This is a genomic window from Saprospiraceae bacterium (assembly GCA_016713025.1).
In the GTDB taxonomy this organism is placed as follows: Bacteria; Bacteroidota; Bacteroidia; order Chitinophagales; family Saprospiraceae; genus OLB9.
On sequence record JADJPZ010000004.1, the window covers coordinates 1 to 57,671 of the forward strand.

60 protein-coding genes and 6 pseudogenes (1 of these 66 running past the window's edge) are annotated in these 57,671 nt (G+C 36.2%); 49 read left to right on the forward strand and 17 right to left on the reverse strand.

Annotation, left to right across the window (positions count from 1 at the left end; translation table 11 throughout):
* The first annotated feature begins 183 nt into the window (after window positions 1-183).
* From IPK35_06525 to IPK35_06565, 9 genes and pseudogenes are all read left to right on the forward strand, one after another.
* Window positions 184-426, forward strand: a complete 243-nt coding sequence (locus IPK35_06525) for a hypothetical protein (GenBank protein ID MBK8052924.1) — start codon at window positions 184-186, stop codon at window positions 424-426.
* A gap of 51 nt (window positions 427-477) precedes the next feature.
* Complete coding sequence (locus IPK35_06530) at window positions 478-1,071, forward strand: zinc metallopeptidase (protein MBK8052925.1); 594 nt, start codon at window positions 478-480, stop codon at window positions 1,069-1,071.
* 47 nt (window positions 1,072-1,118) lie between these two features.
* A pseudogene (gene frr, locus IPK35_06535) lies at window positions 1,119-1,690 on the forward strand (ribosome recycling factor).
* Between the two features lie 277 nt (window positions 1,691-1,967).
* Window positions 1,968-2,750, forward strand: coding sequence for a hypothetical protein (locus IPK35_06540; GenBank protein MBK8052926.1), 783 nt, complete (start codon window positions 1,968-1,970; stop codon window positions 2,748-2,750).
* Window positions 2,750-2,980, forward strand: a complete 231-nt coding sequence (locus IPK35_06545; GenBank protein MBK8052927.1) for a hypothetical protein — start codon at window positions 2,750-2,752, stop codon at window positions 2,978-2,980. The genes IPK35_06540 and IPK35_06545 overlap by 1 nt, the downstream gene beginning before the upstream one ends.
* A gap of 26 nt (window positions 2,981-3,006) precedes the next feature.
* A pseudogene (locus tag IPK35_06550) lies at window positions 3,007-4,000 on the forward strand (aminodeoxychorismate synthase component I).
* Window positions 4,001-4,285: 285 nt separating this feature from the next.
* Window positions 4,286-4,438, forward strand: a complete 153-nt coding sequence (locus IPK35_06555) for a hypothetical protein (GenBank protein ID MBK8052928.1) — start codon at window positions 4,286-4,288, stop codon at window positions 4,436-4,438.
* Between the two features lie 158 nt (window positions 4,439-4,596).
* On the forward strand, window positions 4,597-5,010 hold the full coding sequence (locus IPK35_06560; GenBank protein MBK8052929.1) for a hypothetical protein: 414 nt from the start codon (window positions 4,597-4,599) through the stop codon (window positions 5,008-5,010).
* Entirely contained in the window at window positions 4,943-5,458 is a 516-nt protein-coding gene (locus tag IPK35_06565; GenBank protein MBK8052930.1) for a lysophospholipid acyltransferase family protein, read from the forward strand. The genes IPK35_06560 and IPK35_06565 overlap by 68 nt, the downstream gene beginning before the upstream one ends.
* Window positions 5,459-5,464: 6 nt before the next feature.
* Here IPK35_06565 and IPK35_06570 read toward each other — a convergent pair whose 3' ends face one another.
* Window positions 5,465-7,432 carry a hypothetical protein gene (locus tag IPK35_06570; protein MBK8052931.1) on the reverse strand — a complete coding sequence of 656 codons (1,968 nt, stop codon included), beginning with the start codon at window positions 7,430-7,432 and terminating at the stop codon, window positions 5,465-5,467.
* A 234-nt stretch (window positions 7,433-7,666) separates the two neighbouring features.
* Window positions 7,667-8,797, reverse strand: coding sequence for an FAD-binding oxidoreductase (locus tag IPK35_06575; protein ID MBK8052932.1), 1,131 nt, complete (start codon window positions 8,795-8,797; stop codon window positions 7,667-7,669).
* 110 nt (window positions 8,798-8,907) lie between these two features.
* Between IPK35_06575 and IPK35_06580 the strand changes: the two genes are divergently transcribed.
* Genes IPK35_06580 through arfB form a run of 3 tightly spaced genes read left to right on the forward strand, consistent with a single transcriptional unit; the run spans window position 8,908 to window position 9,770 of the window.
* Window positions 8,908-9,135: a hypothetical protein gene (locus tag IPK35_06580; protein MBK8052933.1), complete on the forward strand. Its 228-nt coding sequence runs from the start codon at window positions 8,908-8,910 to the stop codon at window positions 9,133-9,135.
* A complete protein-coding gene (locus IPK35_06585; protein MBK8052934.1) occupies window positions 9,117-9,344 on the forward strand; it encodes a DUF4293 family protein in 228 nt (75 codons plus the stop codon). The genes IPK35_06580 and IPK35_06585 overlap by 19 nt, the downstream gene beginning before the upstream one ends.
* Before the next feature lie 33 nt (window positions 9,345-9,377).
* On the forward strand, window positions 9,378-9,770 hold the full coding sequence (gene arfB, locus IPK35_06590) for an aminoacyl-tRNA hydrolase (GenBank protein ID MBK8052935.1): 393 nt from the start codon (window positions 9,378-9,380) through the stop codon (window positions 9,768-9,770).
* 141 nt (window positions 9,771-9,911) lie between these two features.
* Here arfB and IPK35_06595 read toward each other — a convergent pair whose 3' ends face one another.
* Window positions 9,912-11,126 carry a hypothetical protein gene (locus tag IPK35_06595; protein MBK8052936.1) on the reverse strand — a complete coding sequence of 405 codons (1,215 nt, stop codon included), beginning with the start codon at window positions 11,124-11,126 and terminating at the stop codon, window positions 9,912-9,914.
* 168 nt (window positions 11,127-11,294) lie between these two features.
* Window positions 11,295-12,605, reverse strand: coding sequence for an amino acid permease (locus IPK35_06600; GenBank protein MBK8052937.1), 1,311 nt, complete (start codon window positions 12,603-12,605; stop codon window positions 11,295-11,297).
* A 199-nt stretch (window positions 12,606-12,804) separates the two neighbouring features.
* Between IPK35_06600 and IPK35_06605 the strand changes: the two genes are divergently transcribed.
* The 3 genes from IPK35_06605 to IPK35_06615 all read left to right on the forward strand — a co-directional run bounded on the left by IPK35_06605 (window position 12,805) and on the right by IPK35_06615 (window position 15,801).
* Window positions 12,805-14,052 (forward strand): aspartyl protease family protein, encoded by a 1,248-nt coding sequence (locus IPK35_06605; protein ID MBK8052938.1) that lies wholly within the window; start codon window positions 12,805-12,807, stop codon window positions 14,050-14,052.
* A gap of 138 nt (window positions 14,053-14,190) precedes the next feature.
* Entirely contained in the window at window positions 14,191-14,757 is a 567-nt protein-coding gene (locus tag IPK35_06610) for a PepSY domain-containing protein (GenBank protein MBK8052939.1), read from the forward strand.
* An 84-nt stretch (window positions 14,758-14,841) separates the two neighbouring features.
* Window positions 14,842-15,801, forward strand: coding sequence for a calcium/sodium antiporter (locus IPK35_06615; protein ID MBK8052940.1), 960 nt, complete (start codon window positions 14,842-14,844; stop codon window positions 15,799-15,801).
* Between the two features lie 153 nt (window positions 15,802-15,954).
* Here IPK35_06615 and IPK35_06620 read toward each other — a convergent pair whose 3' ends face one another.
* The 5 genes and pseudogenes from IPK35_06620 to IPK35_06640 all read right to left on the reverse strand — a co-directional run bounded on the left by IPK35_06620 (window position 15,955) and on the right by IPK35_06640 (window position 20,951).
* Entirely contained in the window at window positions 15,955-16,599 is a 645-nt protein-coding gene (locus IPK35_06620; protein MBK8052941.1) for a polysaccharide deacetylase family protein, read from the reverse strand.
* A 53-nt stretch (window positions 16,600-16,652) separates the two neighbouring features.
* A pseudogene (locus IPK35_06625) lies at window positions 16,653-18,479 on the reverse strand (glycoside hydrolase family 9 protein).
* An 81-nt stretch (window positions 18,480-18,560) separates the two neighbouring features.
* Window positions 18,561-19,463 (reverse strand): 4-hydroxy-tetrahydrodipicolinate synthase, encoded by a 903-nt coding sequence (locus IPK35_06630; protein ID MBK8052942.1) that lies wholly within the window; start codon window positions 19,461-19,463, stop codon window positions 18,561-18,563.
* A 19-nt stretch (window positions 19,464-19,482) separates the two neighbouring features.
* Window positions 19,483-20,007, reverse strand: coding sequence for a hypothetical protein (locus IPK35_06635; GenBank protein MBK8052943.1), 525 nt, complete (start codon window positions 20,005-20,007; stop codon window positions 19,483-19,485).
* A gap of 20 nt (window positions 20,008-20,027) precedes the next feature.
* Window positions 20,028-20,951, reverse strand: a complete 924-nt coding sequence (locus tag IPK35_06640; GenBank protein MBK8052944.1) for an acetyl-CoA carboxylase carboxyltransferase subunit alpha — start codon at window positions 20,949-20,951, stop codon at window positions 20,028-20,030.
* Between the two features lie 277 nt (window positions 20,952-21,228).
* On the opposite strand from IPK35_06640, the gene IPK35_06645 reads away from it, so the two are divergent.
* Both IPK35_06645 and IPK35_06650 read left to right on the forward strand, forming a co-directional pair.
* On the forward strand, window positions 21,229-22,479 hold the full coding sequence (locus tag IPK35_06645) for a site-specific integrase (protein MBK8052945.1): 1,251 nt from the start codon (window positions 21,229-21,231) through the stop codon (window positions 22,477-22,479).
* A 162-nt stretch (window positions 22,480-22,641) separates the two neighbouring features.
* Complete coding sequence (locus tag IPK35_06650; GenBank protein MBK8052946.1) at window positions 22,642-23,484, forward strand: RteC domain-containing protein; 843 nt, start codon at window positions 22,642-22,644, stop codon at window positions 23,482-23,484.
* Here IPK35_06650 and IPK35_06655 read toward each other — a convergent pair.
* Window positions 23,450-23,647, reverse strand: a complete 198-nt coding sequence (locus tag IPK35_06655) for a hypothetical protein (GenBank protein MBK8052947.1) — start codon at window positions 23,645-23,647, stop codon at window positions 23,450-23,452. The two genes, IPK35_06650 and IPK35_06655, sit on opposite strands and share 35 nt — an antisense overlap.
* A 318-nt stretch (window positions 23,648-23,965) precedes the next feature.
* Here IPK35_06655 and IPK35_06660 point away from each other — a divergent pair, with 318 nt between their 5' ends.
* The 4 genes from IPK35_06660 to IPK35_06675 are packed head-to-tail and all read left to right on the forward strand — an operon-like array spanning window position 23,966 to window position 25,572.
* Window positions 23,966-24,718: a hypothetical protein gene (locus IPK35_06660; protein MBK8052948.1), complete on the forward strand. Its 753-nt coding sequence runs from the start codon at window positions 23,966-23,968 to the stop codon at window positions 24,716-24,718.
* A gap of 32 nt (window positions 24,719-24,750) precedes the next feature.
* Window positions 24,751-25,146, forward strand: coding sequence for a hypothetical protein (locus tag IPK35_06665; protein ID MBK8052949.1), 396 nt, complete (start codon window positions 24,751-24,753; stop codon window positions 25,144-25,146).
* On the forward strand, window positions 25,146-25,403 hold the full coding sequence (locus IPK35_06670; protein ID MBK8052950.1) for a hypothetical protein: 258 nt from the start codon (window positions 25,146-25,148) through the stop codon (window positions 25,401-25,403). The genes IPK35_06665 and IPK35_06670 overlap by 1 nt, the downstream gene beginning before the upstream one ends.
* On the forward strand, window positions 25,387-25,572 hold the full coding sequence (locus IPK35_06675; GenBank protein MBK8052951.1) for a hypothetical protein: 186 nt from the start codon (window positions 25,387-25,389) through the stop codon (window positions 25,570-25,572). The genes IPK35_06670 and IPK35_06675 overlap by 17 nt, the downstream gene beginning before the upstream one ends.
* Window positions 25,573-25,720: 148 nt before the next feature.
* Here the strand turns inward: IPK35_06675 and IPK35_06680 are convergent, their stop codons facing one another.
* Both IPK35_06680 and IPK35_06685 read right to left on the reverse strand, forming a co-directional pair.
* Window positions 25,721-26,047, reverse strand: coding sequence for a hypothetical protein (locus tag IPK35_06680; GenBank protein MBK8052952.1), 327 nt, complete (start codon window positions 26,045-26,047; stop codon window positions 25,721-25,723).
* A 76-nt stretch (window positions 26,048-26,123) separates the two neighbouring features.
* Window positions 26,124-26,432 carry a hypothetical protein gene (locus tag IPK35_06685; protein MBK8052953.1) on the reverse strand — a complete coding sequence of 103 codons (309 nt, stop codon included), beginning with the start codon at window positions 26,430-26,432 and terminating at the stop codon, window positions 26,124-26,126.
* Window positions 26,433-26,713: 281 nt separating this feature from the next.
* Here IPK35_06685 and IPK35_06690 point away from each other — a divergent pair, with 281 nt between their 5' ends.
* Window positions 26,714-26,896, forward strand: a complete 183-nt coding sequence (locus IPK35_06690; GenBank protein MBK8052954.1) for a hypothetical protein — start codon at window positions 26,714-26,716, stop codon at window positions 26,894-26,896.
* Between the two features lie 370 nt (window positions 26,897-27,266).
* Here IPK35_06690 and IPK35_06695 read toward each other — a convergent pair whose 3' ends face one another.
* From IPK35_06695 to IPK35_06710, 4 genes are all read right to left on the reverse strand, one after another.
* Entirely contained in the window at window positions 27,267-27,944 is a 678-nt protein-coding gene (locus tag IPK35_06695) for a DUF2461 domain-containing protein (protein MBK8052955.1), read from the reverse strand.
* Window positions 27,937-28,404: a DUF1905 domain-containing protein gene (locus IPK35_06700; protein MBK8052956.1), complete on the reverse strand. Its 468-nt coding sequence runs from the start codon at window positions 28,402-28,404 to the stop codon at window positions 27,937-27,939. Before IPK35_06700 ends, IPK35_06695 begins: the two co-directional genes overlap by 8 nt.
* 628 nt (window positions 28,405-29,032) lie before the next feature.
* Complete coding sequence (merTP, locus tag IPK35_06705; GenBank protein ID MBK8052957.1) at window positions 29,033-29,632, reverse strand: mercuric transport protein MerTP; 600 nt, start codon at window positions 29,630-29,632, stop codon at window positions 29,033-29,035.
* Window positions 29,629-30,003, reverse strand: coding sequence for a helix-turn-helix transcriptional regulator (locus tag IPK35_06710; protein ID MBK8052958.1), 375 nt, complete (start codon window positions 30,001-30,003; stop codon window positions 29,629-29,631). The genes merTP and IPK35_06710 overlap by 4 nt, the downstream gene beginning before the upstream one ends.
* A 250-nt stretch (window positions 30,004-30,253) precedes the next feature.
* Here IPK35_06710 and IPK35_06715 point away from each other — a divergent pair, with 250 nt between their 5' ends.
* Entirely contained in the window at window positions 30,254-30,430 is a 177-nt protein-coding gene (locus IPK35_06715; protein MBK8052959.1) for a hypothetical protein, read from the forward strand.
* Between the two features lie 34 nt (window positions 30,431-30,464).
* Here the strand turns inward: IPK35_06715 and IPK35_06720 are convergent, their stop codons facing one another.
* Window positions 30,465-30,680, reverse strand: a complete 216-nt coding sequence (locus IPK35_06720) for a hypothetical protein (GenBank protein ID MBK8052960.1) — start codon at window positions 30,678-30,680, stop codon at window positions 30,465-30,467.
* 215 nt (window positions 30,681-30,895) lie between these two features.
* On the opposite strand from IPK35_06720, the gene IPK35_06725 reads away from it, so the two are divergent.
* From IPK35_06725 to IPK35_06850, 26 genes and pseudogenes are all read left to right on the forward strand, one after another.
* Window positions 30,896-31,036, forward strand: coding sequence for a hypothetical protein (locus IPK35_06725; GenBank protein ID MBK8052961.1), 141 nt, complete (start codon window positions 30,896-30,898; stop codon window positions 31,034-31,036).
* A 257-nt stretch (window positions 31,037-31,293) separates the two neighbouring features.
* A complete protein-coding gene (locus IPK35_06730) occupies window positions 31,294-31,905 on the forward strand; it encodes a hypothetical protein (protein MBK8052962.1) in 612 nt (203 codons plus the stop codon).
* Window positions 31,906-31,921: 16 nt separating this feature from the next.
* Window positions 31,922-32,983: an XRE family transcriptional regulator gene (locus IPK35_06735; GenBank protein ID MBK8052963.1), complete on the forward strand. Its 1,062-nt coding sequence runs from the start codon at window positions 31,922-31,924 to the stop codon at window positions 32,981-32,983.
* Window positions 32,984-33,006: 23 nt separating this feature from the next.
* Window positions 33,007-33,252: a hypothetical protein gene (locus IPK35_06740; GenBank protein MBK8052964.1), complete on the forward strand. Its 246-nt coding sequence runs from the start codon at window positions 33,007-33,009 to the stop codon at window positions 33,250-33,252.
* A 19-nt stretch (window positions 33,253-33,271) separates the two neighbouring features.
* Window positions 33,272-35,978, forward strand: a pseudogene (locus IPK35_06745) (class I SAM-dependent DNA methyltransferase).
* Window positions 35,975-37,625: pseudogene (locus IPK35_06750) on the forward strand (putative DNA binding domain-containing protein). Before IPK35_06745 ends, IPK35_06750 begins: the two co-directional pseudogenes overlap by 4 nt.
* A gap of 242 nt (window positions 37,626-37,867) precedes the next feature.
* Window positions 37,868-39,446, forward strand: a pseudogene (locus IPK35_06755) (ATP-dependent helicase).
* Window positions 39,447-39,978: 532 nt separating this feature from the next.
* Window positions 39,979-41,169, forward strand: coding sequence for a GIY-YIG nuclease family protein (locus IPK35_06760; protein ID MBK8052965.1), 1,191 nt, complete (start codon window positions 39,979-39,981; stop codon window positions 41,167-41,169).
* 20 nt (window positions 41,170-41,189) lie between these two features.
* Entirely contained in the window at window positions 41,190-41,732 is a 543-nt protein-coding gene (locus IPK35_06765) for an RNA polymerase sigma factor (protein MBK8052966.1), read from the forward strand.
* Window positions 41,733-41,851: 119 nt separating this feature from the next.
* The gene (locus tag IPK35_06770; protein MBK8052967.1) at window positions 41,852-43,363 is read left to right on the forward strand and encodes a hypothetical protein; all 1,512 of its coding nucleotides are present in this window, start codon (window positions 41,852-41,854) and stop codon (window positions 43,361-43,363) included.
* Between the two features lie 44 nt (window positions 43,364-43,407).
* A complete protein-coding gene (locus IPK35_06775) occupies window positions 43,408-44,376 on the forward strand; it encodes a hypothetical protein (GenBank protein MBK8052968.1) in 969 nt (322 codons plus the stop codon).
* 30 nt (window positions 44,377-44,406) lie between these two features.
* The gene (locus tag IPK35_06780; protein ID MBK8052969.1) at window positions 44,407-45,402 is read left to right on the forward strand and encodes a cytochrome-c peroxidase; all 996 of its coding nucleotides are present in this window, start codon (window positions 44,407-44,409) and stop codon (window positions 45,400-45,402) included.
* A gap of 12 nt (window positions 45,403-45,414) precedes the next feature.
* Window positions 45,415-46,491, forward strand: a complete 1,077-nt coding sequence (locus IPK35_06785; protein MBK8052970.1) for a c-type cytochrome — start codon at window positions 45,415-45,417, stop codon at window positions 46,489-46,491.
* Window positions 46,492-46,532: 41 nt separating this feature from the next.
* Window positions 46,533-48,260, forward strand: a complete 1,728-nt coding sequence (locus tag IPK35_06790) for a multicopper oxidase domain-containing protein (protein MBK8052971.1) — start codon at window positions 46,533-46,535, stop codon at window positions 48,258-48,260.
* 94 nt (window positions 48,261-48,354) lie between these two features.
* Window positions 48,355-48,816 (forward strand): hypothetical protein, encoded by a 462-nt coding sequence (locus IPK35_06795; protein MBK8052972.1) that lies wholly within the window; start codon window positions 48,355-48,357, stop codon window positions 48,814-48,816.
* 303 nt (window positions 48,817-49,119) lie between these two features.
* A complete protein-coding gene (locus tag IPK35_06800; protein MBK8052973.1) occupies window positions 49,120-49,476 on the forward strand; it encodes a heavy-metal-associated domain-containing protein in 357 nt (118 codons plus the stop codon).
* Between the two features lie 8 nt (window positions 49,477-49,484).
* Window positions 49,485-50,339, forward strand: coding sequence for a DUF2911 domain-containing protein (locus tag IPK35_06805; GenBank protein MBK8052974.1), 855 nt, complete (start codon window positions 49,485-49,487; stop codon window positions 50,337-50,339).
* A gap of 6 nt (window positions 50,340-50,345) precedes the next feature.
* Window positions 50,346-51,791, forward strand: a complete 1,446-nt coding sequence (locus IPK35_06810) for a multicopper oxidase domain-containing protein (GenBank protein ID MBK8052975.1) — start codon at window positions 50,346-50,348, stop codon at window positions 51,789-51,791.
* Window positions 51,792-51,826: 35 nt separating this feature from the next.
* On the forward strand, window positions 51,827-52,195 hold the full coding sequence (locus tag IPK35_06815; protein MBK8052976.1) for a hypothetical protein: 369 nt from the start codon (window positions 51,827-51,829) through the stop codon (window positions 52,193-52,195).
* Between the two features lie 79 nt (window positions 52,196-52,274).
* The gene (locus IPK35_06820) at window positions 52,275-52,754 is read left to right on the forward strand and encodes a TlpA family protein disulfide reductase (GenBank protein ID MBK8052977.1); all 480 of its coding nucleotides are present in this window, start codon (window positions 52,275-52,277) and stop codon (window positions 52,752-52,754) included.
* A 57-nt stretch (window positions 52,755-52,811) separates the two neighbouring features.
* Entirely contained in the window at window positions 52,812-53,279 is a 468-nt protein-coding gene (locus IPK35_06825) for a heavy-metal-associated domain-containing protein (GenBank protein ID MBK8052978.1), read from the forward strand.
* A gap of 2 nt (window positions 53,280-53,281) precedes the next feature.
* The gene (locus IPK35_06830) at window positions 53,282-54,085 is read left to right on the forward strand and encodes a hypothetical protein (protein MBK8052979.1); all 804 of its coding nucleotides are present in this window, start codon (window positions 53,282-53,284) and stop codon (window positions 54,083-54,085) included.
* Window positions 54,086-54,188: 103 nt separating this feature from the next.
* Window positions 54,189-56,129 (forward strand): DUF1929 domain-containing protein, encoded by a 1,941-nt coding sequence (locus tag IPK35_06835; protein MBK8052980.1) that lies wholly within the window; start codon window positions 54,189-54,191, stop codon window positions 56,127-56,129.
* A gap of 11 nt (window positions 56,130-56,140) precedes the next feature.
* Window positions 56,141-56,812 (forward strand): class I SAM-dependent methyltransferase, encoded by a 672-nt coding sequence (locus IPK35_06840; GenBank protein MBK8052981.1) that lies wholly within the window; start codon window positions 56,141-56,143, stop codon window positions 56,810-56,812.
* 79 nt (window positions 56,813-56,891) lie between these two features.
* A complete protein-coding gene (locus IPK35_06845; protein MBK8052982.1) occupies window positions 56,892-57,161 on the forward strand; it encodes a hypothetical protein in 270 nt (89 codons plus the stop codon).
* 99 nt (window positions 57,162-57,260) lie between these two features.
* Window positions 57,261-57,671, forward strand: partial view of a PKD domain-containing protein gene (locus IPK35_06850; protein MBK8052983.1) — the start only. It continues 744 nt past the right edge of the window; the window shows 411 of its 1,155 coding nt (coding positions 1-411); the start codon lies at window positions 57,261-57,263; its stop codon lies beyond the right edge, outside the window.

Here is a 57,671-nt window from a genome sequence, read left to right on the forward strand (position 1 = left end):
CTTAACAGACTACATCAGTTTGACAAGATAGAAATAGTGCGAATAGAACATCCGGAAAAATCTTATGATTCTCTCATGGAAATGGTGGCACATGTGAAATTTTGTTGGATAAACTTGAACCCATCGCATTTTGCGTTTATGTGGCGGTGAGAAGGAGTTTTAATTCGGCATTGACATTTGATTTTGAGACCTATTCTTGCTGCGCAGGAAGGTGGCTTGAAGTCAGTTCAGTGTCTAATTTTGGGACCTTTCAGTCGAACAGAATGTAGCTGCGATACAGAGATGAGGATGGTAAAACTAAGTGGCACATACTTAAATGGCAGCGCACTGGCTCTGGCAAGAATTGTAGCAACCTTGCTGGAAAATCATCAGGACAGGAAGGTATTAAGATACCACACTTGCTTTGCAACCTTATACAGGATTTAAAATAATCAGCTAAATAATTATTAATCAAACAATTAAAACATTTAAAGTCAAATGATAGGAATAGGATATTGGATAGTTCTGGGCGTTTTTACGATCGTAGGAATGCTCGTGAGCAACCGTTTAAAGTCAAAATTTGCTCATTACAGTAAAATAGGTACCCGCAGTGGTATGACAGGAAAAGAAATTGCAGAAGCTATGCTCAGCCATTATCACATAAGAGATGTGCAGGTGGTCATGGGTCAGGGATTCCTTTCTGATCATTATAATCCGGTAAATAAGACAGTTGCATTGTCTCCTGACGTGTACAATGGTAGATCAATATCGGCAGCGGCAGTGGCAGCACACGAATGCGGACACGCAGTGCAGCACACAATACTGGCTTACAGCATGCTTACTTTAAGGTCAAAATTAGTCCCGGTGGTTCAGTTCAGTTCAGGCATTCAGCAATTTTTATTTATGGCCACCATATTTGGTATGGGCGCAGGATTTGGCGGAAATATTCTGATCATGATATTGCTTATTACATTTGGTCTTACTGCCCTTTTCAGTCTGGTGACATTGCCGGTTGAGTTTGAGCAGGCATTGGGAGCACTTGTTATGTTTTTGTATTTCCTATTGAGATTCATGGGAAGCAATAATGATTAAATTGTAAAAGATTTTACTTTTGCACCTTAATTTTTAAAGTAGTATTTATGATAGAAGAAATAGAAATACAAATCCTGCAAACGCTGGAACATTTTGATAAAGCGATTGAACACCTTGCATTTGAACTCAACAAAATCAGAGCAGGCAAGCATCCCGCCATGCTCAATGGACTGATGGTTGATTATTATGGTACACCGACACCATTAACTCAGGTATCTAATATAAGTACACCGGATGCACGAACCATAAGTATTCAACCTTGGGAGAAAAAGATGTTAGGTGCTATTGAAAAAGCTATTTTCGAAGCCAATATGGGTATCACTCCGATGAATGATGGTGAAGTAGTAAGACTAATGATTCCGCCAATGAGTGAAGAACGAAGGATTTTATGGTAAAACAAGCCAAACATGCAGGTGAAGAGTCAAGGGTTGCCATAAGGGCACACAGACATAAAATCATGGACTTCATAAAGAAGAAAATTAAGGATGGTTTTCCGGAAGATCTGGGCAAAAGAAAGGAAGATGAAATTCAAAAAACCATTGAATCATATGTTTTAAAAATTGACAAAATAAAGTCAAAGAAAAGATATTATGACTGTGTGAGAGTGTGTGACTGTTAACAACAAGCCTATTTGGTGATTTAAAATGCGAAATAAAATGGTGATCTGAAAGAGGTGAAGAATGGCATTGGAGTTGTGTCATGTTTTAAATCAGAAATACTAAATTCAATTAACTATAAATAATTAAAAAGTCCTGTATAATGAATTTCTGCAGGATTTTTTTTCCGAAAGTTTAATCAATTCGGCAGTCTTTTTATTTTTTGGTTATAGTGCTAAAATACTTTAAATTTGCAGTAAAAATGTATAAAGATCTAATCCTGATAATTAAAATTGAATCATGACAACTATCAAAAAAATTCTTCTTGGCGCATCAACTGCAATCATCCTGGTCTGTATATTGTCATTTTTTGTTTCGAAATCATATGAAGTCCATACACAAATGGAAATAAATGTTCCCGGCAATTTTATCTATAATGTACTGAATAATCTGAATCATCAGGCAGATTGGAATTATAAAGCGACAAAGGATACTTCATTTACAGTTGCGTGTGCTGGTTCTCCACAAGGAGCAGGTGTTTCCTGTGATTATTCCAGCAGACTCTATGGGAATGGTGTATTTCGGATACTACATAACAATATAAATGACAGCATTACCATTACTGATGAACAAAAATCAGGAAATGAGAAAACGTTTACATACAAACTTTTGGCAAAAGACTCTGTCACGACCCTGGTGAAAGTTACCGGTTCAGGTACCGCAGGTTTTATAACAAATCTTTGGAAATTTATCCATAAATGGAAACTTAAAAAACAAATACATCAAAATCTGGACAACATCAAAGTGTTGGTTATCAACAGGTACAAAAATAAAATATACAATGAATATCCGATCAAAAACATTCTCATGGATCAAAAATATTATATAGCTTACCGATCTGAAGTGGATTTTGAAAACGTACAACAGTATTATTCTAAAAATATCAGTGGACTTTATCAGAAAGCTTTGGAAAACAATCTTTCTATTACCGGCAATCCATCCGGCCTTTTTATAAGTGGGATGACATCAATAACAAAACTGATATGGCTGCAGCATTGCCTACCGGTGAATATATTAATGTAATGGACACAGAAACAATAACTATATCATCAAACCAAGCTTTGATCATAGAATATAAAGGTGATAACAACAAGTCGGCTGGAGCACATCAGGCCATGGATGAATATATGCTAGATCACTATCTTGAAAACCTGCCACCAGTGACGGAAGAATATCTGACAGATCCCGCAAAAGAATCTGACCCCTCCAAGTGGTCTACCAATATTATTTATTATGTCCAAACGAAAAAGTAATTTTTTACAGAGCTCTTTCCTTTTCAATGTCCAAAATTAATTTTAAAAAGCTGTCCTGGATTGAAAAAATGAACTACTTGGGACACCTTAAAAAACCATTTATATTTATATTGGATTTCGAATTAAATAAACCGATAATATATACAACTGATCGAATACCTGATAATATATATTATAAATTTAATGATATAAAAAATTATCAGCTTCATGGTGAAAAATCAAAAAAACTTCAGTTTGAAGTATTGCCTGTAGAATTTGAAAAATACTCCCATGCTTACCATCAGGTATTAAAAGAAATCCAATTTGGCAACTCGTTTTTGCTGAATCTGACATTTCCTACGGAGATCAAAACCAACTATACTCTGAAAGAACTTTTTGACATATCACACGCTAAATATAAGTTGTACTACGACGACCTATTTATTGTTTCTTCCCCTGAGATTTTTGTCCAGATCAAAGGAAACAAAATTTACACATTTCCGATGAAAGGCACCATAGATGCATCTGCACCGGATGCAGAAAATGTGATCCTACATGACACAAAAGAAACAGCCGAACATTTTACAATTGTTGACCTGCTTCGCAATGATCTGAGCATCATCTCAAAAAATGTAAGAGTCAATAAATTCAGGTACATTGAAACTCTAACTACTCATGAAAAAACACTATTGCAGGTAAGTTCGGAAATTGAAGGTACCCTTGATGATGAATATCACTCTCACCTTGGTGATATATTCAACGCTTTACTTCCGGCAGGCAGTATCTCCGGAGCACCAAAGAAAAAAACCATCCAGATCATCAAAAGAAATTGAAACGGTAAATCGGGGTTACTATACCGGTGTATTTGGTATCTTTGACGGTAACAATGTCGATTCTGCTGTTATGATTCGTTTTATTGAAAAATCAGGTTCAAAATTGTGGTACAGAAGTGGATGCGGCATCACAAATATGAGTGAATGTACTGCTGAATACAAAGAAATGATAGACAAAGTTTATGTCCCTGTTGGTAGAAAGCATTAAAATATTTAATGGAAGGATATATAATCTGCCTTGTCATGAAACCAGGGCAAATAACTCCAGACTTGAACTTTGGGGGTATAATAATCCAATAAAGTTTAAAGAAAATATAAGATTAACTGATGAATTCAGCAGAGGTCTTGTCAAATGCCGAATTTTGTTTGACAAAACAATCCACGAAATAAACTTTGAACATTATAATATAAAAAAATAAGGAATCTCAAGGTAATTGAGAGCTCCAATATTTATTATCCTCACAAGTATTTGTATAGAGAAGGTCTAAACAAATTGTTTGCAAAAAGAGATGGAAATGATGAAATCATCATTGTCAAAGATGATAAAGTTACGGACGCCTTCTATTTTAATATTGTATGCTGTAAAGATGAATCATTTTACACACCGGCAGAACCATTACTTTTCGGTACAAAACGGCAAAACTGATCGTTTCCGGCACCATAACTGCCAGAGATATTTACCTTTCGGAGTTGAAAAATTATGATAGTATTCACCTGATTAATGCGTTGACACCATTGGGAAAGATTGTTATTCCAATTGACCAAATATTTTATTAAATTGAAAAGTACTTTATATATATTGTGTTGTTTTTTATCAGATTAATTACTAACAGGTCACCATTAGTACTAAAAATAGTTTTATGGAAAACCGGACTCATACTTCAGTATATTTTAAAATACAGATCAAAAGTTATCCTTTCCAATCTCGAAAGTAGTGTAGGTTTTCAATATTCAAAAGAACAGATCAAAAATATTCATAAAAAATATTACAGCGTATTGATAAGATATATCAGGGAAGTATTTTATATCATCAGCTATGACAAAATAAGGCTAAAAAGTTTAATAAAAATAGATAATGCTGAAAAATGGTCAAACTACTTTCAGCCCAAAAAGCACCATTATTACAGCATCACATTACGGAAATTGGGAAATGAATATGGTATTATTGCCCTGTTTTGTAAGCCAGAGAGTAATAGCTTTTTACAAACCAATCTCTGACACCACAATAGATAATATTATGCTGAATATCCGGTCAGCTTTTGGTCTGGAGTTGTACCCCATTGAGCAAACCATGAGAGTCATGAACCATCTTAAAGATGAAAATATTCTTTATGTATTTATAGGCGACCAAACCCCTTTAAATATGAATGGTGTATATTGGAATACGTTTCTTCATCAGGCAACTCCCTGGCTTACAGGTGCCGAAAAGCTGGCAAAAAAATACAATTTACCTGTGCTATATCTTCAGCAGATTCCGGAAACTGAATGTAACATTTCTTATACTTTGCGATTTCATATTATTACTGAAAATCCGGATCATGAAGCCAGTGGCAGTATCACCGAAAAATATAGCAGAATACTGGAAAACGAGATAATTGCCAAACCTGAATATTGGCTCTGGTCACATAAGCGATGGAAAAGAGCCCATCATAAAACCATTGACTAAGTTTTATCAAAGATCAACAGATGTTTTAGGCCTTCGGTCTATGTTCCAAAGAAAACCTTTTACTTTTAAAGCATCATGATTGGCTGTCTTCATGGGAACTACTTTTGAGCGTGGTTCTTTGTAATTTCTTATGTCAGTAATTTTATTTTCATTTAAAAAAAAAGACATATTGGCTGCTTCGGTTGTATTGACACCGATATAAGCCTTGTCTTTGTCGGTCAGATAATAAACAATACGTGCATCACCATCCACATCCATACGGTATATCTTGCTTTCTCTGAAAAAAGCTTCCAAAAACCTGCCTCTAATCTGATTGAAAAATATCAAATCTTCTGTACTCAATATGGTAACTTCAGACTTTACCGTCAGTCTGTCCACTTTTTTGGTTTTCATAAAAATATCAATAGTATCACCAGCTATCTGCGAACTGTCTGACCAAACAAAGGGTGAGGAGAATAATGTAAACAAAGAATCACTTTTATTGTAAACCATAGAATCACAAACTGCCTGCATATCTGATTTAAAAATTCTGACATTATTATCTCCTATAAAATAGTCAATGGTATCCATTATTCCCGTATATATGGTGTCTGAAATTAACTTTGTCAATAAATTTCCTTCGTTTTCCTCCAAACTATCAGTTGATATTGAATCTTCATGTGTAAAAATTTCTTCTTCGGACGTTTCCAAATTTTCCGTCTTGATTTCTGAATTTTCAGTATTCTCAGGTACCGGATTCTTATCTTTTTTTGCTCTCCTGGCTGCATCTCTATCCGGAATTACTATCCTTTCTTTTATAACTCTATATGATCTTAAAGTATCGGCCTTTAAAAATAAAGTATCTCCGTCAATATCGGTTGTAAACAACGGCCGCCCGGTATCATTGATAGCTATCATAAAGTTTTCTTCCCCTTTGTACAGCACATGATCAGCAATAATGGCGGTCCTGGCAGAAGTATCACGCCAGATAACATTTCCGTCGGCTTTTCCGTAGCGGATGGTTTTATCGTAATCCAGTGTATCAGCTTCTATGATGGAAGGAGGATCACTCACCATTGACCTACCTTTTACATTAAATTTTTCAGTCTTTTTATCGTAAAAAATGGCATCCCCGGTGACTTCGTTTTCATTTCCTTTGTATCTTGCATTTATTGTGAGCCTGAAAATTTCATTTTTTTTATCATAATAAATCACTTTGGCATACGCTGTATCTTTTTCGGAGATATACTCACTGCGCATTGTATCACCTTTAAGGGTTACTATATCCAATTTGCCATCGTATGAAATGGTGTCTGCTTTTGCGATGGTTTTGCCTTCCAAATATTGGGCATTACCTATAAAATCGCCCACTTTATCATCCAGATCAAACCAACCACGTTGACTAAATAACTGACTGGTGTCTTTGGTTATTCTGACGGGTGCTAAAAATTCGGTTCTCTGGCTGATCGTAGTATAAGATAAAGAGTCCGATATCAGGTAAAAATCATCGCCGGTCACTTTTACATTTTCGTAAAAAAAAGCTGTTTTGTCATTTAAAAAATATTTTCCTTTGCGACTTACCAATGTAGATTCCCCATCTACTAAACGAGCATTTTTTGTATAGTACCCGATTTTATTCTTCACGTCATATTTCAAATATGAAGTATACAGTTTTTTAGTCGGACCGTTCTCCAGTATTATATTTCCGTACAAATAAGCCACTAATGAATCACCATTATAGGTAAGTGAATCTGAAAATATTTTTATAGTGTCATTTTGCATTAACACAACATTAAAATGCATCCTGAGATTTGAACCTCTCAGAATAGCTGAATCACAAAACATAAATGTGTTGGCATGGTACACCTTTACATCACCATTGAGATATTGAGTGGCAGGATTTAAAGTGGCGTCAATGACCTGATTATTTTCACTGTGTATGGAGATGCTTCTTTTTTCTTTTACATCGTCAGATTTGGGTATGGTTTGTGACATACCGATACAAGGCATTAATGTTGCAATTACCCAAACTGATAAAAATTTCTTAATATTTGAAGCTGATAAAATATCCAAATGATTAGTTGTTCTCTTAACGTTGATTTATCTCTGGTTGTTTTTCCTGATACGAATAAAAAATGCAAATATAAATATTTGGGAAGATGCGACAAGCTAAAAGAAACTTGTTGTGCAGTTATTATTCTTTAGACAGAGTATACTTTTGAAGTATTATTAAAGGTGATTACATTTTTTTATGATCTCACCTGCCAGCTTTTCACCAAGATAAGAACCAATGGCAACTCCCATGCCACCGAGTCTGACACCCACAAGTATATGATCATCCACCCATTTCAATATGGGATATTTTGATGCTCCGACACCGAGAATTCCACTCCACCAGTGTTCAATCTGATCAGTAGCTCCGGGGTAAATAGATTCAAGAACATTTTTCAGATAATCCTGAATCAAAGCAGTATTTCCAAACTGGTCCGTTGTTTCAGCCACGGGATCAATGTTGCGTCCACCACCCAATAATATCCTGCCTTCATACTGCCTGAAATAAATATATCCCTTATCCATGTGGTAACCTGAAGTAAGTTCTAAGTTTTTTAAAGGAGAAGTAATCAATACCTGATTTCGTGCTGGTGTCACAGGTAAATCAGGTAATAATCCGGCGGCAAATCCATTGGTACACACAATCAAATTTTTATAGTTTATTTTTAAATCATTTGATGAATACAGTATTCTGTTAGACTTATCAATTTCAACTATGTTTATTCCATTGATTATTTGTACACCTGAATTTAAAGCCTTGCTGATCAGCATATTCATCATGCTCATCGGATTGATAGTGCCTTCGTATTGGTTAAATATAGACGTACTTTCAAAATTTTTTAATAGTTGGTTTTCTTTTTTTTCATAACAAACTTTTAAGCCTATTTGAGTTTCGATCATTTTATTACATAGCGAAAGACCTTCCAAACACTGGTCCATCAGCAATCTGTCACTGGTTCTGAATAATTCCGTGCCACCTCCATGATGATATTCGAGACCCGCTTCTCCTACTCTGCTTTTTAGCATGTTCAGTCCTTCCCATCGCATCCTGACCACTTCCATGCAAGCGTTTTCACCCATGTTTTGTACATCCTCGAGAAGTTCAGATACTGAACCGAAACACGAAAATCCTGCATTTTTTGTACTTGCACCATAAGGCATCGATCCGCGTTCAATCATTTTGACTGTTAATTCTTTACTCTTCTCTTTGATCGAGATGGCCGTACTCAAACCTACAATACCGGAACCGATAATAGTGATATCTGTTGGTGATTCAATAAATTTTTTTTCCCAAAAACTATAATTCATTATCTTGCAGCCGGTTTAGATATGCTCTTTACGATATTGCAAATGTAAAATATTAATTTTCAAAGTACACTGGCTAACGGTTTATTTTACAATTATCAAATTTAAAAATAATGATACAAAGAATTCAATCGGTCTTTTTGTTATTTAGCGGAATGGCTTTTTTTAGCCTTTTCCTGGTTCCTTTTGCTACCAGCAGTGTGGTTATACCACAACTTTTTAATGATTTGGTGTACAATATTCATGATAACCCGATACTTCTGATATTGAGTATTGCCGGGGGACTGATAAGTATTATTGCCATTTTTTATTCAACAATCGTGTGTTACAGCTTAGGTTAAGTTATGTGGTGACTGTTTTGTCTATACTTTTGTCGCTGGTTGCATTACTTTTGATATATAATGAAGGAACCGGAAGCACAAATGCAGATAAAATTGAAGATCAGTATGGTATTTATTTGCCAGTGATCAGTCTTATTTTTTCAATATTGGCGGGAAGGTACATCAATAAAGATGAAAATACCGTCAGATCTATGGACAGACTGAGATAATATGGAACATGAAATTCCGGATCTGACATCAGAATGTGCTTTGCGACAGTCAGAAGCAGTGGCCCGGGTGGACAAAACGTCAATAAGACAGAAACAAAAGTAGAACTAAGGTTTAATATTAGTAAATCGAAATTACTGACTGAAAGTCAAAAATCTATTTTAATAAGAAAACTTTCAGATAAGCTTGTAGATGACAATTCCTCTATATTGATCACATCCCAGGAATCAAGAAGCCAGCTCCGCAATAAAAAATTGTGTATTCAAAAGCTTCACGAACTCATTTATTTTTTGCTGGAGCCTGAAATCCCCAGGATAGCCACCAAGCCCACCAAAGCATCAAAAGAAAAGAGAATCATAGAAAAAAAACTATCCGGTGAAATAAAAACCATGAGAGGAAATCTTAAAAACAAAGATTGGGATGAATAAAAATTAATTAGGATGCCAATTCATGACTACCAACTGCAATAGTCTTCAGGCAGTGATTCAATAATATACAATTCTTGTCAGGCCATAAGATTAACTAAGCTTTTGTTACCGAGTCAGGATAATTTCCATCAATCTGCAATTCTAATTTTTTCCTTCTGCAGATTGAGATTCTCCCATTTCATCCAACTCCTGATTAGCATTCAAAGGCACGATATGTCTGGAATTCATTTGATGAAAAGTCAATTTTCTCTTTAGTTCCTGAGATTCTTTGATAAAGTCTTCCCCTTCATCTTCGTCAAAACCGGTTGCAATGATGGCGTTTCCTATTTCTATGGCTTTATCATGTTTATCGAGGTATTGAAAAATTCGGGCAAGATTATAATAAGCAGCCCCACGCAGTCTCTTTTCATGCTTTTCATCTTTAATATATCTGGTCGTAAGTCCTTCAAAATAAGAAATGATCGGACCTAAGTCCCTTTCCACTTCCTTCTCTGATTTGTTATATCTCATTTTTGAAAAAATCGCTTTAAATGCTTTCGTAGCATTATCAAACATAGTAAATTCAGGATGTTTTTCTGAATCCAGTTTTTTAAACTTTACATTGTATTTATAAGGTTTGTAACCATACTGATTATTGAGATAAGTTGAAACCCATTTTGGAAAATCATTCAGATAACTGTTTTCGTGATCATAAATTTTATTCGAAGAGTTTGCATTATATTCTTTAAATGCCATAGAAGCAGAAGTGTACTCAGAAGTTTCGTATGTATAACTATTGTCGAGAGAGTATTTATATGCAAGAGCCTTGTCAGAGGTTAAATCACCAAGTTCGTCGCCAATATTTCCGGTATCAACATGTTTCAGAAAAGGATTTACTTCAACTTCTACTTTCCTTTTATCCTTTTTATTTTCTTCTCTATTCTTTTTGTCTGCTTTAGCCAGTTCATTTTTAGGGCCATAAATTTTGACATCACCGCTTCCTGTGTTGGTCACACTTACTTTATAATAGGTGGTACTACTCGTTATTTTACCACTTTTATCTTTTGAATCAACCGTTCGGCTAGATGATGATGCCTGACCCGATCTGAATCCCTTGATATAAACATTGACATCCAAACCTGCATTTTCAGTCACTTTGGTCCAACCATACAAATGGATTTGGTCTGCAATATCCTGTCCGGTAAAACCACGGTTACCATCTAAACTGACAGAGTATGTCTTGTTTCTTTCAGGAATATAATTTAATGGCAAGTCCACACAACTGATTTCTACCCAATAATTGTCAATATCAACTTTTTGACAAATGGTAGGGATTGAAAAGAGTAATACTGCTATAAAAAGAAATAAGTTTTTCATTTTTGTTTAGTATTGATTTTATGAATGCAATAATAATAGTTTTCCATGATTTAAAAAAAATCCGGGGTTAATTTCATACATCTGATCATCCTCATTACCCGGAAATATAATATAAACTATCCTGGCTACAAGCCAAAATATTTTATTGAACATTATAACATGCATACTTCAAACTTGGTATTGTCGTCTGAAAAAACAGTAAGCGGGCACACCCAAAGCAAGAATACCTACTCCAACCCATGATTCCGAATTCAAATCAATGAGTGTATTCAAAACAAAAGCAATTGTAACCACAAGATATATAATTGGTATGAAAGGATACCAATTGATTCTGAAGCCGGTGTGTTTATCTTTCTCCTTTCTGAAAATAAAAACTGTCGTCGTCGCCAGTGCCATAAATACAATATCCATGAATGTTACAAACGTAATGATTTTTATGAACGACCCCCAAATCAAAATCAGAACAGTAGCCCATGCGGCCTGAAAAAGCATGGCCTTGTATGGTGTTTTGTACTTTTCAGACACATGAGATAAAAAATCGAAAAATACTTTGTCTTTAGCCATAGCGTAATAGATTCGGGGTGCTGACATAGTATAAATACCGATAGTTCCAAAAATTGACACTGAAATAGCGATTGAAACAAACCTTCCCCCACCAGCGAATACGGTTGCCACCGCATCACCGGCTACCCGTTCGCTTTGAGACATGACATCTGCAGGCAATAAAACCATATATGCTCCTATGATCAGCACATAAACTACAGTTACTACTATTGTGCCTATCAGCATAGCACGAGGAACTGTTTTTTGCGGATCAATCGCTTCACCGGAAAGATAAGTAGCATGATGCCAGCCACCCATAGACCAAAATACCCCAATGAAGGCAAAGAGCATACCACTCACAAGATTAGGTGGAATATCAGATGTAAGATCAAGCCTAATCTCATGTGTAACATCAGGAAGAAACCAAAAACCAATAAAAATGATTATTGCCATCGCCAATAATTTTAAGCCAGTAAAAAGCGAGGCAAAACTCTGGCTGATGTTAACTCCAAAAATATTTATAATTGTCAATAACCAAATAGTTATCATAGCCACTAAAGATTTTTCGCCATCTGATACAGGGAGAAAAAATTTAAGATAATCAGCCAATGCCAGCCCTAAAGCGGCCAGAGCACCTGTATTGACTATCAACAGAATGATCCATCCGTACAAAAAGCCTGCAAGTTTTCCATATGCATTTCTGATATAAACATAAATACCACCCTCTTGCGGAAATCTCGACCCCAACTCTGAAAATGTCACAGCCCCAAGGAAAGCAACAATTCCTCCTATCATCCAGGCTAAAATGGCATAGCCTTGATGGGGAAGATAGTGCATTGTACCGGCAGGTGTCACAAAAATGCCTGATCCTATACATGCTCCAATAGCGATCATGGTCAAACCACGGGTTGTCAAGGCTTTCTTTAGATCTGTCATGAAAAACTCAGATTTAGTCTTAATATTTCATAAATTTATATAAACATTTCAAAATGTACTTTATTTTGTTTGTTTTTAAGTAATTTTATAACTATATTAAAATAGAATGTCCGAAAAAAATAAACCTAAAGACGGGTAATCCAAAATAAAATCAAAAACTTATGAGTTTTAAAATTAATGTGGTTAGAAACTAATATGAATGCCTGCTTATAAATTGAAACTTTTTCTGGCATTAATCATCATCCTGTATAACTCCTTACTATGCAAAGGACAATTACTTAAATCCTACGTCATCGGAGAGTCTGATGAGATTACGGTACCTTTTTTATATACCAATGGATTTATCATAGTAGATGTGGTATTTCAAAAGGTACTTCCACTAAAATTTATCGTTGATACAGGAGCTGAAAATACGATACTTTTAAAACGGGAACATGCCGAAATGCTCAATATATCCTATCATAAGAAAATTACATTGATGGGTTCTGATATGAGTGAAGAAGTCCATGCATATATATGTAACGGCACTTTTTTGCAATTGGTCAACACCATGACAGTGAGACATAATATCATTGTATTAGAAAAAGACCATCTCTTTCTGGAAGAATACATCGGGAGTAAAGTAGACGGTATCCTTGGTGCTGAATTTTTTAAAGGTATGGTTATCAGAATTGATTACAAATTAAGTCAATTGACCATATATAATCCAAAGAAGTTTAATACATCAAAACTCAAAAATTATCATTCTTATGATTTGGAAATTATCAACAAAAAGCCTTACCTTAATTGTATCACAGAAGTTAATTCAGGCACATCTGTCAAAACAAGACTGCTGATAGATAGTGGTGCTGCATTGACTGCCCTATTTCATCACAATACGGATACATTACTAAACCTATCAGGACAGATAGTAAAAGGTAGTCTTGGAAAAGGTCTGGGCGGAGATATCGAAGGTTTTTCAGGTAGAATACACAGATTAAATCTGGGTCCCCTGTTTTTCAATAATCTTTTGAGCAGCTTTCAGGCGCTGGATGATGCCCGGATCAGTACAGACAAAATAATAAGAAACGGATTAATCGGCAATCTTTTATTGGAACGTTTTGATGTCATAATAGATTTTGCCGGTGCTAAAATGTACCTTAAACCGGTAAAAAATTATAACAAAAAATTTGAATTTGACAAAAGTGGTTTGACATTATTTGCCTTCGGAGAAGAGTTGAACAGTTATTATGTCAGGTATGTAACGGAAAATTCCCCTGCCTCGGATGCAGACATAAGACCTGGTGACATCATTCTTAAAGTCGGGTGTTTTTCTTATAAATGGTTTACTTTAAGGCAGTTAAATAAAAAATTTGTTGGAAAAACAGGAAAAAAAATAAAACTTAAAGTTTTAAGAGGAGATGAAAAATTGCAAAAAGAAATTGTATTGAGGAATCTTTTTGAATAAGTGAATTCATTTTGATGTTAAACATTTATTTTTGCAAATCAGAAAAAATCTGATGATAAGTCTGACGCACTTTAGAAATTGTATTATTTCATTTCAGGCCACCATTATAAATATGCTATCAAATTCTAAACATTTTCTTTGGAAAATTTAAAAAATCGCCAACAACAAGCTAAAACACTGCGTTTGTTTCGAAAATTGCATCGATTCACTGGTATTAGTCTTTTTATCTTTTTAATTTTTGTCAGTATAACCGGAATTCTGTTGGGATGGAAAAAAAATTCTGGAGGGTTGATTCTGTCAGAGACTACAAATGGTACTTCTACTATTTTGGAAGAATGGCTACCCATGCATATTCTGGTTGATAATGCAATCATTTATATTAAAGACTCATTGGCTGCAAATCTTGATACTGTGATTGACAGAATAGATGTGAGGCCCGACAAAGGGGTAGTCAAAATTTCATTTAAAGATCATTACATAGGATTACAGATAGATGGGGCTACAGGTAAAGTGCTCAAAAAAGAAACCAGAATGGCAGATCTTATAGAACAAATCCATGATGGAAGTTGGGCAGACAGACAATTGGGGATCAATTCAGGAACTTTTAAACTTTTTTATACCTCAATATGCGGCTTGGGATTATTGACTTTTTGCATAACTGGATTTTGGTTATGGTATGGTCCAAAAAGGCTAAGAAATAAATAGTAATCCGATCGAATTAAAAGTTATTGAATATATTTGCAACCAAAACTGAGACTATATTAAAAATTTAGTAAAGAAAAGATAAATATGATCAGCTTTCGGATATTAGTAGCAGGGCTGGGTATGGTTGTTTTCGGAGCCAATATTATGGTAGATGGTTCAGCCTCTCTAGCAAAAAAATATAATATTCCAAATATAGTCATAGGACTGACCGTAGTAGCCTTTGGTACTTCATCTCCTGAGCTTGCTATTAGTTCGTACTCAGCATATACGGGAAACTCTGAAATTGCTCTCGGTAATATTGTGGGAAGTAATATTGCAAATATACTTCTTATATTAGGTATAACGGCTATCATTTATCCGCTGACGATTCTACGAAATACCGTACTAAAAGAAATTCCGCTCAGTTTGCTCGCTGCCATTATCCTTTATGTAATGGCAAATGATGTGTTACTTTCAGGCGAGTCAAAAGATATTGTATCACTTTCGGATGGAATAATTTTATTATCTTTTATGGCAATTTTTATGTATTATCTGGTACATCTGGCCCAGACCAGTGGAGAGGATGAAGATCTTAATATTAAAAATATGTCAAAAGCCAAATCATTGTTATACATCATCGGCGGTCTTGTATTTCTCGTGGGAGGTGGAAAACTTTTTGTGGACAGTGCGGTAGAACTTGCGTTAAGTTTTGGTATGAGTAAGGCTGTCATAGGCCTGACTATTGTGGCGATAGGAACTTCGCTACCGGAGCTCGCAACAAGTGTGGTGGCAGCATTGAAAAAAAACTCAGATATAGCGGTAGGAAATATTGTTGGCAGTAATATATTTAATGTTTTTTTTATTCTGGGTATAAGCTCATTGATAGCTCCACTGCCTAAAGGCAACATAACCGATATTGACTTTTATGTTTGTATATTTGCGAGTTTAGCCCTTCTGGCTTCCGGATATTTAATGGGAAGACATAAAGTAACTAAACCCGAAGGCATTATTTTTCTGCTTTGTTATATTTTTTACCTCGGTTATCAGGTGAATCAGGTTCAATAATCCCTGTATATAACGAACAACGAATTACGAATACGACATTTACACCCAAAGTAAATAAGCATATATTTCCATTAAAGTGGTATAAAATTCAACAGTCTGGCCCTTCAAATATGTTTATTTATGGCACTTGATTTAATTTTGGATTCGCATTTTCTATTCAGTCAGAAGTTCATCAATCGTAGTAAATTTGTATCCTTTTTCTATCAATTCTGCAATCAAAGCTGGTAATAAAAAGTAAAACTTATCTTTCCTGCGTGGGTCAGTACCTACATGTAACAATAAAATAAACCCATTCAATCCGTTTAGGCTTGTTTTCTCATATTGAATGACTGATTCATAAATTTCCTGACTTGTCCGGTAGGATTTCATTTCAGGATAGGTATAATCAGATATACTTTTTGTTCCTGATGTGAAATTAACGAGTTGTAGCCCAAATTCTTTTGTCCAGGCTGATATAGTATCATTATACCATTCATAAGGTGGTAAAAAATAATATGCATCTTGTTTTTTAATTCCAAAAGCATTAAGAGCATGATAGTTTTTAGTTAAATCTTCAAAAAACTCCTCTTTGGAAATGAGCAAACTATCCCTGTTTTTCCAGTCGCAATACAGTAAATGCTGATCGCTGTGACAACCCAGATAATGCCCCTTTTCGATAATTTTAGTAATGTGAACTTTGTTCTCCGGATTTTTGTAATATCTCCCGGTAAGAAAAAATGAAGCTTTTATATGGTAATTATCAAGTATTTTGGAAATAGTGTCGCCCCCATCACCATACTCATCACCTGTAAATACCATGGCAATTTTCTTGTGGGTATCATCTCCTCTTACTATAGCACCACTATCGGTTTTTACTTTTTTTTTTGAACTAAAGTTGAAGTTTCTGCTTCTTTTGCAGCCATTAAATAAATAAGGGAAGCTACACCATCCATAGTCGGTTCATTGGTACTATAGTCACCATAGTCATCATGGTAAACAGCCAGTTGGCTTTGAAAATCCTTATATTCGTCCGGTTGATAGAGCGTGATCCCAATCAGATTATTAAAAATCCCCGTATAAACCGGACCATCCACAAGACCGCCATCTATAGGAAACTTACCAATATGTGTAAATGCTGAATGCGGGTCGTCAGGTGTATCAGCGCTGGCAGGTAATCCAAATACAAAGCTGGTACCCCAGGGATTGCAACCGAACAACCAATCAAAATTGGATTGCTCAAGTTTGGAATAGCTCTTATCTCCGGTGAGTTCTTTGTACCACAGACATTGAATAGCAAAAGACGTGGTTAGGTTATTGCTGCACCAGATAAATGGAATTCCTCTGTTAAATGCATTCTCATTAGCTCTATTCTGCACATGTTCAATACCTTGTCTGTAAAAATCGATTATTTTTTTCCTTTTATTATCGTCAATTTGTTTTGCCAGTTCATAATGTCCCACATTTACAAACGGGTACCATTGATAGTGCCTTGCCGTATCACTTAACATCCATGGCGTAATGGGCTCCTTTAATGCCTGATCATAGGCATAATTCAAAAGATTTATTGACAGCTGTATTTGAATTTCCTCATCCTGAAAAGCATCTTTAATTGATGTGGCTGCCAGTTGCATATCATCAGACCAGTTCTCTTCTTCATAATAATATGGAGCGCGACAAGGGGCAGTTTGGCATACGCCGGGGTATTTTATTCCCAGTTTAAAAGCAGAAAAGGATTTGGTTTTTAATTTTGTAGCATATTCAGGATCATTTTATTGAAATAATTTATTTCCCAATGCAAAAGCGGAGGAAAACTTACCAGCTGTGGATGCGAGACCATTGGAATTATTTTTATATTTCAGCAATCCCTGTTGTTTTCCCGAGCAAAAATAAACGGGCCTCTCAAATCCTCTTCCATATTGATTATCATTTTTTGGCAATCGCATACTGATGTGATCCCGGTCGTCTGCAATCTGGTTGAACATCCAATCATCCTGTGGATGCATTTTCAAAAGCCAGTCCAAACCCCATCTTGCTTCGTCGAGCACATCAGGCCACCCATTATTGCCGGTATGTCCGTCAGACAAAAAATGATCAGAAAAAACCTTAGGATAATCTCTCCATGCAGCCATGAGATGATAGGTTGCATTTGCAGATGTAGTCACATATTGCAAATAGTCACTGGCGTCATGCCAGCCACCAACTACATCGATATGACTACTATCAGGCATAGGGCCATACATAGTATATCCATCATGTACGTGACACGAATCCTGCAGAAAAGGGTTATACCCACATCTTTGCTGTCTCATGTACCTGAGACAAAAATCGGCAGAACCGGCGTAGACATATTCATCAATAGTAAATACAGGAGACCTAGTGCTACCAGCTTTTAAGTAATATTTGCCTTTTTGTGTAAAATCAGAAAAATCCAGCCGATAGGTTTCCTTAAAAGGGCCGTATTCACCAAATGATACACTGCAATCAGACTCAAAAACCATTTTATTGGTGGCTGCATCTACTACCACAAAGGAAGTGATCGGGGTTTTAATTTTACCAGCCCAGACTGCTACCTTTACACTTCCGGGTTTGTAGCCCAACAGATTTATTCTAATCCAGGATTCTTCGGTCTGAATTGTTGTAAATGAAAAAGTGATCATCAGGCCGATGAACCATATATTCTTTAATTTGCCTGATCCCATATATATTTAACGATTACAAAGTTTACAATATTTGCCATCATTTGTCAGGCGCTGTATCTATTAGGGAATTTTAAAAAATTCTTATGCTACATTCATGGCGGAAGTGATTTTTAACAATTCTTCTTTTAGTTTTGCATAATTAGCCTCTGAAAGTGGAGACAAGGGAAGTCTTACTTCATTGGTACAATAGCCGAGGATCTCCATTGCCGATTTAATCCCCACCGGATTTCCTTCAATGTAAAGCCATTTGTGCAGGTCATATGTTTTAAAATTGAGTTCCCTTGCGGCAAAATAATCCTGGTCCAGAGCAAAATTTATCATTTGACTAAATGCTTTGGGAAGTGCATTGGCCATAACTGAAATGACACCATCACCGCCTACTGCAGTCATTGGAAGGGCCACTTCATCATCTCCTGATGTGACAATAAAATGATCCGGTTTATTTTTAATAATCCTGGTTGTTTGGATCAGATCACCGGAAGCTTCCTTGATACCTATAATATTTTTGCTATATTCTGCCAGTCTGACAGTGGTTTCCCATTCTATATTGGATCTGGTTCTTCCGGGTACATTGTATAATAACACCGGCACCTGACTAGCATCAGCTACAGCTGCGTAATGCCTGAAAATGCCTTCCTGAGATGGTTTTACATAAGCGGGACTGGAAGAAAGAATCGCATCAATTCCTGAAAAGTTATATCCGTTAATCTTTTTTACCAGTTCTTTTGTATCATTCCAGCCGAAATTACCAGCTACCAAAGGTACCCTGTTGTTTATACGCTCAATACAAAAATCCAGTACTAATCTGGCTTCGTCTTCATTTAAGGTTGCCGTCTCTCCGGTTGACCCCAATGCTACAATATAATTTACTCCTCCATTGATCACATAATCTATAAGTCCTGCAAGCGAATTAAAATCAACCTCATTATTCCTGAATGGTGTGATGATAGCTACTCCTGTACCTATAAATCTTTGATCTTTCATTATAAACTGATTATTTTAATTATTTAATTGCAATTTGTTCGGTAGTTCTTAAAAGGCATTTTATTATTTCATCCAGATCATTTTTTTCTTCTGCATCTACAATAAGGTTAAAATATTTTTCGGCTTTGTGTATTGCTGATCCAATGATAAATCTGGATTGTGAGTGTGCAATGATATATTCATAATGAGGCAACATCTTTTTACACAAAACGATCAATACATCAAAATTCAAATGGATAAATTCTTCTACTTTTTCACCAAAAGGCACGCCACACCATTTTATATTTTTACGATTATAGGCTGAATAATCAACATTATCCAATGGTAAGTTATTGTCTATAAAAGCCAACGATTTTATACTTTTATGTCCGGTTGTGTTCAGATTTTTTTTAAATTTGTGGACTTTTTTACGATCATCTTCGTTAGTACCATCAAAAAGAATACAGATCGATGAGTTATAATTAATGCTATTGGGCTGGTGCTTTTGATTAGCGACAACCTGAAACTCTTTATAAAACAACCATTTTTTTAAATAACCAATCATTTTAGGGTTTTCATAAGACGCTAATTACTATCAGCGATAGCAAAGCGTCCCATATTACTGTATTTTTGTATTCTAAGTGTTATTCGTTCTTCAGCATCCATATTAATCAAAGCCGCCAATTCCGTTTTTATATGTGCTTTGAGCGTTTTGGCCATTTTTTCCGGATCAGTATGAGCTCCACCCAGTGGTTCCTTGATAATATCGTCAATCAACTCAAATTCTAGCATATGTTCAGGTGTAAGTTTGAGCGCTTCGGCTGCTGTTTCTTTGAAATCCCAGCTTCTCCAAAGGATGGATGAGCAAGATTCAGGCGATATCACGGTATACCAGGTATTCTCCAACATAAAAACTTTATCACCCAAGCCAATGCCCAATGCTCCGCCAGAAGCTCCTTCACCTATGATGTAGCAAAGAACAGGGACTTTAAGTTGAGCCATTTCAAAAAGATTTCTGGCGATGGCTTCAGCCTGCCCGCGTTCTTCTGCTTCCAGACCGGGAAATGCACCAGGAGTATCAATAAGTGAAATGACTGGTAAATTGAATCTTTCTGCCAGTTTCATCAATCTCAATGCTTTCCGGTATCCGTCAGGATTTGCCATACCAAAATTGCGGTATTGTCTCATTTTGGTATTGATTCCTTTCTGATGGCCCAATATTACTACACTTTGATTGTCAATCTTTGCAATCCCGCCAACGATAGCTTTATCGTCTTTGTAGTATCTGTCGCCATGCAATTCAGTAAATTTTTTACAAATCTGGTCGATGTAAAATAATGTGTATGGTCGTTCAGGATGTCTTGATAATTGAACACGTTGCCAACCAGTCAGATTGGAATAAATATCTTTTTTGGTATTTTGTATTTTTTTTTCAAGTTCTTTGATGTTTTCTGTTACATCAACGACTCCTTCTTCGCCTCCCGTCCAGTCCGCAAAGTAAGATGCCAAACAAGATTAAAATCGCTCAGATTTCTTGTTTGGCTTCTGTTTTTCAAGGAGTTATGAAATTTCAATAACTCAATCCACTGAAAAATAACTCAAATCATTTGTCCCCACAGCGACCCCATATCACTAACATATGTTCCCATAGTGTACCCAGACAATTTTTGCAATTTCTTGGGGACAGATGTTAGAACTAATTATAAATGAACAATTTTTTGTAAAATTTTGGCAATCTTGAGGCAACATGGATTATTTATTAACCGTTTAAACCATGTTATGCGCCATGAAAAAGTTAGATTTTTTAAAAATATCGTTTGTCCTACGTAAGGATAGAATTGAAAATGGTATAGGCCCAATATACCTACTTTTGTTCTTAGATGGAAAAAGAACTAAGATTTCCATCAACCAGACCTGCTCTTCTGATCAATGGGATGAAAAGAATGGAAGATACCAGGGAAATTCCGCAAAGGCCACTTCTTTTAATGAAATGCTTGAAAAGATTCGGCTTGACACAATTCGTGTTTATAATGAAATGAAACATTTCGAAACTGACATCACTGTAGACATGCTTCGTGAAAAACTCACAACCACTTCTATTGACCGTAAGAAAAAACTCATGGAAGTTTGTGACATTTACAATTCCAACACAAAGAAGCTTGTTGGAATTGAAATGAATAAAGATACCTGGGCCAGATATTCAGCATATCGAAATCGAATCGGAGATTTTATAAGTAAACAGTTCAAGGTCGATGATGTCTACTTCGTGCATTTAAAATACTCCTTTATTGTTGAATATGAATTCTATCTCAAAACAGAAGTGAAATTGCATCAGAACACCATGGTGAAATACCTTCAGTATTTATCAAGGGTTGCCGAGTTTGCAGTCAATAATGAATGGACAGAACGCAATTTATTTCAGAACTACAAATGCCCAATTAAAGAAACCAAACGCGAGTATCTGACCGCTTCAGAATTAGATCGCATTATGACTAAAGAAATTTCCATAGAGAGATTAGCTGAAGTAAGGGACATTTTTGTATTCTGTTGCCACACCGGATATGCTTATAAAGACGCGGCAAAGTTGACTAATGATCACATAGATACCGGGATCAATGGCCGAAAATGGATATACACTTCCAGACAAAAAAATGATAATGTTGCAAACGTACCACTTCTGGACACAGCCCTGGAAATTATTGATAAGTATAAGGAACACCCTAAGTGTGTGAACGAAAAGAAACTGCTTCCCATGAAGAGCAATCAAAAACTAAATGCCTATCTGAAAGAGCTTGCAGATATATGTGACATCAAAAAACCATTAACTATGCACATTGCCAGACACACTTTTGCCACGACCGTTTTATTGGCCAATGGTGTCAGTATGGAAGCTACCAGCAAAATGTTAGGTCACAGTAGTATCAAAACTACTCAGATTTATGGTAAAATAGTTGAGTCCAGGGTTGCATCTGAAATGGAAATGCTGAATCAGAAAATGGACAAAAAAGCTCCAGGTGATCAAAAGCAAGCTGAATAACCAGGGTATATATTCGGGAGTCTATAATCTATTTGTAGGCTCCCAAAATATTTTTAAAAATTTATAAGGTAATCATCATAAAATTATTAATATTTCGTTAAAATAAAACCCCTGCCAGATTTTTTAAAAGACAGTTCGTAAGTATTAAATCTTAGTGTGAGTATGCTGAGGAAAAGATTGCTTCTTGTGATGTCCAAGTTTAATAAAATTAAAGAAGCAATCGACAACGGATTGAAAATTAAACCTTTGGATTTAAAAAAGCATCATCAAAAACACAATGAACTCACAGAAGAACTTTTAGAAGTGGAGCGCACTTACATTTTTAAAGATCAGGCTGAAGAAATCCGGTATTACAAAATGGAGAAGCCTGAATTTATGAAGTATGGTATCTTTATAGATCGGGTGTATGATATGTACCTGGATGAACCTTTTGGATTTAAAGAGACTAAAATGGAATTTCTTCAACAGGAAATGAATAAACTTTGTACATTTCAAGAAGAGAATAAAGAAATGTATAGATATTTCAAAGCCAATGAAACCAATAAAGATGCTGAGTATTTCCATAGAAATTCAACTAAAATGGATATATTTGCGGTCATATCAGCGACATTTATGCTCGAAAAGTATTTGTATTCCGAGAAGGATCCTCGTCCGCTGAGTGAAAAACTCAAGGATTACCCTACAATAAAATGGAAAGGTTCCAAAGTAGAATTGGTAGAACTCATCTATGTACTGGCTTATGCCGGCAAGATTGAACATGAATCCAAGGAAATGGACATGTTGGTAAAAGCATTTGAAGGTACTTTTGATATAGACCTGGGAAATCATTACAGGACTTTTTCTGATATTCAAAATAGAGATGATCCTTCAAAGCTACTGCTTATCTTAGTAGATACTTTACGAATAGTTGTAAGTATTCTAAATGAAAACCTAGATAACAGAAAGCATAAATTGGAGGTCATCCAAAAGATCAAAGTAGCATTGGCTCAACTTCATCCATCCTGATTTTGCAATATTCACAATACTCTTTGATAGTTACCGGATGATGGGAAGATTTTTCAAAATATATTCTCACCTTAGACAGAACCTTCCGTGCATACCTTTCATTTCTTCCCGTGATCAAAGCCACATCTTTGGGGTATATTATGATTCTTTTCTGAAGCTCCATTGATGATTTTTTTTAAAATTCAATTCTGATACACTATCCATACCTTTCCCATACTTTACCCTTGGCTTTGCCATAGGCAAAAAATTAATGTGTCTCGTCCAATGGATTAGCATTTAAATATGATAAATATTCATTATATATAATTTATTTATTCAAAGTTAATGCTATTGTGGGATTATAAGTTCAAATTTGTTAGATTATTATGACATAAATGAACCTAAATGTAACACTTTAGGACATTCCAAGCACGTCCTTGTTGATTTTGTGGGAAATGTGATACTATCTTTGGGTATTATTTAACATTTAAAATCAAGTCGTATGGCTAGACAGAAGAGTTATTTGAAAATTGAGGGAACGCTTGATGAACTCACATTTTACAAATCAGATGGAAATTATCTGGTTAAAACCAAGGGAGGAATATCCGGGGATCGCATCGCGAATGATCCGGCATTCCAAAGGACCAGAGAGAATGGCTCCGAATTTGGTATGTCGGCAACTGCCGGCAAGCAGTTGAGAACTGCATTTCGTAATCTGATGATGACAGCCAGTGATAAGCTGGTGACTTCACGATTGACAAAGGTGATGACAGATGTGAAAAATCTGGATGCTGCCAATGCCCGTGGAGAAAGACACGTTCATGAAGGCTTTGACCTTCCGGAAGGAAAAGCAGTGCTGAAGGGTTTCAACTTCAACATCAAATCGGTATTAAGTGGCATTCTTTTTAAGCCTTATGCGCTGAATACCACTACCGGAGCTTTGGATATCGTTGATTTGGTACCCATTATGGATGTGGCTGTTGCTCCCGGATCTACGCACATGAGTATCACCAGTGGATGGGCAAAGGTTGATTTTGGTACCGGAGAGTTTGAGACGTCATTAAGCAATACGGTCAACCTTCCTGCAAATGGTACTGCAGCAACGGTGAATCTCACACATGCAGCTGCGCCAACTCTTGCCACAGGAATCCATGTGTTTGTATTGCTGATCGAATTTTTTCAGGAAGTGAATGGTATCCAGTATTCTCTCAAGAATGGCGGATATAACTCACTTGCGGTTATCGAAGTGGTGTAAGACTAAGATGGAGTAATTTCTAAAGATTTGAGATGGTAATTGAGCTTCAAAGGTTGTATCAGGATGGCTGGACAGATGGGTTGATTTTTATCAAAGGTATTTTGCTGTGTCGGAGTATTGAATTGAGATGGGCCAATAATGAGCGGAATGTATCGTGTGTGCCGGAAGGTGTTTATCCAATGGCCATCATTCAGCATCCGAAATTTGGCGAGTGCCTGCTGGTGAATAATGTGAAGGGCAGATCCGGTATCCTGGTACATGTGGCCAATGATGCTCAGAAGGAACTCCGGGGCTGTATAGCTCCGGTGTTCTCTTTGAGTGGGAATGGGAAGGGTTTGCATTCCAGACTGGCATTAAATTATATCATTGAGAATCTAAAGATAAGTGGAGAGAAGGATCATTTTATTGAAATTAAAAGTAAAAAGTGATGAGTAAAATCATAGATAGGGCAAAGGCACCGACGCCAAAGTTTTTTAAGGTGTTGCGAAATATTGGGTTGATCATGGCAGGTGTGGGTACTGTGTTGCTGACTGCTCCGGTGTCGCTTCCTGCAGCAGTGGTGACTATTGGTGGGTACCTAGTGACAGCTGGTGGTGTGGCCACAGCTGTAAGTCAGTTTACCAACATTGGAGATGATGTCATCGGGCAAAAGGGAGAAGGAGGTATCGATGGGAATTCACCATAGTGATCAGGCCATGGGTACACTCGGTGGTACCGTGATTGCTTTCATTGGTATTGTCGATGGCAGTGATATACTTAAGACCGGAATCCTGGCATGTGTGGGAGCGATGGTGAGTTTTGGGGTATCGAAAGGATTGCATCGGTTGTGGCCACCGGAAAAGCCTAAGGAGTAGGTTGAGATTAAGTTTTGGTTGTTTGCATGGGTTAGGCTCCGGACGCTGGTTCGGGGCCTTTTTTCGTTTATTGAGATTGCAATTTGAAATTGCAATACCATTAAAAAAGATAGCCCTGGTCAAATAGACCACGGCTATCTATATAAGACTACTCCTGCTCAGAAGCAAAGCGGATGGTGGTAGTACGCTCATCCAGATGTGTAGTAATAATAAGACCTGTCTCAGGTGGACAAATATGATGATGGAGGTAATATCTGGATGTGAGATGGCCAGTCTCCAGCAATGCAGCTAAAACATTATTAAATCTCATGGCTCTGGATACAATGCCGAAATCCGTGGCCAAATGGCACTCCAGAAAGTGATCCATAATCTGCCTGAGTGACAAGGAAGACTTAAGTGCTGATGTGATGCCCGGACTGAATACGACTGTGCCGGGATCAAAAGGAAGTGATGGTAAAACTAACGAAGCTCTCATAAGCATAAATTAAAAAGTTAAAAAATAAGATGAATAAAATAGCCCTGGTCAAAGACCAAGGCTAACCAATCAGAGACTAATACTCTGAAGGGAATAATACCGTAGTGTACTCTCTGGATGACTCAGTGATGATCCAAATCTTGCTCTCCATAGGAAAAAGCTGGGGCGGAATGACATAGACAGAAAATAGCCGACCGCCACCCTGGAGGGCAATCTCATTACTGGCCTGATCCTGCTCACTGCAATCTCCCCAATCACCACGGAGATGACGAGCGATACAAGAACGAATAAAAGCAAAGAAAGGCTGGTGCTCGCAGGATGCATCAAATATGCTCGAAGTCTGGACCAGCTGACCCGGATGAAAGGCTAATGATATAGTAGCCATGATAATAAAATATAAAATGAATAAAAGAGGTGCAGCTCACTCAGCCACACTAACAGGTGCAGTGCCAGCGTAAGGTGTCTGATTTATGCAAGGTGGAACGCCTGAAAGGCGCAAGCGTAGGATGAGTGGTTAGCAGACCTTGCATATAACAGACCCGAAGCTACCTTTGTGCCTGTATGTGGGGTAAAAAAAAATGTGGATTTGGTTAGTTGCAGATTTGTGAATGTGGATATTTGGAAGGTTTTTTTATGTAGATTTGCAGAACCTAAATAGTAGTGATTATGGACCACAGTGATGACCAATCAGATTTTTCTCCTGATGATGATTTGCTCATGCAGCAGGAAATCATGCTTCTGAAAATGAAGGCTTTCCACAACAGCAGTATGACAGAAGAAGAATATGAGACTCTGGAAAAGGAAATCCGGGAAAAGTATTCCCATAGACATCGCTCAGGTGATTATTAGTGTATCCGTTTCCCAAAACACAGGATACCATAAATAAAAACCGATAAGCAGCAAAAATGTGGGGTGGCGGCTTTGTCAAGATTTTCGGATAATAATTTTTGGCAAGCATTTGAGTTAGAAATTATTAGCCGAAACCCACCGGGCTTGATCTTTACTAAGCCAGAAGAGCATTAAATTTGCTGATCGGTTTTTTTTTGTTAACTAAAAAGTGGAAAATATTTAACCTATACCGGTTTTGGCTCTTGGTGAAGGCTGGGATTTTAAGCACTAAACTTCATTTGATTCACAAAGCTTGAATTTTGCACTTCACTTTGATAGAATCACAAAAACCCTGATTTTGCAAAACGGCTTAATGTTAGCGAATGGGCTTTTATTCGTCATACTCAATTGCTTTGTTGATGTAGTCAATGAGTGGTTTAGTTGTTTCAAAATAGTCAATTATGGTTTTAATACAGTCTTTACTTATCATGAACTTGTCATTGAGCGGTTCTTGTGTACAAAATCCTTTCATTTTCAAAAGTTCACTTGCTGGATTAGTTTCGTCATAGCCGTCTGGAATTTTTTTAAGTTTTCCAACACCTTGTATTCCGTTTGGGAAGGTTTTTTGAAATTCAGGGGCAGTAATGATTTTATTTAAGTCACTAAATGAGTAGTCAATCTCTTGACGAATTTTCTTTAAATATTCAGGTGTTGTCTGCCAAACTCCACCACCAACTGAACAATTGCCTGGTTCTATATGAATAAAATATCCTGCTTTGTTTGGTTGTGGATAATTCTTATTAAAAACCACTAAGACATAATTTTTATAAGGTGTCTTATCTTTTGAAAATCTTAAATCTCGGTTTACTCTCGTCAAGCATTTTTTAGGGTCTAAGTTGGCTTGTAAAATTGATTGGTCAATCTTTGATAATTCTTTCAAAAGATTTTCAGTTAATTGAAGTATGTCGCTTTTGTAATTTTCGTACAAGTCTCTATTTTGTTCAAACCATTCCCTTGAATTGTTTAGTTTGAGTTTTGAAAGGAAGTCAAGAGATGTCTGCTTAATCATTATTTTTATTTAGTTGGTTAATGTATTTCAAAATCATTTTTACTTGCTCGTCTTCAGATTTTAAAGAAGTGATTTTTCCAATCATTTCATTCCGATCGTCTTCCGTCAGGTTATTAAACGCATTTAATACCCCTGAGTCTTCGAATGTCTCTAAAACTTCTTTCTTTGCTAGGTGCTCTTTTGATGTCAACAAATAAAGAGTCACCGTTACATTGTCGCCACCGCTTTTGTTAATTGCTTTTCTGATTTTATCATTAATAGAAATTAGTTTGTCATGATCTCCTAATTTGGCTAGGTTTATACTTTCTATTTTATAGTTGTCAATTGTGCCTGAAACTTTCATTGATCCCCATTTCCCAACTATGTGTTTCGTGTTTGGAATTTGGATATGGTAAGTCCAAGCACCTTTGCCTGGTTGATATTTTAATTCGAGTTTTTTGTCCTTTACTAAGTATTCCATTTTATGCTTGTTTTATTATTTAACTTTTCCACTAACAAGGTGTTATACTCAACTCTATTTTCAATTTTAAAATTATAACTAATTGATTTATAATACATATTGAATTTTATAAAAATAGGAAAGTTTGGTAATGTGATTCATTTATAAATGGATGATATAAGTTTTTAAATACTTCACAAAATAACTATTGAGGGCAAATATAGAGGTTTGTTAGGGACATAACAAGGTTCTTTGTTCAAGGGGAACTAATAAAGAGAGGATAAAGCCAATATAATACTATACCTTAAACTGGAAAGAGTCCATACACTTCCACCAAGCCATTTTTTACACCAACACCTGCAAGGCTTGATCTTTACTAAGCCGGAAGAGCATTATATTTGCGGATCGGTTTTTTTATTAAAATATCTAAATTAGCCTTTGTTAACAACATTTCTTGTCTTGTTGAATTGGCGGACATTTTACACTTCCGAAACTACAATAAACACAGCAGTCACCTTGTTTTGGTTTAAGAATTTGATTACATTTTTCACATTCGTAAAAATATTGGCATGCATCCGCCGGCATAGTTTCTTCCTTTTTGTGTCCGCAGTTTGGGCAAGTGATTGTTGATTGTAATATGATTTCCATTTTATTTTTCCTTTTTGTCAGTTACTGAATATCCTGTTCCATTAATTGCTTTTTCAATTTCGGAAATGTTCGTTTTTGTGTTATCAAATTCTACAATTGCGTTTTCGTTTTCGTATGAAGCAGTTGATTTGATTATTCCCGAAAGTTTATTCACTTCGTGGTTTACGTGTTCTTCACAACTTGCACAAGTCATTCCGCTTATGGTAAACTCAACTGTCTGAACATTTGATTTGTCAACCACAATGACTTGTTTTTCTGTCTTGGGATAAAAAATGTGAGCATAATAAGGAAAGGCAAGCATAACTATTGAAAATGCTGTTATAATTCCTAAAAACATTTTGGATTGAATAAATTTTGGCTTTTCTTCCGTATCGCAATTGCAGTCAATTTGTTTATTGGGTTTCAACTTTTGGTACCAAGCAAAACCAAGAACCAAAATTGTCAAACCTATAAAATATGGTCTTGCAGGTTCTAGCCACGAAAAAGTAGAAGCAAGTCCGCTTGTCCCAGCAACAAGAGCCAATACAGGTGTGATACAACAAAGTGAAGCAGCAATTGCTGTCAAAAGTCCTGCACCGATTAATTTTTTGTCTGTTTTCATATTGTTTCCAAAATTTTGTTTTCGTGAAGTATTTTGAAAAACGGTTTGAGCATTTTTTCATACTCTTTTGTCAATGAGTAGAAAATGGTTTGTGCTTGCCTTTCCGTTTCAATCAATTTTCTGTCTTTGAGTTTTCGCAGATGTTGTGAAATTGCCGAAATGGTCATTCCGAGAATGTCGCTCAGGTCGCAAACGCAAAGTTGTTTCTCTTCGTAAAGCAGGAACAGGATTTTCAGTCTTACGTTGTTACCCGCCAATTCAAGTCCGTTCGATAAATAGTCAAACGAACCGTTCAGTTCTGAAACTCGGTCTTTGCAACGATTGATTTGCTTAATGTCCGCCTGTTGTCTAATACAAGAAATGTTGTTCATAGCACAAAGGTAGTCAATTTGTTTATTTAAGCAACTACTTAAATACATTTTTATCAGGTAAAAGAGCCTTCAGCGTTGACTATGCAACTAAAAACATACCACCAGAGGTGGTAAAACTAAGAAGTAAGAATTCACCAGGGGCAGCGGGGCAGATGGTGCGTACAGGAGTAGTGTGAGGAACGAAGATGGCTGTGCGTACCAAATGCCCCCGCATGGCTGCCCCCAAAAAAAATAAAGGGAGGTGCGGTGAATGATACAGTGTGCGCATGGAGCTGGCGGAGTGGGCACGCTGTATCAGGCACAGGCAGCACCGGAAATACTGCCAGCCATAGCCGCCATCCAGGAGCGCCCTTCACAGAGTGGAAGACATAAGGACCAGGAATATGACACATATACTACCTGCAAGGTGGAGATATGTGGCATATAGGTGCCAAAGGCACTGGTACTGGGCTATATGGCTTCTACTCTGTAACTGCGTCGCTGCCGCTGTAGAGCGTTGGCGGGAGATAGACTGCTGCTGTACTGTGTGTATTGGGTGGATGTGGTGCTGAGTACACTCTGTACAGATGCAGGCTATGAGCTAAGTCAGTGGCAGTGCCAGGATGGTCTATGGCTGAGACAGTATGCCGCTTTACCTGCGAAAGGGTGAACGCAGCGGAATGCAATGAAGCAAGCACCCGACAAATAAATAAGTGCCTTCGGCACACAGCTTATGAAGCTGAGGATTGCGTATGGGGTAAAAAAGCTGAGCTAAAAGCATGTGTATAGGAGGAACGGAATGGAGCGAATGGGCAGGTGGAATGGAGCAGAGGTGGCATTGACTGAAGTAAAGCTAGTGGGCGGCTGTCAATGCTGCATGCGGAATGGAAATAGTAGAGCACAAGTTGCAAACTTGCGCTGGCCGTGCAATGGAGTGACGGAGATACTTATGCTGCGGGGACTTCGACTCAGCTTTGCAGCGCTCAGTCACCCGGCTCTCCTGATGAACGAAGGAATGGAAGGAGCGATAATGCAAGGTAGCGGACGCAGGTAGCGAAGTGAAATGGTAGGGACTGAATGATGGAGTGAAGAAGGTGTGCCGGAGGATGGGGATAAAAAGTTATCTGCATTTTAAATAATATTTATTCCTACATTTATAAAATTACAATAAAATCTATTAACTGTATATTATTGTATTACAATGTTTTATAATTTCATGAATATATTTAATACAATTATATGAATATTTATATACGATTTTGCAGTTTATTTAAAGTTATCCATTACCTTTGCAGTATTAAATTTTATTATATGAAGCATTTATTATCAAAACAACAAGCGGAAATAATTTTAGAACCTTATTTTTTAAAAATTCAAGATGCTATTGAAAGTGGGTTTAATGACCATTTAGCCACTATTAATTTTCACCACAGTAATGGAGTTTATGTAACTTTCAATAAAACTGAAAAGGCTAACCATATACATGCTCTGATACGCGCAAGATTAAAAGTAGCATTTAAAGACTGTCCGGAAGTAAAAATAGGGTATATCAATAGAGTATTTGGTATACTTATAAATAATAGTCTTTTTATAAGATTTAAAAAGATCAATAAAGACCGGAGTACGTCCAATATATTGACCAAGCAAACAAATAATTATAAAAACCAAATTGAAATACCTGGAATTCCCGCGGCCACTACTTTATTGTATGCAGGCTATACACCTGATGCTACATGGACATGTTTACAAAATATCTATATTCTGTGCAGGCTTGGAGATAACATAAGGTGGGAAATTGGTCTAAATGGGTATATTGAACAAAATATTATCAATTTCAAACCAATTGAATCAGAAGAAGAAGTAACCATCCAAAAAAGAGTAAAAATTAAAGATAATCAAATTAAAAAGACAGGAACAAAGTAAATAAAATATAATGTCAATGAAATCAATAAATCCAGAAATGATTGTGTTGGCTAGAGAAATAAGGGGTATTTCTCAAAGTGAATTGGCTGATCTTATTCAATTGACACAAGGCATGTTGTCAAAAATTGAAAAAGGTTTAAACAAACCATCTGAAGAAATTTTTACAAATATTTGCAATATCCTAGAATTTCCTATGTCATTGTTTGAACAAACAAATAATATTTTTGAACCAAATTTATCCTATTATCGAAAAAGAATTGTAATCAAAAAAAGAGATTTATTAAAGGCAGAAGGCAGCATGAATCTCGTTAGGATGAATTTAGAAAATCTTATGACAAGTGTAGAGCTTCCAGAACTTAATTTACCATTATGGGATGTAGATGATCATGGTACGCCTGAATCAGCAGCAAAATGGGTGAGACAAAAATGGAGAATACCAAAAGGAAGAATAGAGAATCTTACTAAGATTATTGAAGATAATGGGATAGTTGTTGTACCATTTGATTTTGGTTCTGAAAAAATGGATGGTCTAAGTTTATTTTCTAAAGAAAGACAGCCTATCATATATATAAATAACAAAATGCCAGGAGATAGGCAACGATTAACTTTAGCACACGAATTGGGTCATTTAGTTATGCATATTGGCCAGCAAATAGCCCAAATCCGAAATGTAGAAAAAGAAGCCATGCAATTTGCTTCTGAATTACTTGTACCTGCTTCCGAATTTTTACAAGATCTTGAAACAATTAGTCTTGAAACTTTGGGTAATATGAAAAGGTATTGGAAAATATCAATGGGTGCACTTTTGTACAAAGCAAAAGAATTGGCACAAGTGACCGATAATCAGTATAGATATTTGTGGCAACAAATGGCCTATTTAGGATATAAAACAAAGGAACCTGCAGAATTTAATGTGTCACCAGAAAAAGCGACTTTGTTTAAGGAAATGCTTGAGTTGCATACCAATGAATTGGGATACACAAAAGATGAACTTGCCAATATGTTACATATCAATGTAAAAGACCTGAATGCTTTGTATTATAGCGATAATGTAAAACTTAAAATTATTCGTAATTAATCTTTAACGTAAAATATTTGAAAATGAAAAATGTGAAACAATCATCAAAAACCATAGCTTCTGAAGCAAGTAAAGTATTAAAAGATAATAGTGCATCAAAGATAGCAAAACAATTTGCAGGATCCATTATGTCACAATCCAATACCAAAAAGGAAACTGGTGCTGCAATGGAAACAAAAGCATCTAATGCAATGAAAAGTGATAAATACAATGATTTAACAAAGTCAATGGCAGCATCATTATTGTCTCAATCCAATAAAAAGAGATAAGATCTCTGTCATAAGAAATATGAACATCACTCAGATACAGGAAAATGTAGAGAAGGTAATCAAGGAATTGGACAAAGAGCGATTTGTCTTTGATTTGCTGCAAGCTTATGGGCTGCCCAAGACTACCATCAGCAGGCTCGAAAAAGGTGGTATGAACTTGTCTAAGGATGATGGAGAAATCATACTAAAGAAAAAGCTGTACTACAAGTTTGTATCTGATGGTGATGTAGGAAATGCATATGACGCTGTGCTTGCAGACACGAAGGTTGGCAAGTATGATCCTAGATTTGTAATATTGACAGATGGTATTCATATAAGAGCACTCGATACCAAAACAAAAGATGTACTGGATATAGCCATCAAAGAACTGATCAATCATTTTGATTTCTTTCTGCCGTGGGCAGGGATGGAAAAGTTTGAGGGGAAAGAAGAGACGATTGCTGACGTAAGGGCTGCAGATAAAATGGCTAAGTTTTATGATGAAATCAGCAAGGATAATCCTACCGGTACGGAGGCGGAAGTACATAGTCTGAATGTGTTTTTGTCCAGGATGTTGTTTTGTTTTTTTGCAGAGGATACCGGTATTTTTGAACAAGGACAATTTACAGGTGCCATCAGTAGTCATACTCAAGTAGATGGCAGTGATCTGCATAGCTATCTGGACACGCTGTGGGATGTCATGAATACTGACAAAGGGCAAAGACAAAACTTACCTGCCTATCTCGATGCTTTTCCGTATGTAAATGGTGGTCTATTCCGTCATCAATATGCTGCTCCAATGTTTACCAAGCGTAGTCGGCAGATGGGGATAGACATGGGAGAGCTGGACTGGAAGGCTATCAATCCGGATATCTTCGGATCTATGATACAAGCGGTGATCACGCCTGAGCACAGAGGTGGTCTTGGCATGCACTATACGAGTGTGCCGAATATCATGAAGGTGATCTAACCATTGTTTCTAAATGAACTGTATGAAGCATATGAAAATGCTAAAGGAAATCTCAAAAAACTAAGTGATCTCAGGGTACGGATTAGCAAAATCAAGGTCTTTGACCCAGCTTGTGGTAGTGGAAACTTTCTGATCATAGCGTACAAGGAATTGCGCAAACTGGAGATGCTGATCATCCGGGATATACAAGCGCTGAAAGGTCATCAAGGCAGTGGTAGTCTCGATCTCGGTACGGAATATCTGTCTATGATCACACTGAGTCATTTTTATGGTATAGAGCTGGATGATTTTGCGCATGAGGTCGCGATATTGTCTCTATGGCTGGCAGAACATCAGATGAATCAAGCGTTTTTTGCGGCATTTGGGATGTCAAGACCTGCACTACCCCTGATGGAGACAGGGCATATCGTACATGGAAATGCGTGTCGAGTGGACTGGGAAGTAGTATGTCCAAAAGAGAAGGATGATGAGATTTATATATTGGGGAACCCGCCGTATTTGGGTGCCAACTTCAATCAAAGGAACAGAAAGATGATATGGAATTTGTCATAAATGTAATTGAATATAAACAATCTTAGATTATATTGCTTGTTGGTTTTTAAAGGTGCTAATTATATTAAATTTCAATTATCAATTAGCTTTTGTTAGTACTAATTCAATTTGTCAAGGAGAACAAGTTCCATTTTATGGCCAAAATTTTTGAAAATAATGTTGAAATTGAATTTGCTATCAAACCATTTAAATGGACAAATAATGCTAAAGATAAATGCAGGTGTATTTGTATAATTGTTTGCTTAGTTCTAAGTCAAAAAACCAAAACAATTTTTTCAAATAAAAATTAAATGTAAATAATATAAACCCTTATTTGGTTGATTGTAAAAATATAATTATTAAAAAACAGAAATAAGCAATCTCAAAACCAATATGGTTTAGGTAGCATAGCCAAATGATGATGGAAATCTAATATTAAATGAAAGAGAAAGAAAAAATATTAAAAATTAAATCCTAATCAGAAAATTTTATAAAAAATTTATTGGAAGCAGAAGAGTTTTAAAATGGGAAAATAAAGATATTGTTTATGGATTAAGATGAAGATTTAAATGAAGCTTTAAAAATCCAAATAATTAAAGAAAGAATTGAGAAAGTTAAAGAATTAAGATTAAAGAGTAAAAAAAGTGCAACTAAAATTATCAGAAAAACCATATAAATTTGCCGAAATAAGACATAAACGGATACTAATTCAATAATTCCCAAGAGTTACCTCTGGAAAGAAGAGAATATATACAATCGGATTTTTAATGAAGATACAATTATTTTAATATTGCACAAGTAATTTATAATGCTCACCCGTTTGCTTTTGCAGTATTTTTCATCAAAAATACACATGATATGGACCACAGCAGTCTCAGGTAGATTAAAAATGGATATAAATTACGCAATTGGAATGTGTTATAACACCTTCCCATTCCCCCCCATATCCGAAAGTCAAAAACAAGAACTGGAAAAACATGTGTATCGCATCCTGGAAGAACGGGAGAAACACAGCGAAAAGACCCTTGCACAGCTCTATGATCCTGATAAGATGCCCGATGGGCTGAGAGAAGCACATCATCAGAATGATCTGGCCATAGAGCGTTGTTATCGTAGCAGACCTTTTGAGAGTGATGAGGAGCGACTAGAGTATTTGTTTAAGATGTATGAGCAGATGATAGAGGAGGAGAAGAATAAGGGGACGTTGTTTGCATCGGGAGGGAAATCTTTAAAAAAGAAGAAATGATAGAAACATTAGATAATTTGCTAACACTTTCCACAGAAACTGAAGTAGTAGAGTTTAAAGAAGCAAAATTCAGGTATGATAAGGATAAACTGGGGCAGTATTTTTCTGCACTTAGCAATGAAGCTAATCTAAAAGGTATCGAAACTGGCTATGTTGTATTTGGAGTTAAGAATGATAAGTCGATTGTGGGCACGGAGATAAATGACGAGCATCTTAATGAATATAAAAATGAAATGGCACAACACACCAGTCCACGCCTTTCTTTTATATCAACAACCAGAATAGAGAAAGATGGCAAGCAAGTAATTATTTTAAAAATTCCTGCAGCACCCAGAGGACAACCGGTTTCCTGGAAAGGGCATTGCTACGGTAGAGATGGAGAGAGCTTGGGTGCATTGCATGATAATGAACGAGATAGTATAAAAGCTCAAAATGTAACTTTTGATTGGTCCGCTCAAATTCTTCCTGAAGCTAGCATTGATGACTTATCAAAGGAAGCCATTGGTTTTGGTCGTCAACAATATATAGAAAAGAATAGGAAAATTGAAGCCGAGATACTAAAATGGGATGACATTACATTTCTAAATAAAGCAAAAATAACCATACAGGGCAGAATTACCAGAACAGCTATTCTACTGCTTGGCAAACCCGAGTCGGACCATTTTATAAATCCAGCGCAGGCAAAAATATCGTGGATTTTGAAAGACAAAGATAATCTTGAAAAAGATTATGAACATTTTGGGTGTCCCTTTATACTAGCTGTAGATGCTGTGAGAATGAAGATCAGGAATTTAAAATATAGATATATCCAGGATGGGTCACTTTTTCCGGACGAGGTAGATCAGTTTGATCCATATATCATAAGAGAAGCGCTCAATAATTGTATAGCACATCAGGACTATGAGTACAATGGAAAGATAAATGTAGTCGAAAGGGAAGATGGGATATTGCTGTTTAGTAATATGGGTCACTTTATACCAGAATCTGTAGAACAAGTCATAAGAGCTGACGCCCCTGAATCCAGGTATAGAAATCCATTTTTGGCAAATGCTATGGTCAACCTTAATATGATTGACACCACCGGCAGTGGTATCAAACGAATTTTCACGATACAGAAAAACAAATATTTTCCACTACCGGATTATGACATTACCAATAATAATGTAAGAGTCACGATCACAGGTAAAGTACTGGATATCAATTATGCAAGAAAATTGGTATCCATGCCAGCTTTAACATTGAATGAAATTATGTTGATGGATAAAGTAGTCAAATATCAGCCTATAGATGACAAAGATGTAACTTTACTAAAGAGTAAGGGGCCTTATAGAAGGTAGAAAACCTAATTTTCATATTTCTATGTCTGTGGCCAAAGTTACAAATGAAAAGGACATTTATATCAAGAATAGAGGGTTTAAAGATGATCATTACAAAAAAATGATATTGGAATATATTGATAAATATGGATCGGCAACAAAAAGGGATATTGATCATCTAATTTTAGACATACTTCCGGATATTTTAGATGATAATAAAAAGGCAAATAAAGTAAGAAACCTGATATATTCTTTATCAAAAAAGGAACATTTGATTGATAATCAAGGAACTGTAAGATTCCCTAAGTGGACACGGGCATTAACTAAATAGATAAAGTTTAAACATTTTAGATGAAGTTTTAGATGAAGTTTAGACATTTTAGATGAAGTTTTAGATGAAAAAGTATCATTTAGTCGAACTTTTAGATGAAGTTAAGTCATCTTAGATGATGTCAAAGCCAATCAAGCAAAAGATGCATATTGGTAAAAAGACTAAAAACGACCTGAGTCAGGTGGAAAATGACTTTATTAAACAATTGGAAGCAGAAACCAAACAATTAAAAATAAGAAATAATGCCAGATATAGTACATGTGAGTTATGGACAAACGGGAGAAAGTGCCAAAATCAATGAGATGGGAATGCGAGAGATGCAGCAAAAGGCATATCAGGCCCGAGATGCACAATATCTGTTACTCAAGGCACCACCAGCATCTGGTAAGTCCAGGGCATTGATGTTTTGTAGCATTGGACAAGTTCGTCAACCAAGGAATCAGGAAGGTAATCGTTGCTGTGCCGGAAAGGTCCATAGGAGGTTCGTTTAGTGTAACTAAACTTTCAGACTATGGATTTTATGCTGACTGGTCTTATAATGAACATTATAATTTATGTACTCCCGGACTTGACGGCAGCAAGACCAAGGTAGAGGCATTCAGGAATTTTATGGCTAATGATGAAAAGATACTTATCTGTACTCATGCCACATTGAGATTTGCGTATGAAGAGTTAGATGATAGTATGTTTGACGGTACATTGCTGGCTATTGATGAGTTTCATCATGTATCTGCAGATGGTGACAGTAGATTGGGTGAATTGCTACGATCGATTATGGCGAAGTCTACTGCACATATCATCGCCATGACCGGATCATATTTCAGAGGTGATAGTGTACCTGTGCTAAAACCGGAGGATGAAGCAAAGTTTACCAAAGTAACTTACAATTATTATGAGCAGCTGAATGGATATACCTATCTAAAATCACTGGGTATAGGGTATCACTTCTATCAAGGAAAGTACACATCTGCTATCATGGAAATATTGGATACGAATAAAAAAACCATCCTACATATACCCAATGTCAATTCCGGAGAATCTACCAAGGATAAACATAGGGAAGTAGATACCATCCTGGATGCCATAGGCGAATATGTAGGGACAGATGCGACAACAGGTGTCATCACCATCAAAAGGCATGGTGATGGTCGTATGATCAAAGTGGCTGATCTGGTCAATGATCAGGCAAGGGATAGAGATAAGATACAAAACTATCTACGCGAAATTAAAGGTGTGGATGACATGGATCTGATCATTGCATTGGGAATGGCAAAAGAAGGATTTGACTGGCCATACTGTGAACATGCGCTTACGGTCGGTTATCGTGGATCTCTCACAGAGATCATTCAGATCATAGGAAGATGTACCCGTGACAGTGATAACAAAACCCATGCTCAGTTTACCAATCTCATCGCTCAGCCCGATGCGGCTGATGACGCTGTAAAACTCTCGGTCAATAATATGCTCAAAGCTATCACCGCATCCTTATTGATGGAACAGGTCATGGCACCCAATTTTAAATTTAAGTCAAAACTCGGTGATGATGACAAAGCTGAGAAAGGAGAAATCAAGATCAGGGGATTTAAGACTCCTAGTTCGAAGCGGGTCAGGGATATCATTGATTCAGATCTGAATGACCTGAAGGCAACCATCTTGCAAGATGATACGATGCTGAAAGCTATTCCAGGACAAATAGATCCTGAGGTGATCAACAGGGTATTGATACCAAAGATCATCCAAACCAAATATCCCAATCTAACAGAAGATGAAGTGGAAGAAGTGAGACAATATGTGGTATTGGATTCGGTGATAAAAAACAATCTGATGATCGACGTAGATGCATTGAAACAAGCCATTCGTAAAGATGAACAATATGTGCAAGCAACAGGTGATGGAACCGATACGGTCCCCACTGATCTGATACCCAAGATCGTCCGGACATTATATCCTGATCTGAGCGATAGTGATGTACAAAAATTCAGTGGTATGGTTGCGCATGATGGTGGTGGAAATGAAGGATATAAAGCTGACCAACGTTTCATCAGGATGGCCGGGCAATTTGTCAACATAGATGATTTGCATATTGACCTGATAGATACTATCAATCCTTTTCAGAAGGCATATGAAATCTTATCGAAATCGGTGACTACCAAGGTACTGAAAGTCATACAAGATGCTATTGAATCGACCCGTATACAAGTGAGCGAAGATGAAGCCGTGATCATGTGGCCAAAGATAAAGTCATTTTATGCTACGTTTCAGCGAGAGCCTTCCTTACAATCTGCAGATGGCATAGAACGTAGGATGGCCGAAGTATTACTCTATATCAAGGACCAAAAAAGAAAGCAACAAAATGGCTAATAAAAAGACACTCTTTGATATATTTGATGATGATCCGTTTGGGCTTTTGAATATCAAACCATCAAATAATGTAGCCAGAAACGAAGACGAAAGATTGGTAGCATCATTTGGTGAGATCAATGATTTTTATGATAAACATCAAAGAGAGCCCAAGGCTGGAGGTGGTATTCAGGAACACCAGCTTTACTCCAGGCTTCAATCCATCAGAAGTCATACCTTAAAGATAGAAATGCTAAAGCCTTATGATGTTCACAAGTTGTTGAATGAGCAAAAAGTGCTTACTTCCATTTCTGATATTTTTGGCGATGATGATATGGATTTATTGGGTAGCGACGAGGAAAATCTATTTGATCTGAAACATGTCACCCTACCTGATGAGAGAGCCAGTGCAGATTTTGTTGCCAAACGCAAAAGTTGTAAAGATTTTGATCGTTATGAAGCTTCATTTAAAGCGGTGCAACACGACCTTGCATCGGGTAAAAGAAAACTATTGGCATTTAAAGAACAGAATCTGCGGGCAGGCGACTATTACGTGCATAATGGTATACTGCTGTATCTGGAGCAAGTAGATTTTAAGGAAGACATCCAGTCCTATAAGAGCGGTAGTCGGTTGAGAAAGGATGGCAGGACCAGGGTCATCTTTGAAAACGGCACTGAATCCAATATGCTATATCGCTCACTGTACAAAGGACTGCTAGCCAATGGCAAAGCAGTATCTGAAAATGTAGATAAAGCCAATGAGATATTTTATGAGCGTTTCGGGAGTATCACTGAAAAAGATCAAGATACAGGATATATCTATGTTCTGAAATCAAAAAGTACGAATCCTGACATAACATCGATAAGACATTTGTATAAAATAGGATACTCGACCACGAAAGTTGAAGAAAGGATAAAAAACGCTCCCCAGGAGCCTACTTATCTTATGGCGGAGGTCAGCATCATCATAGTGTACAATTGCTACAATATGAATCCACAAAAACTGGAACAGCTGATGCACAATTTCTTCGGAAAGTGGTGTCTTAACTTGGATGTGTTTGACCAAGCCGGGCAAAGGCACACTCCCAGAGAATGGTTTATAGCGCCCTTATATATCATTGAACAGGCTATACAGCTGATTATTTCTGGGGAGATAGTGAAGTATAGGTATGATGGGGATATGGAGGAGATAGTGGTGAGATGATTAAATACAAATAAGTAGTGATGGATGATATCATCAAAGGATGTGTAGATAAGGACAGGCGCCAACAAAAGGCTTTGTTTGAGCTATATTACAAATATGGTTTAACTGTGGCTATGGCCTATTGCAGCCATACAGACGAAGCGAGAGAAGTGCTCAATGATGCATTTCTGAAAGTATTTGATAAAATAAAAGATTATGATCCGTCCAAACCTTTTGAAGCTTGGTTCAGGATAATCGTCATCAGGACTGCAATCAATCACTATCGCAAACAAACGAATGAAGTCAAGTGGACAGATATTGATGATAATGAGAAAATCCATGATATAGTTAATGATGAAGAAGATGGAATCACGGACATGTCACCTGATGAAGTGCTCAAACTGGCACAGCAATTACCACCTGCATATAGAATGGCTATCAACTTATATGCTGTAGAAGGATATAGTCATCAAGAAATCGCAACGAATCTGGGAATAACGGTCGGTACTTCTAAATCAAATCTATCTAAGGCAAGGGCGAAACTTAAATTTCTCATCTCACAAATCAGGATGTTTTCTTTTTAGGTTTCTGCATGCTATTATACACTGATTGTGGGTTGTAAATATTTTTTTTACGAAAATGATCAAGACAGGCAACCCTTAGATTAAAAAAATTGAATAGTTAAAAGTAAAGCATAAAGTATATGTCAAACAATGATTTTCTAAAGAAATATTCCCTTAAAATCAAATCACTTAATCCAAGTGTCTCCACTGGTATGGATGATTGGAATAGATTGGAGAAAAGAATGGATCATCTTGACAGGCAACGGAAAAGAAGGTATGTATTTTTCTTTATATTATTGGGATTAGTATTTATATTGGGATGCAATTATCTTTATGAAATATACAGCAGCAATTCAAAAAATGCTGATACGTCTAATGCTGTAGCTGAAACTATTCAGAACAATAAAGACAAAACAATCAATTCAGCATCAGAATTAACAGACCATTTGCCATCAAATGTCGAAACAACAGAAAACGCTCAACCAGATACCTTTGTAAAAATTAAAGAAGTAAGTGGTGGTGCACTAAATAAAGATGTGAAGTATACATTAAAGCGAAACATGCTTAAAAAGCTACGTAAAGTTAATCTTACTCTACTAACGTATGATAATACGGTACTTGCGGAAAAAGACATGAGTACTAAAGATGACCAAATAAAAGAAAAATCTTTGTTCGACAATCTTTCCGGTGGTGAAAACATAAAGTTGTTTGATAATAATGAAGTGAAAAATCAAGCTCAGGTTGAAAATGACATTTCAAAATTCAATTATTCTTTTATTACTGTTGATGCTTTAAAATCACAGGATCTAAAAATAATGAAGCGAAAAAATGAAGTAAATATTGTTTTTCCGCCGGTTATTGCCACGCCCGTAAAAAAGATTAAATATTTTGTGAAAATTGATGGAGGGCCTATTTACAATCTCAACTCAATGACAACAGATATGTCAGGTCCGTTGATTTTTACAAGTCATGAAGTAACCAAAAATATGGGATTTCAAAACAGCTTCCACTTTCAACTTGCTCCAAATGATAAATGGAAATTTAATATAGGGATAAACCGGAGTCAATTTACACATCACGGATCTCATACTGCCAGCCTAAGACTTATGGATGGTATTTGTTTAAATCCTAGCAGCAATGACCCAAAAGAATACGTCTTTTCTTATGTAGTCACCAATGGCAGATCATCATCAACAGTAAATCTAAGGCTTTCTGAAGAAAATCCCGGTAGTCCATTAGACAGTACTGATGTTTTTAAAATTGATATGGGTATGCATAAAAAAACTGTCAGCTGGTCAATCCCAATAACCATAGAGCGAGAATTATTTTCGACAAGGGATTGGTCAGTATTTGCAAAGGGTGGGTTAAATTTTGGGTTTTCTTCCTATAGTAATGAGACCATAACACATTTTAGTGAGTCATGTGCAAACCTTTGTTTTAATCATGGATTTAGTCCATCAGTTTCCAATCAGAAATCAAATCAGCTAAATACCGGAATAATATTAGGTACCAGTGTGGAATGGCATTTGAGTCCAAAAATCAGTTTGGTATTTAATCCTGAGATTAATACCAGGATTCAGGTGTCTCAGGAAAATCATAATACTAGTAATAAGTTGGGTATCAATTTGGGTGCCTTGTATCGAATTAAATAATTGAATAACTTTTTTAATCAATATAATTTTAAAATCAATCAATCATGGTAAAATCTTTAACACAAATGTTATTAATAGCATTTATAATGCTGATTAATTCATATTCTTATGGACAAAAAGAAGTCCATTTACAGATTAATCAATACATAGGAAATGTACCCTTTGAGATAGGCGATACGGGAACAAATGATCAGGGAACAAAATTTTCTATTTCAAGACTTGATTATTATATATCATCTATAAAGCTTCACCACGATGGTGGCATGACAACAAACGTTAGCAATAAGTATATTTTTGTAACGAAAGGGAAAACAGTTGATGAATTACTAGGTACTTTTAATATCGGTTTACTTGACTCCATTACTTTTTCGGTCGGGGTGGATGCAACAAATAATCACGGTGATCCTACATTGTGGCCATCTAATCACCCACTTGCTCCAAAATCTCCTGAAATGCAGTGGGGATGGGCGGCAGGTTATAGATTTGTTGCAATAGAAGGTAAATCAGGTGCAAATTTGCAATTTGAGTATCAGATACACGCTCTGGGTGATGAACTTTACAAACCTACCACCATAGTTACTCATGGTACTGACCATAACGGGGCATTAATGATAGCCCTAAATGCGGATTATGAGCAAAGTCTTAAAGAGATAAATGTCAATAAAAATGTTATCCAGCATGGAAGTGCTAAAGAAGCTATTTCATTAATGGCCAATTACAATCAAAATGTGTTTAAAGCGACAGAAAGTATATCAGCTTCTCATGATATAGAAATAGGTTCATTAAAAATTTATCCCAACCCAGTAATTGACGGGAAAGTGACTATTGCACTAACGGAAGATCAAATTTTAAATTCCAATATCATCATCAGAGACGCAGTAGGTAGAACCGTTTACCAACTTTCAAACCTTGCTTTACAAAATGAAGTAATAGTGGATCATTTAGGTTTCTACACCATAGAACTAAGGCAAGCGGGCGAACTAACTTACAGAGGAAGTTTGGTAAAACAGTAATATACAGTGGAGGATAGATCTTTATATTTTATATTGTGGGTGTTCTTATTATTGTCTTGCACAGATAAGGACGAAATACTAGTGCCATCAAATAAAATACTGGAAAAGATAGCCATTCCAGCACATTTTCCAGAGATCAACTTTCCTGCTGAAAACGCCTATAGTGCAGAACGTTGGATTTTGGGTAAAAAACTTTTTTATGATAAACGTTTGTCTATTGACTCTACAGTGAGTTGTGGTAGTTGTCACAAACAAAGCAAGGGGTTTGCAGATAACGTAAGTTTAACTCCGGGGGTTTTTGGCAGAGCAGGGGTAACCAATGCCCCAACCCTAGCCAATATCGCATATCATCCATATTTTACAAGGGAAGGTGGTTTGCCCACAGTGGAAATGCAGGTATTGGTGCCTATATCAGAGCACAATGAATTTGGGTTTAATATAGTAGAAATCGAACAAAGGTTAAAAGCCGACGCAGCATATCAGGAAATGGCCATGAAAGCCTATGGTAGGTCATTAGATCCATTTGTTATAACCAGGAGTATCAGTACTTATGAACGAAGTATCATCAGCGGCAATAGCAAATATGATGATTATACACTCGGCAAAGCAATATTATCTAAAGAAGAAATGCTAGGTAAAGATTTATTTTTTAGTGAAAAAACAAATTGTAGTCAATGTCATAGTGGGTTCAATTTTACCAATTATGAATTTAAAAACAACGGTCTTTACGAAAATTATGCACATCCTGGTAGATTTAGACTTACCCAAAAAGAATCGGATGTCGCTTTGTTCAAAACACCAAGTTTGAGAAACGTAGGATTTACATCACCATATATGCATGACGGTTCGATAAGTACTTTGACAGAAGTAGTAAATCACTACAATAGCGGTGGAAGAAATCACATACACAAGAGCAACTTGATAATGCCATTAGGCTTGACTGAAAATGAAAAAAAAGCCCTTGTTGCTTTCTTACATACATTGGATGATTATGTGTTACTCACCAATCCATATTTAAGCGAATAAAATAAAAGTAAAATGAATAGAATAGTCTCCTTCTTTTTTATGTTGATAGTCATTCTGATTGTTGCTTGCCAACCAGAAGATGTAGAAATTGCCCAATATGATGGTACGTTGTATAATTTTGTTTTTCCTGAAAATTTTGGAGATCCAGAACTACCAAAAGATAATAATCTGACCAAAGAAGGTGTGAAGCTAGGAAAAATGTTGTTTTTTGAAAAGGCATTATCAAAAGATGGAACACAATCATGTGCCAGTTGTCATGTACAAAATGATGGTTTTTCTGATAAAAATCAGTTTTCAAAAGGCGTTGATGGTTTACTTGGTAAGAGGCAGGCTATGCCTATATTTAATTTAGCATGGCACAAAACAGGGTTTTTCTGGGATGGTAGGGCTGCCACATTGAGAGAACAATCACTCAAGCCCATTCAAGATCCATTGGAGATGCATGAAACATTGGAAAATGTTGTACTTAAACTCAGTGGAAATAAAACATATACAGACCAATTTATACGAGCTTTTGGAACTCCGGAAGTAAACAGTACAAAAGTAAGTTTAGCTTTGGAGCAGTTTATGATGACCATAGTGTCTTTTGATTCTAAATATGATCAATATTTGGCTGGAAAAGTAACATTGAGTGAAAGCGAGGAACGAGGACGGAGTTTATTTTTCACGGAGTACAACCAGTTTTTCCCTGATTTGTCTGGAGCTGATTGCGCCCATTGTCATAGTGGGCCCAATTTTGAAAATGGAGAATTTATGAACAATGGATTGGATAATGATTCGGATTTTACAGATTATGGTAGAGAGAAAGTAAGTAATCTTGCATCTGATAGAGCAGCATTTTTAATGCCATCACTCAGAAATGTAGCCCACACCGCTCCTTACATGCATGATGGCAGATTTAAAACATTGGAAGAAGTAGTGGAACATTATAATTCAGGCGTAAAGATGTCATCTACAGTATCTCCCCTAATAATGCCAACTATCGCAAAGGGGCTTGGTTTAAGTGCTCAGGACAAAACAGATTTGGTGAATTTTCTAAAAACATTGAGTGATCAAAAATTTCTAACCAATCCGGAGTATGCACAATAGAATAATCAATGAGTATTATGGATCTATTTTTATAAAAAAAAATGAATAAAGTAAAACTTTATACTATTCTCATATTTTTGACTATTTATCATTTTGTACATGGTCAAAATAAATTATTTATACCTGATACATTGAGCGGATCAGTTATAAATCTTCATCTTCAGAAAGGTCATCATGCATTTTTTAACAACTACCAGACTGCAACATTGGGTGCCAATGGAAATATATTGGGACCTACTCTGATACTTAGAAAAGGAGATGATGTAAAAATAAATGTGAATAACCAAATCGGGGAAACCACCACGCTTCATTGGCATGGACTGCACGTAGCTCCGGAAAATGATGGTGGACCACACACTCCCATTATAAACGAATCCACCTGGTCACCGACCTTTGAAATAAAGAACCGCGCATCTACATGTTGGTACCATCCACACCTGCACCATAAGACCAATGAGCATGTTACTAAAGGGATTTCGGGCGTAATAATTATCATAGATGAAATCGAGAAAAAATTAGCGTTGCCGAGAACTTATGGTGCGGATGATTTTCCTTTGGTGATTCAAACAAAGGATTTTGATTCAAGTTTTGAAATAATTACCCAATCAAATCATGATGACATTTTGATGGTAAATGCCACTATAGAACCATTTCTCGAAGTTCCTTCGCAGGTGGTCAGATGCAGGATTGTAAATGGAGCATCGCAAAGAGCCTTTAATCTAGGGTTGAATAATGATCAAGATTTTTATCAAATAGCCACAGATGGAGGGTTATTACCAAAACCTTTTAAGACAAAACGATTATTAATAGCGCCGGGCGAAAGGGTTGAAATACTAATTGATTTTAAAGATATGACTGGACAAACTGTCCACCTTTTAAGCTATGCATCTGAACTACCCAGTGGTATTTACGGTGCAACGAATGCAGGCATGGTCGCCATGATGACTTTGGATGGCTACAATCCAAATCCACTTAATGGTAAAAACTTTAAAATATTGAGTTTTAATATTATTCATCAAACTCAAAACCCTATCGTAAATATACCTAATTCTCTTGTGGAAAAGGAATCAATAAATGAAAATTTGTCGAATATTACCAGAACACTGACTTTTTCTCCGATGGCTATGGGTATGAATCAACTTAATGGTGATTTCACCATTAATAATGCATCTTTTGACATGGATGTCATAAACTATGAAATACCGCTTAATAATATAGAAATATGGGAGTTAAGAAATCAATCTGCTATATCACATCCCTTTCATATACATGATATACAATTTAATATTTTATCACGAAATGGGCAAACACCGCCGCCAAATGAACAAGGACTTAAAGATGTCGTATTGGTCAGACCCGGTGAGACTATTCGCTTTATTACAAAGTTTGAGACGTTTTCAAATCCCCATGTACCCTATATGTTTCACTGCCATTTACTCCCACATGAAGACGGAGGGATGATGGGGCAGTTTATAGTTACAGATCGGGTAAGTAAAACGAAAGATGATAAATTTAATAAAACTGAAAAGTTGAAAATTTGGCCTAACCCAGCAACAAATATGATTGAAATAATCCATGAAGAAGAAATAGAGGTATATGATCAAGTGATGATATGTGACACTCAAGGAAAAATAGTTTATAAGAAATTACACACTTTATCTCCTAAACAAAATATAAAAGTGGATATATTTCAATGGCCGAGCGGTAGTTATTTAGTAAAAATAGGTAGTTCGACTTTTAGCGAAGCTGCTTCATTTATAAAAAAGTAAAAATAAGAAAAGCAATTATGATAAAATATGCGCAAAAGAGTAGTTAATGAACAACATTTAATACCAATAATACGTTTTTAAATTAATAAATAGTATGATTTTCAAAGGGTTACATATTTTGCTGGCATTCAATTTTCTCATATCTACAATAGGATTTAGGGTCTTTGAGCATATATGTAGTAAAAATGGAACTTCGATTGCAATTTTTATTAAGTCAAACAACTGTTGCACAAAGAAAAAGAAAAAGTGTTGTTCTGCTAAAAAAGTGTATTTGTGCGAAACTAAAGATGTCTTAGCAAAAGGGCAAACTATAAAAAAGAAGCCTTGCTGTGAGGATAAGTCACACTATAAAAAGTTAAATACAAACGCTTCAGAAATAACAAAAGTTATTTTTTCTGATATTCAAACTGTTTTTTATAGTCCTATCGTTGGGGTGTCTTTTGACCTAAATGACAAGGTTAAAGAAAATGCAAAGACGCTCAGATTTTATTTATATAAACCACCGCCACTTCCTGTGGATAATTTAAGGGTGCTTTACCAATCTTTCCTTTGTTAGCCTTCCATGATTTCCTGTTTCTGAAATAGGGCTAAGTTCATATTTTGTATTCGTCACATGTAGATTTTGCTGAAAGTACTTTTTGTACCGCTTTATGACTACTTTACAATACACTTCAATGAGCTTTACATTTAAATAGCATCCATTGGTTTTGGAATTTCTGTATGTATAACGGCAGAAAGGAATTTTAACTTTTTGAGTAATAAATTCTCCAAAATTACGACTTCGGTGCTCATAATATTGATCCCTGGACGGATATCAAAAAAGAAGGTAATATTTTTTAAAATTTTAAAACACATCTAAATGAACACATTTATTAAAAGTGCAGTAGTAATATGTTTAGCACTATTCACTACACATCTCAGTACAGCGCAGACAAAAAATTTGAAAACCGTAGACGTCAAAGTGTATGGAAATTGTGGCATGTGCAAAAAGACCATCGAAAAAGCAGCCAATGTTAAAGGCAAATCAAATGCTGTATGGGATGCTGACTTAGCGATGGCAAAGATCACCATAGACAGTACCAAAACAAATGTCGATGAAGTACTCAAGAGAATAGCAGCTGTTGGCTACGATAGTGAAAATTTCAGAGCACCCGATTCAGTCTATGAAAATCTTCATGGCTGTTGCCAGTACGATAGGCCTGCAAAAAAGGAATAGTAATGGGAATGAAAACATTCATTTTAATAGTATTTTTGATTCCGTCATTTATGATGGCTCAGATAGATTTACCCCCTGCAAGTCCCGATGCCAGCTGGAACCATCAATTGGGATTTACCCAAATTGATTTGAGTTATTCCCGCCCACAAATGCGAGGGAGAAAAATCTTTGGGGCTCTGGTGCCATATGATGTACTTTGGCGGACAGGTGCCGGGGAAAGCACAAGGATAAAATTCAGTGAAGACATTGTTTTTGGTGGCAAGCTAGTGAAAAAAGGTCAGTATGGGCTTTACTCTATCCCGGGCAAGGAAGAGTGGATTATCATCCTAAATCAAGATGCAACTCTACATGGTGACTTTGGATATGATGAAAAAAAAGATGTACTTCGTGTAAAAGTAAAACCAACAAACAGTCCGACAACGAATGAGTCCTTCACTATTGAGCTGACAGATTTTAAACCCGACTATTCGGCGTCACTCGAAATGAAATGGGAGAATACATCTATTAAGGTACCGATCATGAGTACTGCAGATGATAGAATTATGGCTCAGATACAGGAAAATTTAATTGTAAAAAAAGTAGAGAATGCAGGTTTGCTGAATAAGGGAGCACAATATTACTTTTTCAATAAAAAAGATTTGAATCAGGCGCTGGAATGGTCAATTACATCAGAAACCCTTAGCGTAGATAATATTAATTACTCAGTATTGACAGCAAACATTCTGGAAAGACTGAAAAGATATCCAGAAGCTATTGAGTCTGCACAAAAAGCTTTGGAACTGGCGCGAAAAAAGGATATGACAGATGATGTTAAAAATCTTGAAGAAAAGATAAAAGATTTGAAAATTAAAAAGAGTAAATAAAATATCATGAATACAATAAAAATCGCTGGTATGATCACCTTGATAGCAGCTTTTACACTAATAAGTTGTCATAAAATGGACCATGGAAATCAAACGACTGCTAGAGCAGTTGTTGAAAAGTCCTTCTCTACCCCAATTGCTATACCAATGGTTATGGATGCAACGAATGCATCTTTTGCTGCAAAAACAAATACTGCCACAATTGGTGGTCAATCATTGAAAACCCTTTCATATGGGAATGGTGGTATATTAGGACCCACACTTAAAATAAATCAAGGGGATATGATGAATCTAGTATTTTCAAATCAGCTATCAGAGCCGACGAATATACATTGGCATGGATTAGAAGCGCCTTCTTCACAAGACGGATACCCTACCGACTTGACGCAAGCAGGGAATTCATACACCTATAATTTTCGTGTTACAAACAGACCCGGGACTTATTGGTACCATCCACATCCTGATATGGCTACTGCCAGTCAGGCATACAGAGGATTGGCCGGTTTTTATATTGTGTCATCGCCTGAAGAACAAGCCTTAAAATTACCTGCTGGAAATTTTGATGTTCCTTTAGTCATACAGGACAAGAGACTCACAGGCGGACTGGAATATAATCCGGATGCTGAAGATCAAACTATAGGATTTTTTGGTGAATCGATCTTAGTTAATGGGACACCTGGTGCGGTAATGGATGTAGAAAAACGTACTTACAGATTTCGACTTTTGAATGGTTCCAATGCAAGAATTTACAATTTTGCTTTGTCTGACGGCATTAAATTTAAACTTATCGGTAGTGATGGTGGATTATTGGATGCTCCTGTGGATGTATCAAATATCTTACTTGCTCCGGGTGAAAGAGCTGATGTACTTATTAATTTTGGTAGTATGCCTGTAAGTACTGAATTATTTATGGAGAGTGCATCGTTTAGCGGATCATCTTCCCAAGGCAATCAAAGCTTTAAGGTTATGAAATTTAAGATCATTAAAGATGCCACAGACAATTTTATTGTTCCGTCCACATTAATGGCAGTAGAAAAAATATCTGAATCTTCTTCTGTTGCTTCCCGGAAGTTTAATATTGGACATATGATGGTCCATGGTGGTATGGAAGGCGTCATGCACCCGATAGATGGTAAAACATTTGATGCCAACCGAAGAGACGAGGTAGTCAAAAGCGGTAGTGTTGAAATCTGGGAGTTTGACAATACCACAGGTACAGAAATTCACCCTATGCATTTGCATGGACTTCAGTTTCAGGTTTTGAGCAGAACAGGAGGAAGAGGGTCGATTCAAGCATGGGAGAAGGGGTGGAAAGATACAGTGCTGGCATTTCCTGGTGAAAAAGTAAAAATCATCATAAGATTTCCCGATAATAAAGGAAAATTTGTATTCCACTGTCACAATCTGGAACATGAAGATGCAGGTATGATGCTAAATTTTGAAATTCAATAACTTAATATTTTTTAATTTTACTAAATTTATTTAAAATGATTCATTTAAAATCTTTATTCTCGCTTTTTTTAGTGGCAACTTTGAGCTTTACTTCATGTAAAAAAGATGAAGCTACAGTTACAGAAAATTTAACAGCTGAGTGGAATTCCACATCAGTTAAAATTGATGGTGTCGCTTCTCCTGCTACAACTACGATGTTTTTGCATTTACAGAGCAGTAAGCAGTATGAAATCACCACAAACATCACTCCATTTAGTCAAGCTAAATCAGGTGTATGGTCCAATACTGATGACAAATTGACTTTGGCAGGAAATGTCTGGACTATTCACCATATTGCAGATAAAGAATTGAGAATTGAATTCGTCCTGGATGGTAAGGATTTAGAAATAGAATTCGCTAAGTAAGTAATTATAGCTGCCTGAAAAAATATTTTTTCAGGCAGCTATTAGTAAACTAAACGGTACATCAAAAACGATATATAAAATGAAAAATATAATTTTACTTTTTATTTGCCTAATTTCAAACACTTCTATTGACGCACAATTAAAAATAGGAGATCCTTTGCCTAATATTTATCTTCCAAGCTATTTAAAAAATGAAGTTAGGCTTTTAGATTATACAGGTAAAATTCTACTTGTAGATTTTTGGGCATCCTGGTGTGCTCCCTGTCGAAAAGCAAACAAAAAACTTGTCGATTTGCACCGCGAATATGCGCCAGCCAAACTAGAAATAGTAGGTATATCAGTAGATACAGACCGATCTAAATGGCTCAAAGCTATAACTAAAGATAATATTGAATATACACAATTAACAGATCCGCATGGATTTGAAGCGAAGTCTGCCATACAATTTGGTGTAGAGGCATTGCCAGCTTCTTTTCTATTTGATCCAAACGGCAAACTAATAGCTATCAATCCAACCGAACAGGAAATCAAACAACAATTAAATCACAATAAAAATTAATGCAAATGAATCTAAAAATTTTCTTATTTACGCTTTCAGCAGTATTGGTTGTTGCCAATGCTGAATGCACAAATATCAAAAGCAGAAATTGTGGCCACAGGCCTTACCTGCTCCATGTGTTCAAATGCCATCAATAAACAGCTCAAATCATTGACTGAAGTAGATAGTGTGGTCATAGATCTGAACACAAACACTTTTGTAGTACATCTCAAAAAAGAAGCCATGATAAGTCCCAGGGTTTTAAAAGAAAAAGTAGAAAAGGCAGGCTTTTTTGTTGGTTCGATGATTGTTACCATGAACTTTGACAATACTGATATCTCTGAAAATATAAAAGTAGAAAAAGAAGGCATCGCTTTGGTCATTATCGATTCAAAGTCAAAAGTATTACATGGTGAAACAAAGGCCAAAATCATGGACAAAGGTTACGTGACGCAAAAGGAATATAAAAAGTTGACCAAATCACTTTCGAAAATTCCTTCTTACCTGGATGGAAATGAAGATGACTATCACATAAAAATCAATTGATTATGAGGCAAATTTTAATAGTCTTACTGACGATTACATTAAATAATTTATCCGGACAAGAACTTTTTGTGGTTACAGATCCGGCCAGTAATGTTCCCACGGGCTCTCTGAGTGTCAGGCTGAGCAATTCTTTATTTAAGGAAGTATATGAGGATGGGTACAACTATCATCTCATGCCCGAAGTCACTTATGGTATTACAAAAAATCTGATGGTCAGGACTTCGGTGTTTTTAAGTGACAGGAGCAACAGTCTCTATGCTGAAGGGGCCAATATCTTTAGTAAGTACAGGTTTTATTCTTCAGATGACCTACACAGCCATTTCAGGATGGCAGCTTTTGCCAGATATAGTTTTAACAGAGCAGATATACATCAGGAACAAATAGAAATCATGGGACACAATAGTGGTTATGAAACCGGAGTGGTGATTACTCAGCTCATAAAAAAAGTAGCCATCAGCTCTTCTGTAAGTTTTGAAAAAGCATTGGACAATAAACCGGATTATGAATTTCCAAATACGCAAAGTAATACGGCTACCAATTACACCCTTTCTGTAGGAAAGCTGATGTATCCAAAAAAATACACTAATTTTAAACAGACTAATATCAACCTAATGCTTGAATTTGTGGGCCAAACGCTTAATGAAAACGGAAAAACGTATATAGATGTCGTCCCATCTATACAATTTATTTTTAATAGCCAGGCCAGGATAGATGTAGGTTACAGAAGAGAATTGTACAGTAATATGCTTAGAACAGCACCCAATGGTATTTACCTGAACTTTGAATATACATTTTTCAATATCTAAAAATGAATAAGGTAATGCACTTTTTAAAGAGGATTCTGAAAATGATATTTATAAAAAAATGTTGTCACTAATTGTAATATTAAAACAAACAAATAAAAGTAAAATGCTCCTAAAACATTTACCATTATGTCTAATATTTACAAGCAATATATTAGTAGCCCAATATACCATTAAAGGCATGATTACCGGGCAAACACAAATCATAAGCGGAGCCAGAGTGACACTCTTTAATAGCGATACAACGTATTTTATAGAAGAACGCAGCGATGATTTTGGCATGTTCTATTTTTCAAATGTCTCTGCAGGAGCTTATAAAATTGGAGTAGCAAAATCCAATTACAATTACAAAGAATCAAATGTTGTAATTAATGAAAATATTGAAAATTTCAATTTTGATCTTGAACCTGAAACGGAGAAAGGAAGATGGGATGTTATCATAAAATCGCCGGAACCGCTTGGTGGAACTGACTTAGGAATACTGATGCCGGATGGCAAAATATATTATTGCCATGATACAAAAGATCCATTTTATTTTGACCCCATGTCCAATGATACTTTAAGTGTAATGGGTAGTGACAGTATTCAAGGTTGTGTGGGTCCAGTGCTTCTTGCGGATAGTACGGTATGGTTTTTTGGTGGTACATTAAGAGAAATATATGGACCCGGAACAAAAAAAGTAAAAAAGTTTGATATTCGAAAGAATAAATGGAAGACCCACCAAAATATGCTTGATTTCAGATGGTATCCTAGTATATCACCGCTATCAAATGGTCAAGTAATTATCCTGGGTGGTGGTGGGCTCAACAATCCAGTAAGGGTAAAAACATCTGAAATATATGACCCAAAAAGTGGTATTTCGAAACCAACAGGTCAAATAGCCATCGGTAATGAAGTCTCTCCTATTGTGCCGTTACTGAATGGCAAAACATTAATGACGCACCGTCCGCCACAATTGTTTGATCCAACCACTAATCAATGGGAATTGGCGGCTGATTTTGTCCAAAGCAATCGTATGAGCAATGGAGACCATAGTGATCATGAACTGGTATTAATGCCAGACGGGGATGTCTTGGCTTTTGGATATAAACCGTTTAGCAATAATCTAGGGACATTTGTGGAAAAATATGATGTTGCTGCAAATAAATGGGAGTTAAAAAGTAGTATTAATCCGATCAGATCAAGGGCTAAAGCGATCATTATGCCAGACAAAAGAGTATTGATCGCCGGAGGAGAAAAAGAAGACAAAAATGATAGCAGCCTTGTAAATCAATGGAATTATATGAAGAGAGCTGACCTTTATCATCCAGAAACGGATACCTGGAGAAATCTAGCTGATTTGAATTATTTTAGAGAATATCATGCCATTTTAACATTAGTACCTGATGGCAGGGTAATAGCCGTAGGTGGTGAAGGTCAACCCGGCAATGAGCCCACCCAAAGTATCATTGAAGCTTTTAAACCACCTTATCTTTTCAGGGGAGTAAGACCTGAAATAAACAATTTTAATAAAAGGATTTTTTCCAAAGGAGAAGAACTTTCATTTTCCGTGTCAAAGACAGATTCTATCACAGGTCTGCTATTAATGGCAAATGCGGTTAATACTCATTTTATGAATAGCAGCAATAATCGGTTTATTGAGTTGGAATACGAACAAAATAATGGGAAGGTAACTTCATTGTTGCCTTCTTATTCTCTTATATTATTTGATGGTTTTTACATGTTGTTTGCCATGGTGGATGATATACCATCCATAGCTGAAATAATTGTAGTCAACAACCAGCAAGGAATGACATCAAATATAACGGAATATGAAAAAGAAGATGTGGTGATATATCCTAATCCTTGTAAAGATATTGTTTATTTTAAATCAGAAAGCCTTACCACAGGAGTCACAATCAGGGACTCAAATGGGCGAACTGTACTGACAAAAAGAGGTAAAAATATTGAATCTGTAAATCTTGGCGGATATCCATCCGGTATATATTATATTGAAGTCATGTATGATAATAATGAAGTCATAATTCAAAAAATCAGTAAAATTTAAATAATCACAAAATGGACCAAAACAAAACAACTTCTTTTATTCCAGCTTTGGGTTATGATTTTCTCACAGCTTATTATGATATGGCCATAAAATTGACGATGCCAGAGAAGAAATTCAGGCGCATCTTGGTGGAATCAATATATCCACAAGATGATGAATCAATTCTGGAGTTTGGTTTTGGTACGGGACAAAATCTAATTTTGGTTAAGAATCAGAATCAAAACATAAGACTTACAGGATTAGATATTGATCCGAAAGTTAAGGATATAGCTAACTATAAACTGGCCAAAAACAATCTTACGGTCCCTTTGGATTTATATAGTGGTAATATTTTCCCTTATCCGGACAATCATTTTGACAAAATATACAGTTGTTTAGTTTTTCATCAATTAGATGCAGACACAAAAGCCAATTCTTTAAAAGAAATTTATCGGGTTTTAAAACCTGGGGGAGAATTAATCATTGCAGACTGGGGAAAAGCGGATAATAAAATCATGAGGCTTACCTTTGGAATTGTTCAAATGCTGGATGGATTTAAAACCACGGATGACAATGTAAAAGGAAAAATGCCTGAATATATCGCTAAAGGCGGGTTTGAAAATGTGCAAATAATACAATCTATCAACACGGCTATAGGCACCTTTTCATATTTTAAAGCAAGGAAAAAATTAAGTAAATTATAAGATTTGGGCATCATCGAATTAATTTCACAAAATAACTTTAATTTTAAATATTATTTCATCACTTCTAAACAAATTAATCATGCAAAAGCAATTTATTTCACTTCTTTTTACGCTTGTTGTCTTTGTTGTCATAGCTTCTTGCGGCAATAAAACCAGTACGCAGCAGGCTGAACCAGTTTCCACTGAGCAAACGGCTGTCGACACAACCGGTGTTTCTCAACCACTTGCAACTGTTTATCAGTGCCCCATGAAGTGTGAAGGAGAGAAGACGTATGACAATCCTGGCTCATGCCCGGTGTGCAAAATGGATCTTAAAGAAAAAGATAAGCATGAAGACCATAAGCACTAAACTTATTATGATAATAAGAATGAAAATAAACCGTATAAATAATTGTTAAATGCATTCAATCATGATCGAATTCTTAAATATTTTTAAAAATTAATCAAGATGTTCAAAATAATTTACATCAGCTTTGTACTTATTTTTACGCCCAAATTATGTCAAGGGCAGACAGGGTGCCATTCTTTGTTTGGATTTCACCAATCGGATACAATTTTAACTGTGAATTTTACGGATTCAACCATTAGCTCTACGCCGATTACTTCCTGGCTATGGGATTTTGGCGATGGTCATAGCTCTACCAGCCATAATCCACATCACACATACGATCATGCCGGAACATATGAAGTATGCCTGACTGTGCATAACAATCACGGTTGTAACAGCACTTATTGCCATGCTGTTACCGTTTCAACAATTCAACCTGAGTGTCATGCTTTGTTTGGATTTCAGCAATCGGATACAACTTTTACTGTAAATTTTGCAGATTCAACAATTAGTTCTACTCCGATTACTTCA

What these genes read in the sequence shown, in the direction of transcription:
- IPK35_06815 (MBK8052976.1), top strand. Translation starts at nt 51,827, where the DNA reads ATGATTCATTTAAAATCTTTATTCTCGCTTTTTTTAGTGGCAACTTTG.
- IPK35_06635 (MBK8052943.1), bottom strand. Translation starts at nt 20,007, where the DNA reads ATGATTGGTTATTTAAAAAAATGGTTGTTTTATAAAGAGTTTCAGGTT.
- IPK35_06630 (MBK8052942.1), bottom strand. Translation starts at nt 19,463, where the DNA reads ATGAAAGATCAAAGATTTATAGGTACAGGAGTAGCTATCATCACACCA.
- IPK35_06680 (MBK8052952.1), bottom strand. Translation starts at nt 26,047, where the DNA reads ATGAGAGCTTCGTTAGTTTTACCATCACTTCCTTTTGATCCCGGCACA.
- IPK35_06790 (MBK8052971.1), top strand. Translation starts at nt 46,533, where the DNA reads ATGAATAAAGTAAAACTTTATACTATTCTCATATTTTTGACTATTTAT.
- IPK35_06600 (MBK8052937.1), bottom strand. Translation starts at nt 12,605, where the DNA reads ATGACAGATCTAAAGAAAGCCTTGACAACCCGTGGTTTGACCATGATC.
- arfB (MBK8052935.1), top strand. Translation starts at nt 9,378, where the DNA reads ATGTGCTTTGCGACAGTCAGAAGCAGTGGCCCGGGTGGACAAAACGTC.
- IPK35_06765 (MBK8052966.1), top strand. Translation starts at nt 41,190, where the DNA reads ATGGATGATATCATCAAAGGATGTGTAGATAAGGACAGGCGCCAACAA.
- IPK35_06660 (MBK8052948.1), top strand. Translation starts at nt 23,966, where the DNA reads ATGGCTAGACAGAAGAGTTATTTGAAAATTGAGGGAACGCTTGATGAA.
- IPK35_06700 (MBK8052956.1), bottom strand. Translation starts at nt 28,404, where the DNA reads ATGGAATACTTAGTAAAGGACAAAAAACTCGAATTAAAATATCAACCA.
- IPK35_06715 (MBK8052959.1), top strand. Translation starts at nt 30,254, where the DNA reads ATGATACAGTGTGCGCATGGAGCTGGCGGAGTGGGCACGCTGTATCAG.
- IPK35_06595 (MBK8052936.1), bottom strand. Translation starts at nt 11,126, where the DNA reads ATGAAAAACTTATTTCTTTTTATAGCAGTATTACTCTTTTCAATCCCT.
- IPK35_06730 (MBK8052962.1), top strand. Translation starts at nt 31,294, where the DNA reads ATGAAGCATTTATTATCAAAACAACAAGCGGAAATAATTTTAGAACCT.
- IPK35_06665 (MBK8052949.1), top strand. Translation starts at nt 24,751, where the DNA reads ATGGTAATTGAGCTTCAAAGGTTGTATCAGGATGGCTGGACAGATGGG.
- IPK35_06770 (MBK8052967.1), top strand. Translation starts at nt 41,852, where the DNA reads ATGTCAAACAATGATTTTCTAAAGAAATATTCCCTTAAAATCAAATCA.
- IPK35_06575 (MBK8052932.1), bottom strand. Translation starts at nt 8,797, where the DNA reads ATGAATTATAGTTTTTGGGAAAAAAAATTTATTGAATCACCAACAGAT.
- IPK35_06845 (MBK8052982.1), top strand. Translation starts at nt 56,892, where the DNA reads ATGCAAAAGCAATTTATTTCACTTCTTTTTACGCTTGTTGTCTTTGTT.
- IPK35_06760 (MBK8052965.1), top strand. Translation starts at nt 39,979, where the DNA reads ATGGCTAATAAAAAGACACTCTTTGATATATTTGATGATGATCCGTTT.
- IPK35_06540 (MBK8052926.1), top strand. Translation starts at nt 1,968, where the DNA reads ATGACAACTATCAAAAAAATTCTTCTTGGCGCATCAACTGCAATCATC.
- merTP (MBK8052957.1), bottom strand. Translation starts at nt 29,632, where the DNA reads ATGAAAACAGACAAAAAATTAATCGGTGCAGGACTTTTGACAGCAATT.
- IPK35_06735 (MBK8052963.1), top strand. Translation starts at nt 31,922, where the DNA reads ATGAAATCAATAAATCCAGAAATGATTGTGTTGGCTAGAGAAATAAGG.
- IPK35_06800 (MBK8052973.1), top strand. Translation starts at nt 49,120, where the DNA reads ATGAACACATTTATTAAAAGTGCAGTAGTAATATGTTTAGCACTATTC.
- IPK35_06825 (MBK8052978.1), top strand. Translation starts at nt 52,812, where the DNA reads ATGCTGAATGCACAAATATCAAAAGCAGAAATTGTGGCCACAGGCCTT.
- IPK35_06645 (MBK8052945.1), top strand. Translation starts at nt 21,229, where the DNA reads ATGAAAAAGTTAGATTTTTTAAAAATATCGTTTGTCCTACGTAAGGAT.
- IPK35_06655 (MBK8052947.1), bottom strand. Translation starts at nt 23,647, where the DNA reads ATGGAGCTTCAGAAAAGAATCATAATATACCCCAAAGATGTGGCTTTG.
- IPK35_06570 (MBK8052931.1), bottom strand. Translation starts at nt 7,432, where the DNA reads ATGTCACAAACCATACCCAAATCTGACGATGTAAAAGAAAAAAGAAGC.
- IPK35_06530 (MBK8052925.1), top strand. Translation starts at nt 478, where the DNA reads ATGATAGGAATAGGATATTGGATAGTTCTGGGCGTTTTTACGATCGTA.
- IPK35_06805 (MBK8052974.1), top strand. Translation starts at nt 49,485, where the DNA reads ATGAAAACATTCATTTTAATAGTATTTTTGATTCCGTCATTTATGATG.
- IPK35_06675 (MBK8052951.1), top strand. Translation starts at nt 25,387, where the DNA reads ATGGGAATTCACCATAGTGATCAGGCCATGGGTACACTCGGTGGTACC.
- IPK35_06545 (MBK8052927.1), top strand. Translation starts at nt 2,750, where the DNA reads ATGGACACAGAAACAATAACTATATCATCAAACCAAGCTTTGATCATA.
- IPK35_06685 (MBK8052953.1), bottom strand. Translation starts at nt 26,432, where the DNA reads ATGGCTACTATATCATTAGCCTTTCATCCGGGTCAGCTGGTCCAGACT.
- IPK35_06835 (MBK8052980.1), top strand. Translation starts at nt 54,189, where the DNA reads ATGCTCCTAAAACATTTACCATTATGTCTAATATTTACAAGCAATATA.
- IPK35_06605 (MBK8052938.1), top strand. Translation starts at nt 12,805, where the DNA reads ATGCCTGCTTATAAATTGAAACTTTTTCTGGCATTAATCATCATCCTG.
- IPK35_06670 (MBK8052950.1), top strand. Translation starts at nt 25,146, where the DNA reads ATGAGTAAAATCATAGATAGGGCAAAGGCACCGACGCCAAAGTTTTTT.
- IPK35_06775 (MBK8052968.1), top strand. Translation starts at nt 43,408, where the DNA reads ATGGTAAAATCTTTAACACAAATGTTATTAATAGCATTTATAATGCTG.
- IPK35_06620 (MBK8052941.1), bottom strand. Translation starts at nt 16,599, where the DNA reads ATGGTATTTACAGGTGATGAGTATGGTGATGGGGGCGACACTATTTCC.
- IPK35_06695 (MBK8052955.1), bottom strand. Translation starts at nt 27,944, where the DNA reads ATGATTAAGCAGACATCTCTTGACTTCCTTTCAAAACTCAAACTAAAC.
- IPK35_06650 (MBK8052946.1), top strand. Translation starts at nt 22,642, where the DNA reads ATGCTGAGGAAAAGATTGCTTCTTGTGATGTCCAAGTTTAATAAAATT.
- IPK35_06710 (MBK8052958.1), bottom strand. Translation starts at nt 30,003, where the DNA reads ATGAACAACATTTCTTGTATTAGACAACAGGCGGACATTAAGCAAATC.
- IPK35_06615 (MBK8052940.1), top strand. Translation starts at nt 14,842, where the DNA reads ATGATCAGCTTTCGGATATTAGTAGCAGGGCTGGGTATGGTTGTTTTC.
- IPK35_06785 (MBK8052970.1), top strand. Translation starts at nt 45,415, where the DNA reads ATGAATAGAATAGTCTCCTTCTTTTTTATGTTGATAGTCATTCTGATT.
- IPK35_06840 (MBK8052981.1), top strand. Translation starts at nt 56,141, where the DNA reads ATGGACCAAAACAAAACAACTTCTTTTATTCCAGCTTTGGGTTATGAT.
- IPK35_06580 (MBK8052933.1), top strand. Translation starts at nt 8,908, where the DNA reads ATGATACAAAGAATTCAATCGGTCTTTTTGTTATTTAGCGGAATGGCT.
- IPK35_06810 (MBK8052975.1), top strand. Translation starts at nt 50,346, where the DNA reads ATGAATACAATAAAAATCGCTGGTATGATCACCTTGATAGCAGCTTTT.
- IPK35_06820 (MBK8052977.1), top strand. Translation starts at nt 52,275, where the DNA reads ATGAAAAATATAATTTTACTTTTTATTTGCCTAATTTCAAACACTTCT.
- IPK35_06740 (MBK8052964.1), top strand. Translation starts at nt 33,007, where the DNA reads ATGAAAAATGTGAAACAATCATCAAAAACCATAGCTTCTGAAGCAAGT.
- IPK35_06565 (MBK8052930.1), top strand. Translation starts at nt 4,943, where the DNA reads ATGAATATGGTATTATTGCCCTGTTTTGTAAGCCAGAGAGTAATAGCT.
- IPK35_06690 (MBK8052954.1), top strand. Translation starts at nt 26,714, where the DNA reads ATGGACCACAGTGATGACCAATCAGATTTTTCTCCTGATGATGATTTG.
- IPK35_06830 (MBK8052979.1), top strand. Translation starts at nt 53,282, where the DNA reads ATGAGGCAAATTTTAATAGTCTTACTGACGATTACATTAAATAATTTA.
- IPK35_06795 (MBK8052972.1), top strand. Translation starts at nt 48,355, where the DNA reads ATGATTTTCAAAGGGTTACATATTTTGCTGGCATTCAATTTTCTCATA.